Source organism: Streptomyces sp. NPDC036822 (assembly GCF_055609145.1).
The window spans coordinates 665,451-722,133 of sequence record NZ_JBVJPY010000001.1; the positions used below are offsets into that span (position 1 = coordinate 665,451).

General features: G+C 73.6%; 46 protein-coding genes and 3 tRNA genes (1 of these 49 running past the window's edge). 24 read left to right on the forward strand and 25 right to left on the reverse strand.

What is annotated here, in order from left to right; genetic code table 11:
* Positions 1-84: 84 nt before the first annotated feature.
* Positions 85-579 carry a DUF3145 domain-containing protein gene (locus ACZ68P_RS03115; RefSeq protein WP_365717224.1) on the reverse strand — a complete coding sequence of 165 codons (495 nt, stop codon included), beginning with the start codon at positions 577-579 and terminating at the stop codon, positions 85-87.
* Between the two features lie 271 nt (positions 580-850).
* On the opposite strand from ACZ68P_RS03115, the gene ACZ68P_RS03120 reads away from it, so the two are divergent.
* Entirely contained in the window at positions 851-1,750 is a 900-nt protein-coding gene (locus ACZ68P_RS03120; RefSeq protein WP_471001697.1) for an SGNH/GDSL hydrolase family protein, read from the forward strand.
* A gap of 11 nt (positions 1,751-1,761) precedes the next feature.
* Positions 1,762-2,691, forward strand: a complete 930-nt coding sequence (locus ACZ68P_RS03125) for an aldose epimerase family protein (protein WP_471001700.1) — start codon at positions 1,762-1,764, stop codon at positions 2,689-2,691.
* 58 nt (positions 2,692-2,749) lie between these two features.
* Here ACZ68P_RS03125 and ACZ68P_RS03130 read toward each other — a convergent pair whose 3' ends face one another.
* The gene (locus ACZ68P_RS03130; protein ID WP_471001703.1) at positions 2,750-5,200 is read right to left on the reverse strand and encodes a glycoside hydrolase family 3 protein; all 2,451 of its coding nucleotides are present in this window, start codon (positions 5,198-5,200) and stop codon (positions 2,750-2,752) included.
* Positions 5,201-5,347: 147 nt separating this feature from the next.
* Here ACZ68P_RS03130 and ACZ68P_RS03135 point away from each other — a divergent pair, with 147 nt between their 5' ends.
* From ACZ68P_RS03135 to ACZ68P_RS03145, 3 genes are read left to right on the forward strand one after another with little or no spacing between them, the layout of a single operon-like run.
* On the forward strand, positions 5,348-5,941 hold the full coding sequence (locus ACZ68P_RS03135) for a TetR/AcrR family transcriptional regulator (RefSeq protein WP_471001706.1): 594 nt from the start codon (positions 5,348-5,350) through the stop codon (positions 5,939-5,941).
* A 51-nt stretch (positions 5,942-5,992) separates the two neighbouring features.
* Positions 5,993-7,324, forward strand: a complete 1,332-nt coding sequence (locus tag ACZ68P_RS03140) for a pyroglutamyl-peptidase I (protein WP_471002433.1) — start codon at positions 5,993-5,995, stop codon at positions 7,322-7,324.
* Positions 7,325-7,365: 41 nt separating this feature from the next.
* The gene (locus tag ACZ68P_RS03145) at positions 7,366-8,082 is read left to right on the forward strand and encodes a carbon-nitrogen hydrolase family protein (RefSeq protein WP_471001708.1); all 717 of its coding nucleotides are present in this window, start codon (positions 7,366-7,368) and stop codon (positions 8,080-8,082) included.
* A 120-nt stretch (positions 8,083-8,202) separates the two neighbouring features.
* Here the strand turns inward: ACZ68P_RS03145 and ACZ68P_RS03150 are convergent, their stop codons facing one another.
* A complete protein-coding gene (locus tag ACZ68P_RS03150; RefSeq protein WP_471001711.1) occupies positions 8,203-9,036 on the reverse strand; it encodes a pectate lyase in 834 nt (277 codons plus the stop codon).
* Between the two features lie 14 nt (positions 9,037-9,050).
* Positions 9,051-9,890 carry an EI24 domain-containing protein gene (locus ACZ68P_RS03155; RefSeq protein WP_471001714.1) on the reverse strand — a complete coding sequence of 280 codons (840 nt, stop codon included), beginning with the start codon at positions 9,888-9,890 and terminating at the stop codon, positions 9,051-9,053.
* A gap of 101 nt (positions 9,891-9,991) precedes the next feature.
* On the opposite strand from ACZ68P_RS03155, the gene ACZ68P_RS03160 reads away from it, so the two are divergent.
* Positions 9,992-12,526, forward strand: coding sequence for a M14 family zinc carboxypeptidase (locus ACZ68P_RS03160; RefSeq protein ID WP_471001717.1), 2,535 nt, complete (start codon positions 9,992-9,994; stop codon positions 12,524-12,526).
* Between the two features lie 113 nt (positions 12,527-12,639).
* Here the strand turns inward: ACZ68P_RS03160 and ACZ68P_RS03165 are convergent, their stop codons facing one another.
* The gene (locus ACZ68P_RS03165; protein ID WP_471001720.1) at positions 12,640-13,062 is read right to left on the reverse strand and encodes an organic hydroperoxide resistance protein; all 423 of its coding nucleotides are present in this window, start codon (positions 13,060-13,062) and stop codon (positions 12,640-12,642) included.
* 63 nt (positions 13,063-13,125) lie between these two features.
* Positions 13,126-14,145: an NADP-dependent oxidoreductase gene (locus tag ACZ68P_RS03170; protein ID WP_471001723.1), complete on the reverse strand. Its 1,020-nt coding sequence runs from the start codon at positions 14,143-14,145 to the stop codon at positions 13,126-13,128.
* Between the two features lie 122 nt (positions 14,146-14,267).
* Here ACZ68P_RS03170 and ACZ68P_RS03175 point away from each other — a divergent pair, with 122 nt between their 5' ends.
* The gene (locus tag ACZ68P_RS03175) at positions 14,268-14,699 is read left to right on the forward strand and encodes a MarR family winged helix-turn-helix transcriptional regulator (RefSeq protein ID WP_471001726.1); all 432 of its coding nucleotides are present in this window, start codon (positions 14,268-14,270) and stop codon (positions 14,697-14,699) included.
* 103 nt (positions 14,700-14,802) lie between these two features.
* Here ACZ68P_RS03175 and ACZ68P_RS03180 read toward each other — a convergent pair whose 3' ends face one another.
* The gene (locus ACZ68P_RS03180) at positions 14,803-15,600 is read right to left on the reverse strand and encodes an SCO2400 family protein (protein WP_471001729.1); all 798 of its coding nucleotides are present in this window, start codon (positions 15,598-15,600) and stop codon (positions 14,803-14,805) included.
* A 122-nt stretch (positions 15,601-15,722) separates the two neighbouring features.
* On the opposite strand from ACZ68P_RS03180, the gene ACZ68P_RS03185 reads away from it, so the two are divergent.
* The 6 genes from ACZ68P_RS03185 to ACZ68P_RS03210 all read left to right on the forward strand — a co-directional run bounded on the left by ACZ68P_RS03185 (position 15,723) and on the right by ACZ68P_RS03210 (position 23,452).
* Entirely contained in the window at positions 15,723-16,298 is a 576-nt protein-coding gene (locus ACZ68P_RS03185) for a hypothetical protein (protein ID WP_471001732.1), read from the forward strand.
* A 144-nt stretch (positions 16,299-16,442) separates the two neighbouring features.
* Positions 16,443-17,495 (forward strand): rod shape-determining protein MreB, encoded by a 1,053-nt coding sequence (gene mreB / locus ACZ68P_RS03190; protein WP_471001734.1) that lies wholly within the window; start codon positions 16,443-16,445, stop codon positions 17,493-17,495.
* A gap of 45 nt (positions 17,496-17,540) precedes the next feature.
* Positions 17,541-19,064, forward strand: coding sequence for a GAF domain-containing protein (locus ACZ68P_RS03195; protein ID WP_471001737.1), 1,524 nt, complete (start codon positions 17,541-17,543; stop codon positions 19,062-19,064).
* A 77-nt stretch (positions 19,065-19,141) separates the two neighbouring features.
* A complete protein-coding gene (locus ACZ68P_RS03200; protein ID WP_471001740.1) occupies positions 19,142-20,383 on the forward strand; it encodes a nitrate/nitrite transporter in 1,242 nt (413 codons plus the stop codon).
* 50 nt (positions 20,384-20,433) lie between these two features.
* Entirely contained in the window at positions 20,434-21,897 is a 1,464-nt protein-coding gene (locus ACZ68P_RS03205) for an acyl-CoA synthetase (RefSeq protein WP_471001743.1), read from the forward strand.
* Positions 21,890-23,452, forward strand: coding sequence for a carboxyl transferase domain-containing protein (locus tag ACZ68P_RS03210; protein ID WP_471001746.1), 1,563 nt, complete (start codon positions 21,890-21,892; stop codon positions 23,450-23,452). The genes ACZ68P_RS03205 and ACZ68P_RS03210 overlap by 8 nt, the downstream gene beginning before the upstream one ends.
* A 110-nt stretch (positions 23,453-23,562) precedes the next feature.
* Here ACZ68P_RS03210 and ACZ68P_RS03215 read toward each other — a convergent pair whose 3' ends face one another.
* From ACZ68P_RS03215 to ACZ68P_RS03230, 4 genes are all read right to left on the reverse strand, one after another.
* Complete coding sequence (locus tag ACZ68P_RS03215; protein ID WP_471001749.1) at positions 23,563-27,228, reverse strand: S8 family serine peptidase; 3,666 nt, start codon at positions 27,226-27,228, stop codon at positions 23,563-23,565.
* 126 nt (positions 27,229-27,354) lie between these two features.
* On the reverse strand, positions 27,355-28,605 hold the full coding sequence (locus ACZ68P_RS03220) for an MFS transporter (RefSeq protein ID WP_471001752.1): 1,251 nt from the start codon (positions 28,603-28,605) through the stop codon (positions 27,355-27,357).
* Complete coding sequence (locus ACZ68P_RS03225) at positions 28,602-29,048, reverse strand: GNAT family N-acetyltransferase (protein WP_471001755.1); 447 nt, start codon at positions 29,046-29,048, stop codon at positions 28,602-28,604. Before ACZ68P_RS03225 ends, ACZ68P_RS03220 begins: the two co-directional genes overlap by 4 nt.
* A gap of 72 nt (positions 29,049-29,120) precedes the next feature.
* A complete protein-coding gene (locus ACZ68P_RS03230) occupies positions 29,121-29,603 on the reverse strand; it encodes a MarR family winged helix-turn-helix transcriptional regulator (protein WP_471001758.1) in 483 nt (160 codons plus the stop codon).
* A 99-nt stretch (positions 29,604-29,702) separates the two neighbouring features.
* Here ACZ68P_RS03230 and ACZ68P_RS03235 point away from each other — a divergent pair, with 99 nt between their 5' ends.
* Positions 29,703-30,119 (forward strand): organic hydroperoxide resistance protein, encoded by a 417-nt coding sequence (locus ACZ68P_RS03235; RefSeq protein WP_365717177.1) that lies wholly within the window; start codon positions 29,703-29,705, stop codon positions 30,117-30,119.
* A 127-nt stretch (positions 30,120-30,246) separates the two neighbouring features.
* On the opposite strand, the gene ACZ68P_RS03240 is transcribed toward ACZ68P_RS03235, so the two are convergent.
* From ACZ68P_RS03240 to ACZ68P_RS03250, 3 genes are all read right to left on the reverse strand, one after another.
* Positions 30,247-30,320, reverse strand: a tRNA-Ile gene (locus ACZ68P_RS03240).
* A gap of 167 nt (positions 30,321-30,487) precedes the next feature.
* A tRNA-Asn gene (locus tag ACZ68P_RS03245) sits at positions 30,488-30,560 on the reverse strand.
* 5 nt (positions 30,561-30,565) lie between these two features.
* A tRNA-Asn gene (locus tag ACZ68P_RS03250) sits at positions 30,566-30,638 on the reverse strand.
* 169 nt (positions 30,639-30,807) lie between these two features.
* On the opposite strand from ACZ68P_RS03250, the gene ACZ68P_RS03255 reads away from it, so the two are divergent.
* The 4 genes from ACZ68P_RS03255 (at position 30,808) to ACZ68P_RS03270 (ending at position 36,450) form a co-directional block, all read left to right on the forward strand.
* Complete coding sequence (locus ACZ68P_RS03255) at positions 30,808-31,122, forward strand: YtxH domain-containing protein (RefSeq protein WP_365717175.1); 315 nt, start codon at positions 30,808-30,810, stop codon at positions 31,120-31,122.
* Positions 31,123-31,204: 82 nt separating this feature from the next.
* Complete coding sequence (locus ACZ68P_RS03260; protein WP_471001761.1) at positions 31,205-32,644, forward strand: FGGY family carbohydrate kinase; 1,440 nt, start codon at positions 31,205-31,207, stop codon at positions 32,642-32,644.
* Positions 32,645-32,788: 144 nt separating this feature from the next.
* Positions 32,789-34,522: an ABC transporter ATP-binding protein gene (locus ACZ68P_RS03265; protein ID WP_471001764.1), complete on the forward strand. Its 1,734-nt coding sequence runs from the start codon at positions 32,789-32,791 to the stop codon at positions 34,520-34,522.
* The gene (locus ACZ68P_RS03270) at positions 34,522-36,450 is read left to right on the forward strand and encodes an ABC transporter ATP-binding protein (protein WP_471001767.1); all 1,929 of its coding nucleotides are present in this window, start codon (positions 34,522-34,524) and stop codon (positions 36,448-36,450) included. The genes ACZ68P_RS03265 and ACZ68P_RS03270 overlap by 1 nt, the downstream gene beginning before the upstream one ends.
* A gap of 109 nt (positions 36,451-36,559) precedes the next feature.
* Here ACZ68P_RS03270 and ACZ68P_RS03275 read toward each other — a convergent pair whose 3' ends face one another.
* From ACZ68P_RS03275 to ACZ68P_RS03300, 6 genes are all read right to left on the reverse strand, one after another.
* Positions 36,560-37,717, reverse strand: coding sequence for an RNA polymerase sigma factor (locus tag ACZ68P_RS03275; protein WP_471001769.1), 1,158 nt, complete (start codon positions 37,715-37,717; stop codon positions 36,560-36,562).
* Between the two features lie 97 nt (positions 37,718-37,814).
* Entirely contained in the window at positions 37,815-39,707 is a 1,893-nt protein-coding gene (gene dnaG / locus ACZ68P_RS03280) for a DNA primase (RefSeq protein ID WP_471001772.1), read from the reverse strand.
* A gap of 72 nt (positions 39,708-39,779) precedes the next feature.
* Positions 39,780-41,039, reverse strand: a complete 1,260-nt coding sequence (locus tag ACZ68P_RS03285; RefSeq protein WP_471001775.1) for an NAD(P)/FAD-dependent oxidoreductase — start codon at positions 41,037-41,039, stop codon at positions 39,780-39,782.
* Positions 41,040-41,214: 175 nt separating this feature from the next.
* The gene (locus ACZ68P_RS03290; RefSeq protein ID WP_471001779.1) at positions 41,215-42,504 is read right to left on the reverse strand and encodes a deoxyguanosinetriphosphate triphosphohydrolase; all 1,290 of its coding nucleotides are present in this window, start codon (positions 42,502-42,504) and stop codon (positions 41,215-41,217) included.
* A 37-nt stretch (positions 42,505-42,541) separates the two neighbouring features.
* Complete coding sequence (locus ACZ68P_RS03295; RefSeq protein WP_471001782.1) at positions 42,542-43,471, reverse strand: sirohydrochlorin chelatase; 930 nt, start codon at positions 43,469-43,471, stop codon at positions 42,542-42,544.
* Positions 43,472-43,773: 302 nt separating this feature from the next.
* Positions 43,774-44,466 (reverse strand): hypothetical protein, encoded by a 693-nt coding sequence (locus ACZ68P_RS03300; protein ID WP_471001785.1) that lies wholly within the window; start codon positions 44,464-44,466, stop codon positions 43,774-43,776.
* A 63-nt stretch (positions 44,467-44,529) separates the two neighbouring features.
* Between ACZ68P_RS03300 and ACZ68P_RS03305 the strand changes: the two genes are divergently transcribed.
* The 3 genes from ACZ68P_RS03305 (at position 44,530) to ACZ68P_RS03315 (ending at position 48,517) form a co-directional block, all read left to right on the forward strand.
* Complete coding sequence (locus ACZ68P_RS03305) at positions 44,530-45,255, forward strand: aquaporin (protein WP_471001788.1); 726 nt, start codon at positions 44,530-44,532, stop codon at positions 45,253-45,255.
* Positions 45,256-45,301: 46 nt separating this feature from the next.
* A complete protein-coding gene (locus tag ACZ68P_RS03310; RefSeq protein ID WP_471001791.1) occupies positions 45,302-46,027 on the forward strand; it encodes a SanA/YdcF family protein in 726 nt (241 codons plus the stop codon).
* Between the two features lie 324 nt (positions 46,028-46,351).
* Positions 46,352-48,517: a molybdopterin oxidoreductase family protein gene (locus ACZ68P_RS03315; RefSeq protein ID WP_471001794.1), complete on the forward strand. Its 2,166-nt coding sequence runs from the start codon at positions 46,352-46,354 to the stop codon at positions 48,515-48,517.
* Here ACZ68P_RS03315 and ACZ68P_RS03320 read toward each other — a convergent pair.
* Genes ACZ68P_RS03320 through ACZ68P_RS03340 form a run of 5 tightly spaced genes read right to left on the reverse strand, consistent with a single transcriptional unit; the run spans position 48,471 to position 53,683 of the window.
* Positions 48,471-48,974 (reverse strand): gamma-glutamylcyclotransferase family protein, encoded by a 504-nt coding sequence (locus tag ACZ68P_RS03320; RefSeq protein ID WP_471001797.1) that lies wholly within the window; start codon positions 48,972-48,974, stop codon positions 48,471-48,473. The genes ACZ68P_RS03315 and ACZ68P_RS03320 overlap by 47 nt on opposite strands.
* The gene (cutA, locus tag ACZ68P_RS03325) at positions 48,971-49,294 is read right to left on the reverse strand and encodes a divalent-cation tolerance protein CutA (RefSeq protein WP_471001801.1); all 324 of its coding nucleotides are present in this window, start codon (positions 49,292-49,294) and stop codon (positions 48,971-48,973) included. Before cutA ends, ACZ68P_RS03320 begins: the two co-directional genes overlap by 4 nt.
* A gap of 40 nt (positions 49,295-49,334) precedes the next feature.
* The gene (locus tag ACZ68P_RS03330) at positions 49,335-51,323 is read right to left on the reverse strand and encodes an ABC transporter ATP-binding protein (protein ID WP_471001804.1); all 1,989 of its coding nucleotides are present in this window, start codon (positions 51,321-51,323) and stop codon (positions 49,335-49,337) included.
* Positions 51,320-53,053 (reverse strand): ABC transporter ATP-binding protein, encoded by a 1,734-nt coding sequence (locus ACZ68P_RS03335; RefSeq protein WP_471001808.1) that lies wholly within the window; start codon positions 53,051-53,053, stop codon positions 51,320-51,322. Before ACZ68P_RS03335 ends, ACZ68P_RS03330 begins: the two co-directional genes overlap by 4 nt.
* Before the next feature lie 15 nt (positions 53,054-53,068).
* Positions 53,069-53,683 carry an NADPH-dependent FMN reductase gene (locus ACZ68P_RS03340; RefSeq protein WP_471001811.1) on the reverse strand — a complete coding sequence of 205 codons (615 nt, stop codon included), beginning with the start codon at positions 53,681-53,683 and terminating at the stop codon, positions 53,069-53,071.
* A 78-nt stretch (positions 53,684-53,761) separates the two neighbouring features.
* Between ACZ68P_RS03340 and ACZ68P_RS03345 the strand changes: the two genes are divergently transcribed.
* From ACZ68P_RS03345 to ACZ68P_RS03355, 3 genes are all read left to right on the forward strand, one after another.
* Positions 53,762-54,550, forward strand: coding sequence for an aminotransferase class IV (locus ACZ68P_RS03345; RefSeq protein WP_471001813.1), 789 nt, complete (start codon positions 53,762-53,764; stop codon positions 54,548-54,550).
* 67 nt (positions 54,551-54,617) lie between these two features.
* The gene (locus ACZ68P_RS03350; protein ID WP_471001816.1) at positions 54,618-56,327 is read left to right on the forward strand and encodes a right-handed parallel beta-helix repeat-containing protein; all 1,710 of its coding nucleotides are present in this window, start codon (positions 54,618-54,620) and stop codon (positions 56,325-56,327) included.
* Positions 56,324-56,683: the 5' portion of a hypothetical protein gene (locus ACZ68P_RS03355; RefSeq protein WP_471001819.1), read on the forward strand. Its footprint extends 57 nt past the window's final position; 360 of the gene's 417 nt are visible here — the first part of the coding sequence; its start codon is at positions 56,324-56,326; its stop codon lies beyond the right edge, outside the window. Before ACZ68P_RS03350 ends, ACZ68P_RS03355 begins: the two co-directional genes overlap by 4 nt.

Genomic DNA, 56,683 nt, shown 5'->3' on the forward strand with positions numbered 1-56,683 from the left:
GGGCCTTCGCCACGTCCGCCGGGTCGCCCGGGCGGGCGTCGCACGGCGGCAGGCGAAGGGGGCGGGCGAAGGGGGCAGGCGTCGTCAGACGACCTGGTGGAGCCAGCGGACCGGGGCGCCCTCGCCCGCGTAGCGGAAGGGTTCCAGTTCGTCGTCCCAGGGCTTGCCGAGCAGCTTGGCGATCTCCGCCTCCAGCTGGGTCTCGCCCTGCGCCGAGCGGGCCAGGGCGGCGCGCAGCCGGTCCTCCGGGATGAGGATGTCGCCGTGCATGCCGGTGACGGCGTGGAAGATGCCCAGCTCGGGGGTGGCGCTGTAGCGCTCGCCCTCGGCCGTGGGGCAGGGTTCAGCGGTGACCTCGAAGCGGAGCATCTGCCAGCCCCGCAGCGCCGAGGCGAGTTTGGAGGCGGTGCCGGTCTGGCCCTGCCAGGAGAACTCGGCTCTCCAGGTGCCGGGGGACGCCGGCTGGCGGATCCAGTCGAGCTGGACTCTCGCACCGAGGACGCCTGCCACCGCCCATTCGACGTGCGGGCACAGCGCGCGCGGTGCGGAGTGAACGTACAGGACTCCACGTGTCGTCACCGGGACCTCCAGTGTGGGACGAGGTTCGCCTTTCCCAGCGGCCTCAGTAAACAGCATCGGGAGTGAAACTTCGCAAACCCCCGAAAAAGGGACAGCATGTGACGTGATGTAATTTACCGGAGCCGGTCGGCAAAGGTGCCTCTGGTTCGACGGGGGAAAAGCTACCGTGCCGCACCGCCCTTGGGGTGACGTACGGTCGGTCCGAGGGCGGCTGGACACCAAGCTTTCACCCGCCAGGACGTCGAACGGAAGCCGGAGGAGGGCTCGGATCATGCGCGGCCGGCAGCGTTTTCGTACCGCACTCGCCTCCGCGGCGGCGGTCCTGCTCTGCGCGGGCGCGGTGGCGGGCTGCGACACGGCCGGGACCGGGGCCGCCGCGCCCGCCCCGAAGGCGAAACCGAAGCCGAGGCCCGCGGTCGTCTGGGACAGCTCCCCCGCCTCCCTGGCGGCCGTCGGCGACTCCATCACCCGCGCCTTCGACGCCTGTGCGGTCCTGGCCGACTGCCCGGAGGCCTCCTGGGCGACCGGCACGGACACCGCGGTCAACAGCCTGGCGCTGCGGCTGCTCGGCCCCGAGCGGGCGGCCCGACACAGCTGGAACCTGGCGCGGACCGGCGCGCGGATGGCGGAGCTGCCGGGGCAGATGGAGCGGGCCGCCGCCTCCGCGCCGGAACTGGTGACGGTCATGATGGGCGCCAACGACGCCTGCCGGGACCGTACGGAACTGATGACCCCGGTCGAGGAGTTCCGGACCTCCTTCGCGTCGGCGCTGGCCACCCTGCGGGCGGGGGCGCCGAAGGCGCAGGTGTACGTGTCGAGCGTGCCGGACCTGCGGCGGCTGTGGTCCACCGGGCGGGTCAGCCCCAGGGGCCGTGAGGTGTGGAAGCTGGGGATCTGCGCCTCGATGCTGGCCGACCCGCTGGACGCGAGCCCGGCCGCCGAGCGGCGCCGCGCCCTGGTGCGGGACCGGGTGGTGGCGTACAACGAGGTCCTGAAGGAGGTCTGCGCGAAGGACGCGCGCTGCCGGTACGACGGCGGGGCGGTCTTCGACTTCCGCTTCGGCGGGGCGCAGCTCAGCCCCTGGGACTGGTTCCATCCGAGCAGGGACGGCCAGGCGCGGCTCGCGGAGATCGCGCACCGGCAGGTGACGGCGCCCGAGCCGCCCGCGTAGGGTTCCGGATCATGAGGATCACGAGTGAGCCCTTCGGTTCGGTCGACGGTACGGACGTGCGGCGCTGGACGCTCGAGCGGGGCGCCGTGCGGGTGAAGGTGCTGACGTACGGCGGCATCGTGCAGTCGGTCGAGACGCCCGACCGGGACGGCACGCCGGGTGAGACGGTCCTCGGTTTCCCGGACCTGGGGGGCTATCTGAAGCGGCCGGAGCCGTACTTCGGCGCCCTGGTGGGGCGTTACGCCAACCGGATCGCGGGCGGCGTCTTCACCCTGGACGGCCGCACGCACCGGCTGGCCCGCAACGGCGGTCCGAACAGCCTCCACGGCGGTGAGCGCGGCTTCGACAAGCACGTGTGGGACGCGCGCGAGGTCGAGGACGGGGTCAGGCTGTCGCGGGTGAGCCCGGACGGCGAGGAGGGCTTCCCCGGCCGGCTCGACGTCTCGGTCACGTACGCGCTCGACGAGGAGGGCGGGCTGCGCATCTCCTACCGGGCGCGGACGGACGCCCCGACGGTGGTGGCGCTGACGAACCACTCGTACTGGGCGCTGGGCGGCGAGCAGGAACTGCGGGTCTCGGCGGGGCACTTCACTCCGTTGGACGGGACGGGCGTGCCGACCGGGGAGATCGCCCCGGTGGGCGGCACCCGGCTCGACTTCCGGTCGCCGCGGCGGGCCGGGGTCGGGATCGACGACAACTTCGTGCTCGACGCGGGTGCCTCGGACGCGTGCGAGCTGTACTCGCCCCTGACCGGGCGGGTGGTGACGGTGGTGACGAGCGAGCCGGGGCTCCAGGTGTACGCGTCGGAGACGTACCCGGGGATCGCGCTGGAGACGCAGCGGTTCCCCGACTCGCCGAACCGGCCGGAGTTCCCCTCCTCGGTGCTGCGTCCGGGCGAGCTGTACGCCTCGGAGACGGGGTACCTCTTCTCGACGCGCTGAAGCCCCGGGGCGGCTGTCAGGTTCCGCCCCGGGACTCGTCGCGTGCCCCCGACGGGGGTCAGACCTCCAGCGTGACGGTCAGGCGGGTGTCGGTCAGGGAGCGCGCGGCCCTGACCTCGTAGGCGCCGGGGACGAGCGTCCAGGCGTGCCTCCCCTCGTCCCAGATCTCGAAGGCGCGGCGGGGCAGCGGGATCTCGACGTCGAGGGACGTGCCGGGGGCGGCCTCGACGCTCGCGAAGCCGGCCAGCCAGCGGGTCGGCCGCTCGGCGGTGTCCGCGGCCGGCGCGAGGTAGATCTGGACGACCTCGCGGCCGGTGCGGGTGCCGGTGTTGGTGATCCGGACGGTGGCCCCGGCCGGGGTCGCCTCCAGGGAGTCGTACGACCAGGTCGTGTAGCCGAGGCCGTGGCCGAAGGGGTACGCGGGGGTGGCGCCGGCCTTGTCCCAGGCGCGGTAGCCGATGAACACGCCCTCCTCGTAGTCGAGTCGGCCGTCGGTCGGCGCGGTCGTGGTGACCGGGGTGTCGGCGAGGGCGGCGGGCCAGGTGGTGGGCAGGCGTCCGCCCGGCTCGGCGGCACCGGTCAGGACGTCGGCGAGCGCGGCGCCACCCTCCTGGCCGGGGAACCAGCCGAGGACGACGGCGGCGACCTCCTCGCGCCAGGGCATCTCCACCGGGGAGCCGGCGTTGACGACGACGACCGTGCGGGGGTTGGCGGCGGCCACGGCGCGTACGAGGTCGTCCTGGCGGCCCGGGAGGGCGAGGTCCTTGCGGTCGAAGCCCTCGGACTCGACGCGTTCGGTGGTGGCGACGACCACGACGGCGGTGTCGGCGGCACGGGCGGCCTCGACGGCTTCGGCGATCAGTTCGTCGGGGTCGCGGCGCGGACCGACGTGGACGAAGGAGAACATCACGGCCGGCAGGGGGGCGGCGAACTCCTTGTCCAGCGGGTGGAGGAGCGACACCTCGACGGTCCGGCCCGCGGTGAGCGCGACCCTGGCGCGCTCGACGGGGGCGCCGAAGAGCGCCTCGAAGGGGTCGGTCTCCGGCCCCATGGCCTGGACGCCGTCGAAGACGGTCTCGCCGGCGACGGTGAGGGTGAAGGCGCCGAGGCCGCGCGTGCCGAAGGAGTGCTCGCCGCTCTCGCGGGGGGTGAACGTGCCGACGATTTCGATGGAGGCGAGGGCCTCGTGGGTGACGCCGGCCGGGAGGTCGTCGCCGATCCACTGGACCTGACCGTTGGGCAGGGTGCCCTCGCCGAGGACGGCGCCCTCGGCGTCGTAGCAGATCGCGCGGAGGGTGAACCCCTGTTCGGCGGGGGACAGTTCGTCACTCGGATCGGCGCCGACGCGGAAGGTGAGGGCGCCTTCGGGCAGGGCGGCGGTGAGGCCGTCGAGTGGGGAGACGATGTGGTCGGGGAAGACCTGGGCGGAGCCGCCGCCGAGGATCCGGGCGTCGCGGGCGGCGGCGCCGGAGAGGGCGACCGTGTGGCCCGCGGCGAGCGGGAGGGCGCCGTTCTCGTTGCGGACGAGGACGAAGCCGCGGTGGGCGATCTCGCGGGCGAGCGCGTCGCCGTCGACGCCCTCCGGGGCTTGGGTGACGACCGGCGGGGCGCCTTCGAGGGCGCCGACGCGGGCGGCGAGCCGCAGGACGTTCCGTACCGCCCGGTCGACGGCCGCCTCCTCGACCTCGCCGGCTCGGACGGCGGCGGCGAGCGCCTCGCCGTAGACGGTGTGCGGGCCGGGCATGGCGAGGTCGAGGCCGCCCTCGATGCCGCCCCTGGTCGAGCGGGCGGCCATCCAGTCGGAGACGTTGCAGCCGTCGAAGCCCCACTCACCGCGCAGCACCTCGTTCACGAGGTGGTGGTGCTCGGTCATCGTGACGCCGTTGACCTGGTTGTACGCGGTCATGATGCCCCAGGGGCGGGCGTTCTTGACGATGGCCTCGAAGGGGGCCAGGTAGAGCTCGCGCAGGGGGCGTGCGGCGATCGTGTTGTCGACGGTGAAGCGGTCGGTCTCGGCGTCGTTGGCGACGAAGTGCTTGACGGTGGTGCCGACGCCTCCGTCCTGGACGCCCTGGACATAGCCGGTGCCGATCTCGCCGGTGAGGTACGGGTCCTCGCTGTACGCCTCGAAGTGGCGGCCGCCGAGCGGTGAGCGGTGCAGGTTGACCGTGGGGGCGAGGACGACGTGGACGCCCTTGCGGCGGGCTTCCTGGGCGAGGAGGCGACCGGCGCGGCGGGCGAGGGAGGGGTCCCAGGAGGAGGCGAGCGCGGTCGGGGACGGCAGGGCGACCGAGGGGTCGTCGGCGGTCCAGCGGACACCGCGGACGCCGATCGGGCCGTCGGACATGACCAGGGACGCGAGCCCGATCCCGGGCAGGGCCGGGAGCGACCACATGTCCTGTCCGGCGAGCAGCCGGGTCTTGGTCTCCAGGTCGAGCAGGGCGAGCGCCGCCTCGACGGCTCGCTCGCGGGCCTCGTCCCCACCGGCCCGCGCACTGATGTCTGCCACGGCGTTCCTCCTCGTTGAAGTGCTGTGGCGGCCATGGTGGCCCGGTTACCTGTAGATCGGTAGGTTACGTTATATATTCGTTATCACCGGATGCCGTACGGTCCTCTCGAACAGGGACGTTCGTGCGGAGGGGAAGGGAGCCGGGCGATGGTGCGGGCCAGGAGCGAGGAGCGGCGCGCGGACATCGTGCGCGCGACCCTCGAGGTGATCGCCGAGCGCGGCTACCGCGGCGCCTCGCTGGGCTCCGTCGCCGAGCGCGTCGGCCTGACCCAGCAAGGGCTGCTGCACTACTTCCCGACGAAGGAGGCGCTGCTCGTCGCGGTCCTGGAGGAGCGCGACCGGTGGGACACGAGCGGCGGCCGGGACCGGGAGGGCTGGCGGATCGACCTGCTCGACTCGCTGGTGGAGTACAACGCCATGCGCCCCGGGATCGTGCAGACCTTCTCCGCGCTGCTCGGCGAGAGCGTGACCGACGGCCACCCGGCGCGGGAGTTCTTCACCGAGCGGTACGCCCAGGTCCGCGGGGAGATGGCCAAGGTCCTGCGCATGGAGTTCGGCGAGCGACTGCCCGGCGGCCTGACCCCGGAGCGGGCCGCCCCCCTGCTCACGGCGGTGATGGACGGTCTGCAGTACCAGTGGCTCCTCGACCCGGCCGCGGTGGACATGCCGGGCGCCTTCCGAGACTTCCTGGCGCTGCTGCGGGGCGGCGGGCCCGACGAGGACGAGGGCGGGCGGCGTTGACGCGGTCGGGCCAAGAGGGCGCGCTGTAGCGGGAGTTGCGGGTGGGGCGGGATACTTCCCGGGCCCGCCACTGGCCCCGCAGGAAGGCTCGACCGTGCCCCGGATACGTACCGCCCCGTTCGGACTCGCCTCGCCGTCGCCACCGCCACCCTCGCCACCGTCGCCCTCGCCCTCGTCCCGCCACCTGCCTCGGCCGCGACGGACGCCGGCCCGAGCGGCGGTGCCGGCGGCCCGGCCGGCGCGGTCGAGGACGCCCGGCTGGACCGGGCGGTCCCCCGCGAGATCCTGCGGCGCAGCGGATTCGACACCGTGGCGGCCGAGTTCGGCCGCGCGCTGGCGGGCGCGGGCTCCTACCGGGAGGCCGAGCGGACCGTCGTGGGCCAGGGCGCGCGGCTGTGGCGGCGCGCGGTCGACCGCGCCCAGGGCCGGGGGCCGGCGATCGGGGACCTCGCCCGGGACGACGACCGGCCGCTGTACTGGGCGCGGCTCGGCATGATCCGCGAACTGCGCTCCTGGCAACCGGACTTCGCCGTCGAGGACGCCGCCAGGGCCCGGCTCCTCGACCGGCTCGAACGCTCCTCGCGCGGCCAGGACTCGATCCACCACCCCGCAGGCAAGGGCTTCAGGAAGGTCCTGCTGACGGGCTTCGACCCGTTCACGCTGGACCGGGACGTACGGATCGGCAACCCCTCGGGCGCGACGGCGCTGGCGCTGGACGGAACCTGGATCCGCACCGCGGACGGCGGTCGCGCGCGGGTGGAGACGGCCGTCTTCCCGGTCCGCTGGGCCGACTTCGCCGACGGCACCGTGGAGCGGGCGCTCCGCGAGACGCTGCCGCGCGTGGACCTGTTCACCACCGTGAGCCAGGGCCGAGTGGGCCGCTTCGACATCGAGCGGTACAACGGCGCCTGGCGGGGCGGCTTCCCCGACAACGAGAACCTCTCCCGTACGGGGACGGTCCCGGTCGCCGACCCCGCCACGCAGCCGCAGTGGACGACGACGACCCTTCCGTACCGCGCGATCGTGGCGGCGGGGACCGGGCCCTTCCCGGTGTACGACAACACGGCGGTGACCGAGATCCCGGCCGGGTCGACCGGACCGGTGGCCCGCCCCGACGGCCCGACGGCGGGCTCCACCGCCCGCGCCGGCGGAGGCGGGGACTACCTCTCCAACGAGATCGCCTACCGGGCCACCCTGCTGCGCGACCGGCTGGGTCTGGCGGAGCTGCCCGGCGGCCATGTCCACACGCCGGTCCTCCGGTTCGGCGCGGGCAACACGGACCCGGCGACGGGCGCGGTCACCGACCCGGAGTTCGAGCGCGAACGGGCGGCCATCGTCGCGCAGGTGCGGGCGGTCATCGGGGTGGCCGCGGCCTCGTCCTGAAGGGCTTCCCCCGGGGCGGTGACGGCGGGGATGATAGCGGCATGATCGTGGCAGCAGCGCAGTTCACCCCGGTCGCGGGGGACATCGAGGCGAACGTCCGCACCATGGCGGAGCTGATCCGGTCGGCCGGCGCCGACGGCGCGCGGCTCGCCGTCTTCCCCGAGCTGGCCCTGACCGGGTACGAGCCGACGCTCGTCCACGGCGACGCGGGGCTCTGCCTCGCCGAGGACGACGAGCGCCTCGCGCCGCTGCGGGAGGCCTGCCGCTCCGCCGCGGTGGCGGCCGTCGTCAACGGGCCGGTGCGGACGGCGGACGGCCGGCCCGGGATCACCTCGCTCGTCCTCGGCCCCGACGGCGGCCTGCTCACCCGCTACGACAAGCGGCGGCTGTACGACTTCGAGCAGGAGGTCTTCGCCGCGGGCGAGCGGGACGGCCGGTTCGCCCTGGACGGGGTCCGGTTCGCCTTGGCCACCTGCTACGACAACCGCTTCCCCGAGGTGGCCGAGCGTGCCGCCGCCGACGGCTGCCGGGTCTATCTGGCGAGCTCGGTGCTCACGCTCGACAACGACTCCTTCGAGAAGGTCTATCCCGTACGGGCCCGGGACTTCGGTCTCGACGTCGTGCTGTCCAACGTCCTGGGCCAAAGCGAGGCGGGCGAGTGCGGGGGCGCGAGCGGTGCCTGGGGTCCGGACGGCGAGCGGATCGCCGACGCGGGGACGGCCGACCCGGGGTACGCCCTCGTCGAGGTCGGCGTCTGACCGGCACCTCTGGCCGGGAGGCCGGGGGGCCGGGCCGCGTCCGATCGGCGCCCCGGAACCTGAAGGCCCGCGGTGTGGGCGGGTCCCCGTCGGCCGCCGCCGGCGAGGCCCCGCTCCCCGTCACTCGTAGGAGAGATCGGCCGCCGTGTAGCGGCAGGTCACGCCGTCGGGGCCGGTGCCGATCTCGGTCGGCTCCTTGCCCGTGTTGTTGCCGGTGAACCGCGTGCACGGCTTGATCTTCTTCTTGGTGTCACCGTGGATGCGGATCGACCGCAGGGCCGCGGTGTCGCCGTAGTTGGCGTTGACACCGACGATCGACGTGCCCGGCGCGGTGATGTCCACGTCGTTGACGATGATCGTGCGCTTGTACTGCTTCGTGCAGTTGCCGCAGGAGCGGACCAGTTTGCCGAACTCCGACACCTGGAACTTGGTGACGACCAGCTTGCCGGCGCCGTTGAACTGGAAGACCTTGTCGGAGGCCTTCCGCGCGCCGCCGCCGTACACCGTGTAGACCGCCGATGACGACGTGCCCTTGAAGGTGGCGGCGTCCTCGCCGACGTCCTCCCACCAGACGTTCTGCAGGGTGCAGCTGCCCAGGCAGTGCACGCCGTCGGCGGCCGGGGAGCCGATGATCACGTTCTTCAGGGTGGCGCCGTCCTTCAGGACGAAGAGGGGGCCCTGGTCCTCGTCCTGGCCGCCCGAGCCCAGCTCACCGGTGCCGTAGAACCGCTGGTAGCCCCCGTCGTAGGGGCCGGAGACCTCGATGGTGCGCGGGACCGGCCTGGTGCCCTTGGCCTGGGGCCACGCCGTCGCCGCGCCCGCCGGGGCGAGCAGGCCGTTGGTCACGAGGGCCGCGCCGGTGACGCCGAGCGCGGTCAGCCCGCCGATCAGGGCGCGGCGGCGCCCCGCCCGTCGACGGTGCCGTACGCGCTGTTCCGTTGTGCGTGGAGTCATACCTGTCTCTTCCTTCAGTGGCGGAGGTGCTGCGTCTCCTTGTCGCCACCGAAGGAGGAAAGGTTGCCGCCGGCCGGTCCGCCCGCCGGATTTCCGTCGCCCCGGTCGTCCCCGGCCGACTCCCCCGTCAGCTCGCGGGCCATCAGCGTGGCCCCGGCGACCGCGCCGGGCATCAGGAACACCGCGAGGAAGGGGACGACGAAGGCGAGGGCCAGGGGGACGCCGAAGCCGAGGGTCAGCATCCGGCGGCCGCGCAGCATCCGCAGCCGCTCCTTCTGCCCGACGCTCCGGCGCTGCAGGGCGACCGACGTCAGCTCATGGGCGAGGAAGAAGCCGGAGACGCAGAAGCCGAGCACGGGGACCACCGTCTGCCCCACCACGGGGATGAAGCCGGCGGCGAAGAGCAGCACGCCGTAGAGCGCGACCCGGAGCAGGATCCGCACGCTGTCGCGCGCCGAGATCCACAGCTCGCGCCAGAGCGGCAGGCCGGACTCCGGGACGTCCCCGCCCTCGGTGCGGTCGACCTGCTCGGAGAGCGACTCGTAGAACGGCTGGCCGATCAGGAGCGTCACGGCGGTGAAGGTGACGACGGCGAGGAAGAGCCCGAAGACGAAGACGAGGGCGGTGAGGAAGCCGCGGACCAGGCCCTGCCACGGCGAGGTCCAGTCGGCGGCGAACGGCGTCGCCCAGGTCGCCAGGTCGTCGGCGCCGTACCCGAGGCCGACCAGCGCGCCCACGTACAGGAGGAGGGTGACGAGGCCCGGCAGCAGGCCGAACCCGAGCCACCGCCCGTGCCGGCCGACCCACTTCTGACCCTGCAGCAGATAGCCGAACCCGGCCCCGAAATCACGCATGCGGATCACCCTATCGGGCGGGCGGAAAAGGCCCTCTTGTTGTCCGGGGCACGACAGGATAGACCCCTTGCGTACTGATCACCCACGGAGGTTGCGTACGTATGGCGAAACCCGGACCGGTCCTGATCACCGCCGCCTTCACCGCCCTGGGCGCGCTTCTCCTCGGCTCGTTGCCCGCGAGCGCCGCACCGCCCGGGCCTCATGATCCCCGCCCGGTGCGCGAGGGGGCGGGCCGGGAGCAGGCCGCGCCCGTGCCCTCCGACCCGTCGGCCGCGCGCCTGGGCGCCTGGGCGCCGGCCGGCGAGCTCGCCGCGGATCCGGGGGCCTCCCCGCGGCGGGAGGGCGGGTACCCGCGCCGTACCGTCCTGACCGCCCCGCCCGTCGACCCGGCCGACGCGTCGATCAAGCTGGGTCTGGCTCCGTACCACGCGCTCGCGCCGCGGCTCGACGCGCTGCAGCGGCTCGGCGACCGGGTGAGCGTGGAGGTCGCCGGACGCTCGGCCCGCGGCCACGAGCTGTATCTGGTCACCGTCACCGCCCCCGAGTCCGCCGGGCAGGCGCGCGAGCAGGAGCGGATGCGCGAACGGATCGAGAACGCCCCCGCCGCGGCCGCGAAGGACCCGCGGATCAAGGCCGCGTACAAGACCCCGGTCTTCATCAACAACAACATCCACGGCAACGAGTGGGAGGGCACGGACGCGGCCCTGAAGCTGATCGAGGAGCTGGCCCGCGCAACCGACCGCAAGACCGCCGGTCTGCTGGCGACGACCCGCGTCCATGTGAACGTGACCGCCAACCCGGACGGCCGGATCGCCGGCACCCGTGCCAACGGCAACGGCTTCGACCTGAACCGGGACTTCGTCACCGCCTCGCAGCCCGAGACGCGTGCGATGCGGCGGATCGCCATCGAACGGCAGCCGGCCGTGATGCTCGATCTGCACGGGTACGTCAACGGCACGCTGATCGAACCGACGACTCCGCCGCACGGCGAGAACTACGAGTACGACCTCTTCCTGAAGAACGCCTACGCCAACGCGCTCGGCATGGAGAAGGCCGTGAACGGGCTCGGCTACACGGCGGCGAAGGACGGCGTCGAGCCGGCGGTCATCCCCTTCCGGGACTGGCCGGAGGGCTGGGACGACTGGCCGCCGATCTTCACCCCGCAGTACATGCCGTTCCAGGGGACCGTCGCCTCGCACACCGTCGAGTTCCCCCTGACGGTGAACAACGCGGCCTACGAGTCGCTGCCGGTGGCCGAACTGCGCCGCAGGGCGGCCGTCAACGTCGACATCGCGGGTGCGGCGATGCGGGCCACGCTCGACTACACGTACCGGAACCGGTCCTCGGTGATCGCCGACCAGATCGAGACGTTCCGTCGGGGCGCGGCGGGCGAGGCGCAGCGGCCGGTGTCGCCGGAGACGGTGCCGGGCGTGCCGGGGATCGGACCGGAGGATGTGTACACGACCGCGTTCCCGCGCGGGTACGTGATCCCGGCGGGCCGCTCTCAGCGCTCCTCGGTGGCGGCCGCGCGGCTGGTCGACCATCTGATCGCCAACGACGTGCGGGTCGGGCGGGCCGTCGACGGCTCGTACGTGGTGGACATGCGCCAGCCGAAGCGCGGCATGGCGAACGTGATCCTGGCCGAGGGCCGGGACATCAGCGCGGACGTGTCGGCGATGTACGACATCTCGGGGTGGAGCCTGGGGCTGCTGTGGGGGGCGACGGTGCGGAAGGTCACCGACGGCCCGCTGCCCCTCGTCGTGCACACGGTGCGCGCCGCGGCCCCCACCGGGTCGGTCGCGCCGTTCGGGGACCTGCTGCTGCGGCTCGACGACCCCGGGGAGCTGGCCGCGGTCAACGCGCTGCTGGCGCGGGGGGTGACGGTGCGGCGGACGGCGGACGGCTCGGCGCTCGTGCCCGCGTCGGCCCGGCGGGTGGCACGGGAGCTGGCGGACCGGTTCGGGGTGGTCTTCCGTGCCACGGGGGAACGGGGCGGGGCGCCGCTGGAGCGGACCCGGGTCGCGGCCTCGGCGACGGCCGGTGAGCTGACCGCGCTGCGGGGAATGGGCTTCGAGGTGGTGCCCGTCTCCACACGGACGCTGAACGAGGGCTTCGACTGGTCGACGGCCGACGTCCTCTTCGTGTCGCGGGGCCTGGAGTACGGGGAGCTGACCCCGGCGGCCCGGGAGGCGCTGCGGGCGGGCGGCGCGGGCGTGGTGGCGGTCGGCCCGGAGGGCGCGGCGTTCAACGCGGCGGCGGGCTTCCTGGAGGTCACGGCCGTGGAGGGCAACGGGGACGCCAACGGTGTGGTGCGGGTCCGCAACGCGGGCGGGGCGATCACCGGCGGGGCGCCGGCGTACAGCTTCGTCTACTCGCCGGTGTGGTTCACGGAGCTGGGCGCGGGGGTGCGGGCCGAGCAGCTGTACGGCACGGCCGCTCCGCTCGTCTCGGGCCACTGGCGCGGCGCGGAGACGGACGGCCGGGGCGGGCCGACCGACGCGGCGGGCCGGGCGTCGGTGGTCGGCGGCACGGCGGCGCACGGCGCGCCGGTGGTGCTGTTCGGCACGGAGCCGCTCTTCCGCGACCACCCGAAGGGCGTGTTCGCCCAGGTGGGGCGGGCGCTGCTGAGCCGCTAGGCGGCGAGCCGGCCGCGGCGCGGGCACGGCGGGCCCGGCTTCGGCGGGACGGACAGCGAAGAGGCCGCACCCCGGTCGGTCGGGGTGCGGCCTCTCACCAGCTTACGCGCAACTCAGACGGTCAGTTCGACCGTGATGTTGCCGCGGGTGGCCTTGGAGTACGGGCACACCTGGTGGGCCTTCTCGAGCAGGCTCTTCGCGGTCTCGACGTCCACGTTCGGGATGGTCGCCGAGATCTTGACGATGATGCCGAAACCGTCGTCGTTCTTGCCGATGCCGACCTCGGCGGTGACCGTCGAGCCGGATATGTCGGCCTTCTCGTTGCGGGCCACGACACCCAGAGCACCCTGGAAGCAGGCGCTGTACCCGGCGGCGAAGAGCTGCTCGGGGTTGGTGCCGGCACCGGAGCCGCCCATGGCCTTGGGCGGGTTGACGACGACGTCGAGCTGGCCGTCGTCGGTGACGACACGGCCGTCGCGCCCGTTCTCGGCGGTGGCGACAGCGGTGTACAGGACCTCGGACTGCTGGATGGACATCTGTCTCTTCCTTCTGACGATTCGCCGCGACTCGCGCCCACGATCGCGACGGCTGAGGAGAGACTAGCCGGTCACCGAAACGATCATCTTCCCGGTGTTGTCGCCGCGGAGCAGGCCGAGGAAGGCCTCCGTGCCGTTCTCGATGCCCTCGACGAAGGTCTCGCGGTACTTCAGCTCGCCGGAGCGCAGCCATCCGCCCACCTCCTGGACAAACTGCTCCTGGAGGTCGTAGTGGTCGCCGACGAGGACGCCCTGGAGGCGCAGCCGCTTGCCGATGATCATGGCCATGTTGCGCGGCCCGGGCACCGGCTCGGTGTCGTTGTACTGCGCGATCATGCCGCAGATGGTGGCGCGGCCGTGCACGTTGAGCGAGGAGATCGCGGCTTCGAGGTGGTCCCCGCCGACGTTGTCGAAGTAGACGTCGATGCCGTCGGGGGCGGCCTCGCGGAGCTGGTCCCTGACCGGGCCGTTCTTGTAGTTGAAGGCGGCGTCGAAGCCGTACTCCTCGACGAGGAGCTTGACCTTCTCGTCCGAGCCGGCGGAGCCGATGACCCGGGAGGCGCCCTTGAGCTTCGCCATCTGGCCGACCTGGCTGCCGACGGCGCCGGCCGCGCCGGAGACGAAGACCGCGTCGCCCTCCTTGAAGGAGGCGACCTCGAAGAGGCCGGCGTAGGCCGTCAGGCCGGTCATGCCGAGCACGCCGAGGTAGGCGGAGAGCGGGGCCAGGTCGGGGTCGACCTTGGTGGCGTGCCGGACCGGGACCTCGGCGTACTCGCGCCAGCCGAGGCCGTGCAGGACGTGGTCGCCGACGGCGAAGCCCTCGGCGTTCGAGGCGATGACCTCGCCGACCGCGCCGCCGTCCATGGGGTGGTCGAGCTTGAACGGGGGGACGTACGACTTCACGTCGTTCATCCGGCCGCGCATGTACGGGTCGACGGAGAAGTGCACGTTGCGCACGAGCACGCGGCCTTCACCGGGTTCGCCGACGGGGACCTCGCGGAGGGCGAAGTCGGCGGGGGTGGGCCAGCCGTGCGGGCGGGCGACGAGGTGCCACTCACGGCTGGACGCGGGAAGTACGGACATCTGCACGGCCTCCTGGAAAAGCTTCACATCGAGAAAACTTCAGGCTGCTGATACTTCACAACCTCAAACAACCATGCTCCTGGATATTTCATGTTGTCAAGTATCTGGGTACGATGACCCTCATGGCCTCACCCACAGATCCCGTTACCCGCGAAGTCGTCGAACTGATCGGCGCCGTCGTCTCGCGGTACTACGCGGAGTACGAGCAGGCGGCCGCGCAGCACTCCCTCACCGGGGCGCAGGCCCGGGTCCTCGGGCTGCTCTCGCTGGAGCCCGTCCCGATGCGCAGGATCGCGCAGAAGCTCAGGTGCGAGCCGTCGAACGTCACGGGGATCGTCGACCGGCTGGAGTCGCGCGGCCTGGTGGAGCGGCGCCCCGACCCGGCGGACCGCAGGGTCAAGCTGGCCGCGCCCACCCCGGCGGGGGTCGAGACGGCGGGCAGGCTCCGGGAGTCCCTGGACTTCGCCCGCGAGCCGCTCGGGCAGCTCACCGAGGTCGAGCGCGCCCTGCTGAGGGACCTGCTGAAGAGGATGCTGGGCCAGGACGCGGAGTAAGGAACGCGCGCCGCCCGCGGAGGACACCGGGCCGGCCGCCACCGACAGCTGCAGCCGGGCGCTCCCGGCACGGCGGCGGGCGTTCCCCGCCCCGGGCCCGCCGCTACCAGCACCAGAAGAGGACGCAGGTCGACTTGGTGGGCGCCGGGGGCGGCGGGGGCGGCGCGGTCGTCGGCGCGCCGGGGTCGGCGGATCCGGTGGGCGTGGTGCCCGGGGTCGGCGAGCTCTCCCCTGGGGACGGCTCGTCGGCCGGGGCGGACGAGGACGGCGAACCGGAGGGCGTGGCGTCGCCGGGCGGGCCCGTCGGGCCCCCGCCGGAGCCCTGGGAGCCGCCCGTGTCCCCGGTCCCCTCCCCCGTACCCCCCGACCCGCCGTCCGAGGAACCGCCGGACGAACCGCCCGCCGCCGACACCCGCGAGGCCGTCGCGGACACCGAGGCCGGCACGTCGACCGAGCTCGGCCCCTCCGAGGGGCCCGTGCTGTGCGAGGGCACCGGAGGCAGCGACGTCTCGACGATCTCCTCCTCGACGGCGACGGCCGCGCCGTCGTCGCCGGGCGGCTCCAGGGCCAGCTTGGCCAGGCTCAGCGTTCCTGCCGCCAGGACGATCCCGAGCGTGCCCACCAGGACGTTGCGGCCCCGGCGGCTGCGCGCCCGCCGCCCCTTGCGCGAGGACGCCCGCCCGGACGAGCCGGCCGCTCCGGCACCCCGGCGCGCGGCTCGGCGGCCCCCCGGGTCGGGGCGCGGCGGCTCGACCACGTCCAGTTCGTAGACGTGCTCGGCCGCGGGCGCGTCGTCGGCGGCGCGGGGGGTGTCGTACCTCAGCTCCTCGACGGGGGTCCCGCACCCGGCACAGGCGAGGGCGCCGTTGAGATGCCTTCGGCACCGGTGGCAGTAGTCCATGGAGCCCGCAGGCTATGTGCCCCCCGCACCGCACAGGTACCCATGAACGTGAGGATCCTGTGAGGAAACCCCAGGTCCACGGCGTGCCGTCACCAATCTCCCGCTTCGGGCAGGATGGGCACATGAAGCCGTCAGCGCCGGTCGGGGCCTTCGGGCCGCGGGAGTTCCAGCTGGTCCTGCTGCGCCGGATGGCCGACCACCAGCCGGAGCTGGCCGAGGACGCCATGCGCGCGCTCGGCGCGAGCCGGACCGAGATGCGCGAGGCGAACCGGCGATGGCAGGCGTGGGCCCACGCCCGGCGCGGACCGGGCGAACTCCACCGCTACCGCTCGGCTCTCGGCGAGCCCGAGACCCGCCGGGTCGTCGAGGAGTACTCCTCCGAGATCCTGCGGTGGCCCCTGCCGCTCTGGCCGGAGCTGCGCTGGGAGGTCATGGTCGGCCCGCTCGGCCGTCGCGCCGCCCCGGACGTGTGGGGCCGGGGCCTGGTCAGGGCGCCGGGCGCGCCCTCCCCCGAGCTGCGCACGGAGGCCGACCTGCGGCCGTGGGGCTGCACGCTGAGCGAGGTCGGGAACGCCTTCCCGCCGGCCCGGGTGCGCGACGGCAGCGCACCCACGCGGCTGCGCCTCGACTTCACCCTCCCCGACGGGACCGCGCGGGCCGCCGAGTTCACCTGGGGCCTGCTGCAACGCCTCCTCTGACCTTCCGTCGGCGGAAGGCGGCCCCCCGGGCGGCTCAGCCCAGCGCGCGCCCCGCCCGGCGGAAACGCACGATGCGAACAGGACGCCGAAGCACCACCGCGTACACCTCGCTCCGTGCCAGCACCGCACTCCGGAGGATCTGCCGTGACCGTCAGCCTTGACCAGCTGCGCCGTTGCCATGTCGCCGTCGACCTGGGGGCGGCCCGCACCCGGGTCTTCGTCAAGGGCGCCGGCCTCGTCGTCGACGAGCCCAGCGTCGCCGCCGTGAACACCCGTACCGGCGCGCTGATCGCCGTCGGCGCGCTGGCCGAGAAGATGACCGGTCGCACGCCGGACTACATCCGGGTCGTCCGGCCCGTCTCGGGCGGCACCGTCGTCGACATCGAGATGGCCCAGCGGATGCTGCGCCACCTCCTCGGCGAGAAGCTCCGCCGCCAGCTGCGCCGCAAGCCCCGGCTGCGGGCCGCCGCCTGCACCCCGCACGACAGCGACCCGCTCGCCCAGCGCGCCGCGGTCGAGACCCTGGTCGGCCTCGGGGCGCGGCGGGTGGAGCTGGTCGACACGCTGATCGCGGCGGCCGTGGGCTGCGGACTCCCCGTCGAGCAGCCCACCGCCACCATGATCATGGTGTGCGGGGCGGCGACCACCCAGGTCGCGGTGCTCTCGCTGGGCTCGATCGTCACGGCCCAGCGCATCCCCGTCGGCGGCGACGCGATCGACCACGCCGTCATCCAGCACCTGCGCCACCAGCACGAGCTGATGCTGCCCAGCCAGTCCGTGCGCCCGCTGCAGCTCGCGCTCCGGGGCAACGGCCTGACCCTCCAGGGGCCGACCTCCACGGAGATCCACGGCCGGGACGTGGCGACCGGCCTGGCCCGCTCGGTGACGGTCGACACCGCCGCCGTGCGGGACGCCATCCACACCCCGCTGACCGCCGTCCTGGACGGCATCGGCAAGATCCTGCGCGAGTGCCCGCCCGACCTGGTGGCCGACCTCGCCGAGCGCGGGATCATGATGGTCGGCGGCAGCGCGCTGCTCCCCGGTCTCGACGAGATGCTGCGCGAGGCGACCGGCATGCCGGTGCACATCGCCGAACGGCCCGACGTCTGCGCGATCCTCGGACTCGGCGCGATGCTGGAGGGCAAGATCCAGCCGATGGTCCTGGACCGGGCGGACCCGCTGGCCGAGGTGGAATGACCGGCCCGACATTCCGTTTTCTTCCGCTTGTACGACAATGAGCCCATGTCGATCATGGACGCGGACGAACCGGCCCCCCGCCTGCCGGCGCTGCTCGAAGCGGTCCTCAGCGTCGGCACCGACCTCGAACTGCGGGCCACGCTCCAGCACATCGTGGACTCCGCGGCCGAGCTGACCGGGGCGCGCTACGGTGCGCTCGGGGTGGTCGATCCCGAGCGCCGGCGGCTCACCGACCTGTTCACGGCCGGTCTTACGGAGGCCGAGCGGCAGCGGATCGGGCCTCTGCCCGACAAAGACGCCGGTGTCATCGGCCTGCTGCTCCAGGATCCCCGCCCGCTGCGGCTCGAGGATCTGACGGCCCATCCGCGCTCCGGCGGGGTCCCCGAGGGGCACCCCGCGATGCGCTCCTTCCTCGGCGTCCCGATCCGGGTGCACACCGAGGTGTTCGGCAACCTCTACCTGACCGAGAAGCGGGGCGGCCCGTTCACGGACGAGGACCTGGCGCTGCTGCGGGTCCTCGCCTCCCAGGCCGGGATCGCCATCGGCAACGCCCGGCTGTACGAGACCGCCCGGCAGCGCGAGCGCTGGATCGAGGGCGCGGCGGCGGTGACGACGGCCCTGCTCACCGGGGAGCCGGCCGAGGGCGCGCTGACGACCGTCGCCGAGCAGGCCCGGCTGCTCGCGGGAGCCTCCGCCGGGGTCGTCCTGCAGCCCACCGAGGAAGGTGGCATGGAGATCGTGGCGGCCTCGACGGACGGCGATCCCGGGGACCTGGTGGGCACCACGATCGCCCCCGGTTCCGGCGTCCTCACCCAGCTGCTCGGCGGTGAGGCGGTGTTCGTGGAGGACTCCGCGACCGATCCCCGGATGACCACGCACGTACGGTCGCGCTTCGGGCCCTCGATGATGCTGCCGCTGCAGAGCGGCGGGAGGCTCATCGGCACCCTCGCCCTGCCCCGGCGGCGCGGGGGACCTCCGTACACGGCGGTGGAGCGGCTGCTGGCCTCGCAGTTCGCCTCCCAGGCGGCGCTCGCCCTGGTCCTCGCCGACGCGCGGCACAACCGCGAACGGCTCGCCGTGTACGAGGACCGGGACCGGATCGCGCGTGACCTGCACGACCTCGTGGTCCAGCGGCTCTTCGCGACGGAGATGATGCTGGAGTCGACCCGGCGGCGGGCGGCGGAGTCCTCCGACGAGAACACGCTGCTGGGGCGGGCCGTGGACGAGCTGGACTCCACGATCCAGGAGGTGCGGACGACGATCTTCGCCCTCCAGCAGCCCCCGGCGGACGCCCCGACCTCCTTCCGCGGGCGGGTGCTGCGGGAGACGGGCGGCGCGGCGGCCCTGCTGGGCTTCCAGCCCTCGGTCCACTTCTCCGGCGCCGTCGACACGCTCGTCGACGGCGCGGACGGCGACCGGCTCCTCGCCGCCCTGCGCGGGGCGCTGGCGGCGGCCCACCGCCGGCCGGGCGTCACGGCGCTCACGGTCGAGGTGGCGGCGCCGCCGGAGGGCCCGCGCCTGACCGTCACCGACGACGCGGATCCGCCGACGACGGTGCGCTGGCCCTGATCCGGGGCGCCCCCGGCCGCCCCCCGGACGGCGCAGTCCGGCGCGACCGGCGGAGCGGTGCGACCTTGACTGGTGGGGTGGACACCGACGCGAAGCCCTCCCCGGCCGCCTACCGGAACCTCGTGCTGGCCACGATCGGCTTCACGCTCACCTTCTGGGCGTGGGCCCTGATCGCGCCGCTCGGCAGCTGGTACGGCGACCGGCTCGCCCTCAGCTCCGTCCAGCAGTCCTTGCTGGTGGCCGTTCCCGTGCTCGTCGGATCGATCGGCCGGATCCCGGTCGGCGCGCTCACCGACAGGTACGGCGCGAAGCTGATGTTCCCGCTCGTCTCGGCGTTCACGATCGTGCCCGTCCTGCTGCTGATCCCGGCGAAGAACTCGTACGGCGCGATGCTCGCCGTCGGCTTCCTCCTGGGGCTGGGCGGCACGACGTTCGCCATCGGCATCCCCCTGGTCAACTCCTGGTTCCCGCCCGCCAAGCGAGGGCTGGCCCTCGGTGTCTTCGGCATGGGCATGGGCGGGGTCGCGCTGTCCGGCTACTTCACCCCGCGCATCGCCGAGCACGGCGAGGACCTGCCGTTCCTCGTCGTCGCGGTGGCCCTCGCCGGCTACGCCGTCCTGGCGTTCCTCCTCGTCACCGACCGCCCCGACCGGCCCGTCCCCACCGCCTCCCTCGCCACCCGGCTCGGCCGGGCGGGGCGGCTGCGGGTGACATGGGAGCTGTCGGCGCTGTACGCGATCGGCTTCGGCGGCATCGTCGCCTTCGGCGTGTACCTGCCCACGTACCTGAAGACCTGGTACGCGCTCGACCCCACCGATGCCGGCACCAAGGCGGCCGGATTCGCGCTGGTGACGGTCGTCTTCCGGCCGCTGGGGGGCTGGCTCTCCGACCGGGTCCACCCGGCCCTCGTCACCTCGGGCGCCCTCGGCTTCGTCGCGCTCCTCGCGATCGTCCAGGCGTTCGACCCGCCCCTGAACCCGGGCGGCACGATCGCGCTGCTCTGCATGGCCGCCGGGCTCGGCACCGCCAGTGGATCCGTCTTCGCGCTGGTCTCCCAGGTCACCCCGCAGCCACAGGTCGGCAGCGTGACCGGCATCGTCGGCGCGATGGGCGGCCTCGGCGGCTTCGTCCCGCCCCTGGTCATGGGCGCGATCTACAGCGCCAAGGACTCGTACTCCATCGGCTTCATGCTCCTGTCCGACCTGGCGCTGGCGGGCTGCGTGTACGCGTACGGGCGGATGCGGACCATCCGGCCGACGCGGGACGGGGTCGAGGACCAGCCGCCCGAGGTGAGCAAGGTCGCAGCGCCCCGCCCCTGACGCGCGGGCAGAATGCCTCTCGGCATCCCGCGACGCGAGGAGAACGACCGATGAGCGCGCTCTTCCCGGCCCTTGCGGCCGGCCCGGCCGGTGGTGACCGGCCCGCCCTGCGCTTCGGCGCCGACACCCTGACGTACGGCGAACTGGCCGCCGCGGCGGGCGCGCTGGCCCCCCGGCTGAAGGACGCGGGCCGGGTGGCGCTCTGGGCCACGCCCACGGCCGGCACCGCGGTCGCCGTGGTGGCGGCGCTGCTCGCCGGAGTGCCGGCCGTCCCGCTCAATCCGCGGACCGGCGAGCGGGAACTGGCCCACATCCTCGGCGACAGCGTGCCCGGCCTGGTCCTGGCTGGCGCGGCGGACGACCTCCCGGCGGGTCTGGCGTCGCTGGAGCGGGTCGACGTGGACGTACGGGCACGGGGCCCGGTGGTGGCGGAACCCGACGCCGCCGAGTCGCCCGCCCTGATCGTCTACACCTCCGGCACCACCGGGCCCCCCAAGGGCGTGGTGCTCTCCCGGCGCGCGGTCGCCGCCTCCCTGGACGCCCTGGAGGAGGCGTGGGCGTGGACGGCGGACGACGTCCTCGTCCACGCGCTGCCGCTGTTCCACGTCCACGGGCTGATCCTGGGAATCCTCGGCCCGCTGCGGCGCGGCGGTTCCGTACGGCATCTGGGCACGTTCTCGGTGGAGGGCGTGGCCGGGGCGCTCGGCGAGGGCGGCACGATGCTGTTCGGGGTGCCGACGATGTACCACCGGCTGGCCGACGCGGTGGCCTCCGACCCGGCCCTGGTCCGGGCGCTGGCCGGGGCGCGGCTGCTGGTCTCGGGCTCGGCGGCGCTCCCGCTGCACGACCACGCGCGCCTCGGGGCGGCCACGGGCCGCCAGGTCGTGGAGCGGTACGGGATGACCGAGACGCTCATGCTGACGAGCGTGCGGGTGGGCTCCGACCCGCGCCCCGGCTCGGTGGGACTGCCGCTGCGCGGCGTGGAGCTGCGGCTGGTGGAGGAGGACGGGACGGAGATCGAGGCCCTGGACGGGGAGAGCGTCGGCGAGATCCAGGTCCGGGGCCCGAACCTCTTCAGCGCGTACCTGAACCGGCCGGACGCCACGGCGGCCGCCTTCGACGGGGACTGGTTCCGCACGGGGGACATGGCGGTCCGGGACCCCGACGGGGCCGTGCGGATCGTGGGCCGCAAGGCGACGGATCTGATCAAGAGCGGCGGCTACAAGATCGGGGCGGGCGAGATAGAGAACGCGCTCCTCGACCACCCGGACGTCCGCGAGGCCGCGGTCACCGGCGAACCCGACCCGGACCTCGGCGAGCGGATCGTGGCGTGGATCGTCCCGGCGGACCCGGAGCGTCCCCCGGCCGCCGAAGCACTGTCCGCCCATGTGGCGGCCCTCCTCGCTCCGCACAAGCGCCCCCGGACGGTGCGCTTCCTGGCTGCCCTGCCGCGCAACGACATGGGCAAGATCCTCAAGAAGGCGCTGCCGGGGGCGGCGGCGCTCGATGACTGAGCGACTCACGGCGCGCGAGGTGATCGCGCTGGTGGCGGACGACTTCACTCCGGCGGCCGCTCCGGCGCCGGGGGCCATCGGCCCTGAAGGACGACCCCCGGCCGATGCGGCCGTCCCGGCCCCGGTCGCACAAGCCCCGGGCGGCCCCGGCCCGGACGGGCGAGCGGCGGACGGGCGAGCGGCGGACGCCCCAGGCGCCCCCGCCCCGGACGCACGGGCTTCCGACGGCCCCGCTCCGGGCTCCCCCGCCCTGGACGGGCGAGCTCCGGACGGGCGCGTCGCCGGCAGGCCCGGGTCCGACGGGCCGCTCGGCTGGGCGGGTTACGACGCCTCGCGCGCCCGGGCCGCCGAGCGGACCGGTGAGGACGAGTCCGTGCTGTACGGCGTGGCGACGGTCGGCGGGCGCCCGGTCGTCCTCGTGGCGTTCGAGTTCGGATTTCTGGGGGGCTCGCTCGGGCGGGCGGCCGGTGACCGGCTCGTCGCCGCGTACGACACGGCCCGGGAACGGCGGATACCGCTGGTGACGCTGGTCGCGACCGGCGGCAGCCGGATGCAGGAGGGCATGGTCGCCCTCACCCAGCTCCAGCGCGTGGCGGCCGCGACGGTGCGCCTGCGGGCGGCCGGCGTCCCCCATGTGGCGGTGCTCCGCGACCCGTCCACGGGCGGCGGCTGGGCCACGGTCGGCGCCGGGGCGGACGTCGTCCTCGCCCTGCCCGCCGCCCAGGTGGCCTTCGCCGGCTCCCGGGTCCGCCCGCCGGAGGCCGATCCGGCGGCCTACACCGCCGAGGACCAGTGGGAGCACGGCCACGTCGACGCGATCGTCCCGCCGGAGGAGCTGCGCGACGCCCTCTCGCGCTGGGTGCGGCTGCTGAGCGGCACGCCGGGGCCGGAGCAGGGGCCCGCCCCCGTACCGCGTGCCCTTGCCGCCGCCGGGCCGCCCGGGACGGGGTGGGCCGCCGTCAGCAGGGCGCGCGACCCGCGCCGGGCGCGCGCCGGGGCCTATCTGGACGCGTACTTCGAGGAACGGGCGGCCGTGCGCGGCGACCGGGCCGGTGGGGTCGACCCCGGGGTGGAGTGCGGGTTCGGGATCCACGCCGGCCGGGTCGTCGCGTACGCGGCGCAGGACGGCTCCGCGACCCGGCCCGCGGGATTCCGGACGGCGGCCCGGCTCGTCCGCCTCGCCGACCGGCTCGGAATCCCCGTCCTGACCCTGATCGACACGCCCGGCGCCGCCAACGACGCCGCGGCCGAACGGGCGGGAGCGGGCCCGGCCATCGCGGAGGCGTTCGCCGCGATCGCGGCGGCCGGTGTCCCGGTGACCTCGCTCCTGATCGGCGAGGGCGGCTCCGGCGGCGCGCTCGCCCTGGCCGCCGCCGGGAACACCTGGACCACCCCCGACGGCTACTTCTCCGTCATCGCGCCCGAACTCGCCGCGGCGATCCTCAAGCGGCCGCCCGACCGGATTCCGGCCACCGCCGACCAACTGCGCCTGCGTCCCCAGGACCTGGTCGCCCTCGGCGTGGTGCGCGGGATCGTCACCCCGCAGGACGGATGACGCCGCACGGCGGATGACGCACCGCGCACACGAAGGGCTCGGAACGGCCGCGGCCGTTCCGAGCCCTGGGTCGTGCCCCGCCGGGCACGCATCCGGCCCGGCCGACGGGGTTACCGCACCCCCACCGCCCTGATGATCTCCTGCTTCACCGCGCCGCCGCGGTCGTCGCTCGCGCCGGCGCGCAGCGACACGGACGACGCCCCGTGCGGCACCCGCACGTCACCGGCCCAGCCGCCCCGCGCCGAGGGCTTCAGCGCGACCTTCGTCCAGGTCGTGCCCTCGTCGTAGGAGACCTCCAGCGTTCCGCCGCCGATCCGGCCCGTGCCCGACGCGTCCTCGACGTACTCGGCGAAGATCCGCACCGGCAGCCGCTGCCCGCCGCGGACGTCGCCGCGGAGGTCCGTGTCGACGTCGAAGCCGAGGTTGATCAGCGGCAGGTGGGTGGTGCGGTCGGCCGGGGTCTCGGCCGACCGGAAGGTCCACTCGGCGTGGCCGCGGGTGGCGAGCCGCCAGCGCGCCGGGTCGAGGGTGGTGTCGGTGACGACCCTGTACTCCGCCTCCTCGGCCGGGGCGTCCCAGGCGTACGCGGCGGAGCTCGTCCTGCGGTCGACGCGGACGCCGTTCACGTACACCTCGGTGAACTGGGTCATCGAGTCGTCGCCCCACACGTTGCCGAAGCCGGTGTGGTCGGGCCCGGAGTCGCCCCAGCCGGGGGTGTTGAAGCTCAGGGAGTTGCCGCGGCGCTCCTGGCCCCAGCCGAGACCGGTGCCGAGCCACGCGTGCCAGACCGGTTCGAACCAGTCGAGCGCGTGGTGGCCGCCGCCCCGGTAGGAGTTGACGCCGCCGCGCTGCTCCAGCGAGTCCCCGAGGTCGACCGACTCGTGCCAGCCCTGCCCGCTGCCGGTGGAGACGTACTCGGTGCGCTCCGTCGGGAACGCGATCCGCTCCTTGAAGCCGAAGCCGATCGGGAAGGTGTCGGTGATCGAGTAGCGGAACTCGCCACCGGCTTCCTTCCGGCCCGTGGGCATGTGGAACGCCGAGCGCACGGTGGCCAGTTCGTGCGTGCCGGGGCGGAAGACGAGGTCCGTGCCGATCGCGCCCGGGTGTCCCTCGGAGAGGTCGTAGGTGTACGGGGTGAAGGGGGTGCCGGTCAGGTCGAGCCGGCCGCCGCGCGCCGCGGCGGCGCGGATCCGGGCCGCGTCGGCGGAACCGACGGTGGCGACCGCCAGCGGACGGTCCTGGTAGTCGGCCGTGCCGAACCAGGACATCAGCCGTCCGGGCGCGTCGTCGGTGACGAACAGGGCCTCGGCGCCCGCGTCCTGCGCGTTCTGGGCGATCTGCGCCGTGTCGGCGCCGGGCACCGCGCGGACGAGGACGGCCTTGCCCCGGACGTTCTTCCCGGCGTACTCGGCGGCCGTGCCGGTGCCCGCGTCGACGACCCCGAGGCGGTGCCCGCCTTCGAGCAGCGCGGTGCCGGCCTGCGGAGTGGCGTCGGAGAGCCGCTGCCCGCCGGCGCTCGCCTCCAGGAGCGGCTTGCCCAGCCGCCACACGGTCCGGTACTCGAAGGTGCCGGTGGCGGGCTTGCGGGTGGGGGCCGCGAAGACCGAGTCGTACACCGGCGGGACCTGGACGGCTCCGCCGTAGGAGGCGCCGTTCGCGTCCCGGTCGAACTCCATGAGGAGCTGGCGGGTCTCGGTCCGCTTCTCGACCTCGGCGCGTATCTCGCGCAGCCGCCGTCCGTCGAGGGTGATCTCACGGTCCCGGTCGAGGACGATCTCCGGCTCGGTGAGGAAGCCGAGCCCGAGCGAGTCCTCGCCCTTGGCGCCGCGGACGTCGAGGAAGGTGTCGACGGTGTACGTACCGGGCTGCAGGCGCAGGCGCAGGGTGCCGGACTCGCCGACCGTCTCCGGGAACGGGTCGTGGCCCTCGGCGAGGCGCTGGACGCCCAGGTGGGCGGGGGCGGGGGCGCCGTCGCGGTCCTTGACGTGGACGGTCAGGGTGTAGCGCTCCCCCTCCTTGACCAGGCCGAGCGCGGTGTGCGCGACGGGCACGCCGCCGGCGGAGGCGGTGATCCGGCCGAAGGACTGGCCGACGGGCGCCTTGGTGCCGTCGCCGGTGACGGTGGTCCGGGCGGTGCCGTGCGCGGGCACGGTGAGGGCGGAGTCGGCGAGGGTGGCGACTCCGGCCGGGACGCCCTCGACGGCGAGGTCCAACGCGACGGGCTCGTCGGAGGAGTTGGTGTAGGTGACGGTCCGGGTGCCCGGCTTGCTCTCCTCGTACGGCCAGGAGACGAAGCCGAGGTCGGCGGAGCCGGTCGCGGTCACCCGCGCGGCGACGGCGGCGCCCACGTCGACCCGGCCCGCGCCGAGCGCGTACGGGGAGTCGGCGAGCGTCTTCGACGAGGACATCAGGGCGTCCTTGAGCTGGGCGCCGGTCCAGTCGGGGTGCTGCTCCGCGAGCAGCGCGGCGACTCCCGCGACGTGCGGGGTGGCCATCGACGTACCGCTCATGGACGTGTAGAGCCCGCTGCCCGCGGTGAGCTGCGAGCGGGCGGCGAGGATGTCCACGCCGGGCGCCGACAGGTCGGGCTTGAGCGCCTGGTCGCCGTGGCGGGGCCCTTGGCTGGTGAAGTAGGCCGGGGTGTCGGCCGCGTCGACGGCGCCGATGGTCAGGGCGGAGTCGGCGGCCCCGGGCGAGCCGATGGAGCCGGGGGCGCCGGAGTTGCCGGCGGCGATGACGAAGAGCGCGCCGGTCTCGGCGGAGAGGGTGTCGACCGCCTGGGCCATCGGGTCGGTGCCGTCGCTCGCTTCGGAGGAGCCGAGGCTCATCGACACGATCTTCGCGTCGATGTCCTTGGCGGCCCACTCCATGCCGGCGATGATCTGCGACTGGGTGCCGGAGCCCTCGTCGCTGAGGACCTTGCCGACGGCGAGGGTCGCGCCGGGGGCGACGCCCTTCTCCCTGCCGTCGGAGCCCGCGCCGCTGCCGCCGACGGTCGAGGCGACGTGGGTGCCGTGACCGCCGCGGTCGGCCACCTCCTGGCCCTCGATGAAGCTCCTGGACTCGGCGACACGGCCGGCGAGGTCGGGGTGGGTCAGGTCGGCGCCGGTGTCGAGGACCGCCACCTTGACGCCCTTGCCGGTGTACCCCGCCTCCCAGGCCTCGGCCGATCCGATCTGGGCGTTGGAGTCGGCCATGGCGGCCTCGACCCGCCCGTCGAGCCAGACCTTGGCGAGGCCGGCGGAGCGGGCGGCGGGCCCGGTGAAGCCGCGCCAGAAGGCGGCCGGGTCCTTCGCCTCCACGGCCGCGCCGCCGATGCTGGGCAGGGCGCGGACCGTCTCGGCGCCGCGCGGGGCGGCCGCGCGAGCGCCCTTGCCGTACGTGACGATCAGCGGGAGCGCGTCGGTGATGCCCTGCTCGATGAGGCCGCTGACGTCGAAGAGCCGCCGGTCGAGGACGCCGGAGTCGAGGTAGGCGCGCGCCTCGTCGGGGACGACGGTGACCCGGCCGTCCGTGATCCTGCTGCGGACGGCTCCGGTGGCGCCCCGGGCGCGGTCGACGGTGACCGTCTTCTCGCCGCCGCCGAGGTCGGTGACGGTGACGCGGTCGCCGGTGATCAGCGTGACGGTGGAGCTGCCGCCCCGGGCTCCGGCGAAGGTGTCGGGCACGGGGGTGGCGGTGTTCCCGGCGGCGGCGGTCTGCCCGGCCGAGAGCAGCACGAGGGAGAGGCCGGCGGCGAGCAGCCCCGCTCTCCCTCTGGCGGATGATCCGGTCATCGACGCAACTCCTCGCACACCCGGGGGAAGGGGTGGTTCCGGGTGACGCGACGAGTCTCGGCGGAACAGCGGTAGTTGAGACCACAACGGCCTGGCGACTATGTGCCGTGGCGGTCAACCGCCAGGTCAGGCCGTCGGATTCCGCGCGTCATACCGGCGGAATCCCCGCCCGTACAGGGCAAGCACGGCAACGGCGAGAACGCAGGCGACACCCCCGCCGGTGATCGCGACCGCGGGTGAGGTGAGGTCGGCGACCGAGCCGGCGAGGAAGTCGCCGAGCCGCGGACCGCCCGCCACGACGACGATGAAGACGCCCTGGAGCCGGCCCCGCATCTCGTCGGGGGCGGCGACCTGCATCATCGTGTTGCGGAAGATCATGGAGACGGTGTCGGAGTAGCCGGCGAGGGCGAGGAGCAGAAGTCCGAGCCAGAGGTTCCGGGTGAGCCCGAAGACGGCGATGGCGGTGCCCCAGCAGGCGACGGCGAGCAGGATGGCCTGGCCGTGGTGGTGGATGCGGCCCTGCCAGCCGGAGAGCACCCCGCCGAGGAGCGCGCCGGCCGCGGGGGCGGCGGCGAGGAGCCCGGTGGTGCCCGCGTCGCCGTCGTACCAGACCACGGCGACGACGGGGAACAACGCGCGCGGATGGGCGAGGATCATCGCGCAGAAGTCCGAGAAGAACGTCATCCGCAGGTTGGGGCGGGTGGCGAGGAAGCGCAGCCCGTCGAGGACGGAGGCCCGCTTTGCGCCGGTCCGGTCGGGGAGCATGGCGGGCAGGCGCCACATCGCGTACAGCGCGGCGGAGAAGGCGACGGCGTCGACGAGGTAGGCGGTCTGATAGCCGCCGACGCCGACGATGAGGCCGCCGAGGCTCGGACCGACGAGCGTGCCGAACGTCATCGTCATGGAGTTCAGCGCGTTGGCCGCGCGCAGCTGACCGGGCGGCAGCAGCCGGGGGATCATCGACGTCCGGGCGGGCGAGTTCAGGGCGGCGCAGACGGACTGGAGGGCCACGATCGCGTAGAGGAACCGCACGTCGTGGAGTCCGGCGAAGGCGGACGCGGCGAGCGCGGCGGACAGCACGGCGGAGCCGGTGGCGCTGAACAGGCCGAGCTTGCGGCGGTCGACGGTGTCGGCGATGGCGCCGCCGTACAGGCCGAAGACGATGAGCGGGACGAGGGAGCAGAGGCCCACGAGGCCGACGGAGAACGGCGAGCGGGTGATGTCGTACACCTGGAGCGAGACCGCGAGGGCGGTCATGCCCTGGCCGACCCAGGAGATGGTGTTGCCGAACCACAGACGGCGGTAGTGCGGGGAGATCCGCAGCGGGGTGAGGTCGGCGAGGAGCCGGCGGCGGCCTTCCTCCTGGGTGGCGGTCACGCGACGTCGTACCGCAGCTCGGGGCGGGCCCAGTGGACGTGCCCGGCGGGCTGGACGGTCCCGGTGCGGCGGGCGCCGGTGCGGAGGTAGAAGTCCTCGGCGGGCGGATGGGCGACGACCCGCACGGAGTCGAGCCCGGCGGCGCCGGCCTGCCGCGTCATGTGCTCCATCAGCATCCGGCCGATGCCGAGCCCCTGCGCCTCGTCGGCGACGAAGGCGAGGTCGAGCTCGGCCTCGTCGAGCAGGAGGGCGTAGAACCCGAGTACCCGCCGCGTCTCGTCGACGGCGACGAAGACGGGGTGGTGCTCGATGTAGGACCCTCCGACGACGAAGCCGTCGACCATGGCGGCGTAGTCACCGCGGTAGGCGGCCGATTTACGGACGAGGTGGCTGAGCCGCCTGGAGTCATCGGCGGTGGCGCGGCGGAGGGTGACGGCGGGCATGGAGCGAGTATAGGGACGGGTGGGGTTTCCGGCCCTTACAGGTGACGGATTCCGGCGTCCCCTTCCGGTGTCCTACTCGCAGGCGGCGAAGGCGTCCGGGTCGACACGGTCGAGCCGGGCGGCCAGCGCGGTGAGCTGGTCGCGCAGGCCGCGGATCTCCTCCAGCGTCAGCCCCGTGGCGGAGGCGATCCGCCGCGGCACGCCGAGGGCCTTCTCCCGCAGCGCGGCGCCGGTGTCGGTGACCCGCGCGGTGACGGAGCGCTCGTCCTCGACGCTGCGCCGGCGCTCGACGTAGCCGGCCGCCTCCAGCCGCTTGAGCAGCGGGGAGAGGGTCCCCGAGTCGAGGCGCAGGTGCTCGCCGATCCGCTTGACCGGCAGCTCGCCGTGCTCCCAGAGCACGAGGAGGACCAGGTACTGGGGATAGGTGAGCCCGAGCTCCTTGAGCGCGCCGCGGTAGACGCCGTTGAAGGCGCGGGTCGCGGCGTGCAGCGAGAAGCAGATCTGGTGGTCGAGCCGGAGGAAGTCCTCGTCCGGGGTCGTGTCGAGCGTCTCCATGGCTCCAGGGTACGGGACACCCCTCACGAGCGATTGAGTTGTGCACAACTGAATTGCGCGCTACTATCTCTGGAGACCGCACCGAACGGAAGAGGACTCATGAACGCGATCTACACCGCTGTCGCCACCGCCAACGGCCGCGAGGGCCGCGCCATCAGCTCCGACGGCCACATCGACCTCCCCCTCGCCCACCCGCAGGCCCTCGGCGGCAACGGCCAGGGCACCAACCCGGAGCAGCTCTTCGCCGCCGGCTACGCGGCCTGCTTCGCGAGCGCCATGGGCGTGATCGCCCGTCAGGAGAAGATCGACATCGCGGACGTCTCGGTGACCGCCGAGGTCAGCATCGGCAAGGACGAGGCCGACAGCGGCTTCGGCCTCGCGGTCGTCATGCGCGCCGAGTTCCCCGACCACCTCCAGGGCGAGCCGGGCCGCGAGCTCCTGGAGAAGACCCACGCGTTCTGCCCGTACTCCAAGGCCACGCGCGGCAACATCGCGGTGGAGCTCGTCATCGAGTAACTCCCCGCCTCGGCCGTCCGGGCGACGGCACGAAAAACCCCCGGCGTGTCGTACGTGTCGTACGTCACGCCGGGGGCATTGTGGTCGCCGGACAGGATGGAAACGTTCCTGCATGCGCGACCCCGAGTGGGGCGGGTGGGACTCGAACCCACGGCCGACGGATTATGAGTCCGCTGCTCTAACCGGCTGAGCTACCGCCCCTTAACGGTGTGGCGCGTACATGTGTGCGCGCCGTCTGCCGCAGCATAGCCGCTCATACGATCTCTCGCTGTGGATGGTCGGCAACGCACGACCATGAGGACTTCCGCCGCCGCGACGTGGTTCCCGGAAACGAGAAAGAGGACCCTGAAGGGTCCTCTTTCTCTTCGCTCCCCCGGCTGGACTCGAACCAGCAACCCTCCGGTTAACAGCCGAATGCTCTGCCAATTGAGCTACAGGGGATCGCGCTCCCCCGACTGGACTCGAACCAGTAACCTGCCGGTTAACAGCCGGCTGCTCTGCCAATTGAGCTACAGGGGATTGCTGCGTTTGCACCGAACGTACCCACCTCGGGTGTCCCGAGCGGCGCTCGTTCGCTGCGACACATACATTAGCGCAAGCAGGGGGGTGCTCCGCCAATCGGTATGCCCCGGCCGCTCGTGGGCACCAGTGAAGCATCAGGGAAGCTCCAGGGAAGGGTGGTGCCGCCGTGCGGTACAAGCTGACGTTCGTCGTGGGAGTGGCCCTCGGATACGTCATCGGCACACGGGCCGGGCGCGAGCGCTACGAGAAGCTGAAGAAGTCCGCGCGGGACTTCTCCCAGAACCCGGCCGTGCGCAACGCCGCCGAGTCCGCCGCCCAGACCGGGCGCGAGGTCGCGGGCAAGGCGTTGCACGTCGTGAGCGACAAGGTCGGCGACAAGCTGCCCCCGTCGGTCGCCGACCGGGTGCACGCCCTGCGCGGGCACAACGGCCAGGTCAGGAGCAACATCGCCGAGGACGACTGGGGTACGAGCAACACCTGAGGGCGAGGGGCGGGCCGCCCGCGAGCGCGTCCCGCCCCCCGCTCGCTCCCCCTCCCGCCCCGCGTGCGGCAGAATCTCCCGTATGGGGATAGTCGCCGGTCTGGACAGTTCTGCTGAGTTCACCCGCATCGTCGTCTGTGACGCGGACACGGGCGCCGTGCTGCGGCAGGGGTATGCCCCGCATCCGGGCGAGCCGAAGGCAGCCGACGTCGACCCGCAGAGCTGGCTGCTCTCGCTCGGCGAGGCCGCCGCCGGCGGGCTGCTCGAAGGCGTCCAGGCCATCGGAGTCTCCGCCCAGCAGCACGGACTCGTACCGCTCGACGCGCAGGGCGGCCTGGTGCGCGCCGCGATGGTCGGCAACGACCGCAGGGCGCAGGTGGCCGCCGCCGATCTCGTCGAGGCCTTCGGCGGACGGCAGGCCTGGGCCGACGCCGTCGGCTCCGTCCCGCAGGCCGGTCTGCCCGTCGCCAAGCTCCGCTGGCTGGCCCGCACCGAGCCCGAGAACGCCCAGCGCGTCGCCATGATCATGCAGCCGCACGACTGGCTGGTCTGGCAGCTCCTCGGACGACCCCTGCGGCGCACCACCGACCGCGGCGCCGCCTCGGCGACCGGCTACTGGTCGGCGGCCACCGGCTCCTACCGCCCCGACCTCGTCGACCTGGCGCTCGGCCACCAGGCCGTCCTGCCCGAGGTGCTCGGCCCCGCCGAGGCCGCCGGAACCACTCCCGAAGGCCTGCTGATCTCCGCCGGCACGGGCGAGACGATGGCCGCCGCCTTCGGGCTCGGCGTGGCGACCGGGGACGCGGTCGTCTCCCTCGGCGCGTCGGGCTCCGTGATGGCCGTGCACCACCAGGCGCTCGCCGACCCGCACGGCATGATCACGTCCTTCGCCGACGCCACCGGCATGCACCTGCCCGTCGTCCACACCTCCAACGCCGTACGGGCGCTGCGCGGCAGCGCCGAGATGCTCGGCGTGGACAGCCTGGAGGAGCTGTCGGCCCTCGCCCTGAAGTCGACGCCCGGCGCCTCGGGCCTCGTCCTGCTGCCGTACCTGGAGGGCGAGCGCACCCCCCGGCTGCCGCACACCGCCGGCACGCTCAGCGGGCTGCGCCGCGAGTCCATGAAGCCCGAGCACCTCGCGCGGGCCGCCTTCGAGGGCATGCTCTGCTCGCTCGCCGACGCCATGGACGTGCTGCGCGGACGGGGCGTGGAGGTGCGCCGCGTGTTCCTGCTCGGCGCGGCGGCCGAGCTGCCCGCCGTCCAGGCGCTCGCGCCCGCCGTCTTCGGCGCCCAGGTGGTCGTCCCCCAGCCGGCCGACTACACGGCGCTCGGCGCGGCCCGGCAGGCCGCGTGGGCGCTCGGGGTGGCCCGCGGCACGCTCTCGCCGTCCGCTCCCCCGGCCTGGCAGGGGGCCGCCGCCCAGGTCTTCGAGCCGGGCGAGGAGCTGCCGGTGGGTCAGGCGGTGCGCCAGCAGTACGCGGCGACCCGGGACCAGATCCACCCGGGGGCGTTCGGCTCCTGACCACGCGCCGACCGCACAGGACGCGGCGGCTCCGGCGACACGTGCCGGGGCCGCGGCACGCGCCGGCTCCGGAACCCGTGCCGACTCCGGAACACGCGTCAAAACGAGTCGTAACGTCGAGCGGGCTCGGGCGATAGTGAATCCGTGCTCATAAGACTCCTCCGAACCCACCTCGGACCGTACAAGAAGCCCATCGCCCTGCTGGTGCTCCTGCAGCTGCTGCAGACCTGCGCCTCCCTCTACCTGCCCACCCTCAACGCCGACATCATCGACAACGGTGTCGTCGACGGGGACACCGGCTACATCCTGCGCTTCGGTGCCCTGATGATCGCGGTCTCCGTGCTGCAGGTCGTCTGCAACATCGGGGCGGTGTACTACGGAGCACGGACCGCCTCCGCCCTCGGCCGCGACGTGCGCGCGGCGGTCTTCGACCGGGTGCAGTCCTTCTCGGCCCGCGAGGTCGGACAGTTCGGCGCGCCGTCGCTGATCACCCGCACCACCAATGACGTCCAGCAGGTCCAGATGCTGGTCCTGATGGGATTCACGCTGATGGTCTCCGCGCCCATCATGTGCGTCGGCGGCATCATCATGGCGCTGGGGCAGGACGTGCCGCTGTCGGCGGTGCTGCTCGCGGTCGTGCCGGTCCTCGGGATCGCGGTGTCGCTCATCGTGAAGCGCATGCGGCCGCTGTTCCGGACGATGCAGGTGCGGCTCGACACCGTGAACCGGGTGCTGCGCGAGCAGATCACCGGCAACCGGGTGATCCGCGCGTTCGTCAAGGACGACTACGAGCGCGAGCGGTTCAAGGGGTCGAACACCGAGCTGACCGACGTGTCGATGGCCACCGGCCGGCTGATGGCGCTGATGTTCCCGACCGTGATGACGGTCGTGAACGTCTCCAGCGTCGCGGTGGTCTGGTTCGGCGCGCAGCGCATCGACGGCGGAGGCATGCAGATCGGCGCGCTGACCGCGTTCCTCGCCTATCTGATGCAGATCGTGATGGCCGTGATGATGGCCACCTTCATGTTCATGATGGTGCCGCGGGCCGAGGTGTGCGCCGAGCGCATCGAGGAGGTGCTCGCCACCGAGAGCAGCGTCGTCCCGCCCGTCGAGCCGGTGCGCGAGCTGCGCCGCAGGGGGCATCTGGAGGTCCGGAGCGCGGACTTCCGCTATCCGGGGGCCGAGGAGTCGGTCCTCAGGGAGGTCGAGCTGGTCGCCCGTCCGGGCGAGACGACCGCGATCATCGGCTCGACCGGCAGCGGCAAGTCGACCCTGCTCGGCCTGGTCCCGCGGCTCTTCGACGTGACCGGCGGCGAGGTCCTCGTCGACGGGGTGGACGTCCGCACGCTCGACACCCGGCTGATGTCCCGGACAGTCGGCCTCGTGCCGCAGAAGCCGTACCTCTTCTCCGGGACGGTGGCGACCAACCTGCGGTACGGAAACCCCGACGCGACCGACGAGGAGCTGTGGCACGCCCTGGAGGTCGCCCAGGCGGCCGCGTTCGTGAGGACGCTGGACGCCGGCCTGGACGCGCCGATCGCACAGGGCGGCACCAACGTGTCCGGTGGCCAGCGGCAGCGGCTGGCGATCGCGCGGACGCTGGTGCAGCGGCCGGAGATCTATCTCTTCGACGACTCCTTCTCGGCACTGGACTACGAGACGGACGCCCGGCTGCGGGCGGCGCTGGCCGAGGAGACGGCGGATTCCACCGTCGTGATCGTCGCCCAGCGGGTGTCGACCATCCGGGACGCCGACCGGATCGTGGTCCTCGACGAGGGACGGGTCGTGGGCACCGGACGCCATCACGAACTGATGGCGGGCAATGAGACGTACCGGGAGATCGTGCTCTCCCAGCTGACCGAGGCGGAGGCAGCCTGATGGCCGGTCCTGGCGGACGGATGATGGCCGGCGGCGGCCCCGACCAGCGGTCGATGGACTTCAAGGGGTCGGGCAAGCGGCTCCTGAGGTCCCTGGCGCCCGAGCGGGGCGCCCTGTGGTTGATGCTCGTCGCCGGCGTGCTGAGCGTGGCGGGCTCGGTGGTCGGGCCGTTGATCCTCGGCAGGGCGACCGACCTGATCTTCGCGGGCGTGGTCGGGCGGCAGACGGCCGACGGCACCACCAAGGCGCAGGCGATCGAGGCGCTGCGGGCCAGGGGTGACGACGGGATGGCCGACATGCTGTCCGGGGTCGACTTCATCCCCGGGCAGGGCATCGACTTCTCGGCGGTCGGCGCCGTGCTGCTGTGGGTGCTGGGGATCTACGTGGCGGCCGGGCTGCTGATGCTGGTCTCCACCCGGATGTCGATCAAGGTGATCAACCGCACGGTCTACCGGATGCGGGAGGACGTGCAGGCGAAGCTGTCGCGGCTGCCGCTGTCGTACTTCGACAAGGCCAAGCGCGGTGAGGTCCTCAGTCGCGCGACCAACGACATCGACAACATCTCGCAGACGCTCCAGCAGTCGATGGGACAGCTGATCAACTCGCTGCTGACCATCGTCGGCGTGCTCGTGATGATGTTCTGGATCTCTCCCCTGCTCGCCCTGGTGGCGCTGGTGACGGTCCCGGTGTCGGTGGTCGTCGCGACCAGGATCGGCAAGCGCTCGCAACCGCACTTCGTCCAGCAGTGGAAGTCCACGGGCAAGCTCAACGCCCATGTGGAGGAGATGTACACCGGCCACGCCCTGGTGAAGGTCTTCGGGCGGCAGGACGAGTCGGCCGCCGGTTTCCGCGAGCAGAACGAGGCGCTGTACGAGGCCGGCTTCAAGGCGCAGTTCAACAGCGGCGTCATGCAACCGGTCATGTTCTTCATCTCGAACATCAACTACGTGCTGGTGGCGGTGGTCGGTGGTCTGCGCGTGGCGTCGGGCACGCTGTCGATCGGCGACGTCCAGGCGTTCATCCAGTACTCGCGGCAGTTCTCGATGCCGCTGACGCAGGTCGCGTCGATGGCGAACCTGGTCCAGTCGGGTGTCGCGTCGGCCGAGCGGATCTTCGAGCTCCTCGACGCGGAGGAGCAGGCGCCGGACTCCCCGCTCAGCGAGCACCCCTCCGGCGTCAAGGGCAAGGTCGCCCTGGAGGAGGTCTCCTTCCGCTACGAGCCGGACAAGCCGCTCGTCGAGAACCTGTCGCTGACGGTGGAGCCGGGCCAGACGGTCGCGATCGTGGGCCCGACGGGCGCCGGGAAGACGACCCTGGTGAACCTGCTGATGCGGTTCTACGAGGTGACGGGCGGCCGGATCACCCTCGACGGCGTCGACGTCGCCCGGATGTCACGGGACGACCTGCGGTCGCAGATCGGCATGGTCCTCCAGGACACCTGGCTCTTCGGCGGGACCATCGCCGACAACATCGCCTACGGAGCCACCGGCGAGGTCACCCGCGAGCGCATCGAGGAAGCGGCACGGGCCGCGCACGCGGACCGGTTCGTCCGCACCCTGCCCGACGGCTACGACACCGTCATCGACGACGACGGCGCCGGGGTCAGCGCGGGCGAGAAGCAGCTCATCACCATCGCGCGGGCCTTCCTCTCCGACCCGGTGATCCTGGTCCTGGACGAGGCGACCAGCTCCGTCGACACCCGCACGGAGGTCCTGATCCAGAAGGCGATGGCCCGGCTCTCCCACGGGCGGACGAGCTTCGTCATCGCCCACCGGCTCTCCACCATCAGGGACGCCGACGTGATCCTGGTGATGGAGAACGGCTCGATCGTCGAACAGGGCACCCACGAGGAGCTGCTGGCCGCGAGCGGGGCCTACGCCCGGCTCTACGCCGCCCAGTTCGCCCAGGCGGTCGCCGAGGTCGACTGAGCCGCCGGGCCGTGACGTGACCGCCCTGCCGGGTGCCGGTACCGCTCGTGACGCGGTACGGGCGCCCGGCGGAGGTCACCTGGTGCCATGGGTTCCGGTGCGGGCCGGGCTAGTCGAGGTAACCGCGCAACTGGTCGGCGAAGGCGTGGTCCCGCAGCTTGCTCAGGGTCTTGGACTCGATCTGGCGGATGCGTTCGCGGGTCACGCCGAAGAGGCGTCCGATCTCCTCCAGGGTGCGGGGCCGGCCGTCGTCGAGGCCGTAGCGGAGCTGGACGACCTTGCGTTCCCGCTCGCCGAGGGTGGAGAGGACCGCCTCCAGGTGTTCGCGCAGCAGGAGGAAGGCGGCGGACTCGACGGGGGACGCGGCGTCGCCGTCCTCGATCAGGTCACCGAGGGCGACGTCGTCCTCCTCCCCCACCGGGGCGTGCAGGGAGACCGGTTCCTGGGCGAGCCGCAGGACCTCCCCGACCCGTTCGGGGGCCAGGTCGAGCTGGGCGGCGACCTCTTCGGGCGTGGGTTCGTAGCCGCGTTCCTGGAGCATCCGCCGCTGGACGCGGACGACCCGGTTAATGAGTTCGACGACGTGGACGGGGACGCGGATGGTCCGGGCCTGGTCGGCGAGGGCCCGGGACATCGCCTGGCGGATCCACCAGGTCGCGTACGTCGAGAACTTGTAGCCGCGGGCGTAGTCGAACTTCTCCACGGCCCTGATGAGGCCCAGATTGCCCTCCTGGACCAGGTCGAGCATGGTCAGGCCGCGCCCGACGTACCGCTTGGCGACGGAGACGACGAGCCGCAGGTTGGCCTCGATGAGCCGGCGCTTGGCCATCCGGCCCAGCACGACGAGCCGGTCCAGGTCGAGGGCGAGCCGGGAGTCCAGGTCGGCGGCGGAGGCGAGCCGCTCCTCGGCGAAGAGACCGGCCTCGACCCGGCGGGCGAGCTCGACCTCCTCGGCGGCCGAGAGCAGGGGTATGCGGCCTATCTCGCGCAGGTACTGGCGGAACAGGTCGGAGGAGGGCCCGCTGCCGCCGGCGTCGGCCCGGCGGGGGGCGGTCTCCGGTTCGGGCGCCTCGTCCGCGAAGTCGGCGGGCTCGGCGGGTTCCGCCGCCTCGGAGGACTCCGGCGCCTCTGCGCGCGGGGCGGCCGGCCGTTCGGGCGCGACGTCCGTCGGGGACAGGGTCTGGGTCTGCACGGGGGCGACCTCCAGGTGATCGCTGCCGGTGCTCCGGGGGCTCAGGCACCGCCCCCAGTGTGGGGTACGACACATCGCTGCCACGAGGGGCGTGCGGTGACTTTTTGAGTTCGGCATGTCACCGAACGTCAGAGCCGGCGGGAGAGCCCGGCCCGGGCGGCCCGAAGGGGCTTCAGAGCGCCGCAGCTCCGTTGTTCCGCAGCGACTGGCCGTACTGGGTCAGGACCCACAGCTCGTTCTGCACGGCCGCCAGCCGCTCCGGGTCGCCGTTCGCGCCGAGGCGGGCGAGGGTGCCCTGCACGTCGCGGATGCGGCGGTCGACCGCGCGCAGCCGGACCGTGACGAGCTGGTCGCCGGCGTACGCCTCGTCGACGACCTTGGCGAAGATCGCCTCGACGGCGAGTTCGGTGACGAGCGCCCGGACGGTGTCGTTGGGCGCGGCCTCGCGGACGGTGGCCAGATAGTCGGTGGGGGCGCCGGTGGCGCCGCCCGCGTCCTGGATGCACTGGCGCACGGCGGCGTAGGGCGGGGCGGTGAACTCGTCGATGCCGTACGCGTCGAAGGCCGGGGAGACCAGTTCGGGGCGCTGGAGGGCCAGCTTCAGCAGCTCGCGTTCGGTGCGGTGGGCGGGGCTGCGCAGGTTGAGCGCCGGGCCGGACTGGGCGGCGGGTGCCTGGATCTGCGCGGGGGCCTGGCGGCCGCGCTCGGCGGAGGCCGGGCCGCGGCCGCCCCGGTCGCGTGACCAGCGGGCGATCTGGGCGACGCGCCTGACGACGAAGGGGGTGTCGAGGATGCCGAGCATGCCGGCGAGCTGGACGGCGACCTCGTGCTGGGAGGCCACGTTCTTGATCCGGGCGACGATCGGGGCCGCCTCGTCGAGGGCGGCGGCCCGGCCGGCCGGGGTCTCCAGGTCGTAGCGGCCGACGATCTGGCGCAGGGCGAACTCGAAGAGCGGGGTGCGCGGCTCGACGAGGTCGGCGACGGCCTGGTCGCCCTTGGCCAGGCGCAGGTCGCAGGGGTCCATGCCGTCGGGGGCGATCGCGATGTACGTCTCGGCGGCGAACTTCTGGTCGTCCTCGAAGGCGCGCAGGGCGGCCTTCTGTCCCGCAGCGTCGCCGTCGAAGGTGAAGATCACACGGGCGGAGCCGTTGTCCATCAGGAGCCGGCGCAGGATCTTGATGTGGTCGCCGCCGAAGGCGGTGCCGCAGGTGGCGATCGCGGTGGTGACGCCGGCGAGGTGGCAGGCCATGACGTCGGTGTAGCCCTCGACGACGACGGCCCTGCTGACCTTGGCGATGTCCTTCTTCGCCAGGTCGATGCCGTAGAGGACCTGGGACTTCTTGTAGATCGGCGTCTCGGGGGTGTTGAGGTACTTGGGGCCGTTGTCGTCGTCGCGCAGTTTGCGCGCGCCGAAGCCGACGACCTCGCCGCCGACGTCCCGGATCGGCCACATGAGGCGGCCGCGGAAGCGGTCGATGGGGCCGCGGCGGCCCTCCTGGGAGAGCCCGGAGAGGATCAGCTCCTTGTCGGAGAAGCCCTTGCCGCGCAGGAAGCGGGTGAGATGGTCCCAGCCGGCCGGGGAGTAGCCGACGCCGAAGTGTTCGGCGGCCGCCTGGTCGAAGCCGCGCTCGGCGAGGAACTTGCGGCCGATCTCCGCCTCGGCGCCGCCGAGTTGGTCGGCGTAGAACTGGGCTGCCGCCTTGTGGGCCTCCACCAGGCGGATCCGCTCGCCGCGCTGGTGGCCGGGGTTGTAGCCGCCTTCCTCGTACCGCAGGGTGATGCCCGCCTTGGCGGCGAGGCGCTCGACCGTCTCCGAGAAGGAGAGGTGGTCGATCTTCATCACGAAGGCGATGGTGTCGCCGCCCTCCTGGCAGCCGAAGCAGTGGAACAGGCCCTTGCTGGGGCTGACCTGGAAGGAGGGGGACTTCTCGTCGTGGAAGGGGCACAGGCCCTTCAGATTGCCGCCACCGGCGTTGCGCAGCTGGAGGTACTCGGACACGACGGCGTCGATCGGGACCGCGTCCCGTACCGCCTTCACGTCGTCATCGTTGATCCTGCCTGCCACGCGTGAAGTCTACGGCCGGTCCGGCCGGCCGCCCCCCACGGACGACGCCGCCGGCGGCGGGCGGCCGCCGGGTCAGGCGAGGCTCTCCAGGGGGACGGAGGGGTCGGCGAGGGCGTCCGGGTCCAGCCGCGCACCGGATCGGATGAGGCGCTGGATCTGCTCTGTGACGTCCCACACATTCACGTTCATGCCGGCGAGCACCTTGCGGTCCTTCAGCCAGAAGGCGATGAACTGCCGCTTGCCGGCGTCGCCGCGCAGCACGACCTGGTCGTACGAGCCGGGCGGCGCCCAGCCGGAGTACTCCATGCCCAGGTCGTACTGGTCGGAGAAGAAGTAGGGGACGCGGTCGTAGGAGACCGTGCGGCCGAGCATGGCGCGGGCGGCGGCGGGGCCGCCGTTGAGGGCGTTGGCCCAGTGCTCGACGCGCAGCCGGGTGTGCAGCAGCGGGTGGTGGGCCGCGGCGACGTCGCCGGCCGCGAAGATCTCGGGGTCGGAGGTGCGCAGCGACTCGTCGACGGCGATGCCGCCGCCGTGGGCGCGGTCGACGAGGGCGAGCCCGGCGGCTTCGGCGAGGGCGGTGCGGGGGGCCGCTCCGATGGCGGCGAGGACGGCGTGGGCGGGGTGCTCCTCGCCGTCGTCGGTGCGGACGGCGAGGACCATGCCGTCCTGGCCGACGATCTCGGTGAGCCGGGCGCCGAAGTGAAAGCGGACGCCGTGCTCGGCGTGCAGGTCGGCGAAGAGCTGGCCGAGCTCGGGCCCGAGGACGTGGTGGAGGGGGGCGGGCTCGGACTCGACCACGGTGACCTCGGCGCCGTAGCCGCGGGCGGCGGCGGCGACCTCGAGGCCGATCCAGCCCGCGCCGGCGATCACCAGATGGCCGTTGTCGCGGCCGAGGCCGGCGAGGACCTGCCGGAGCCGGTCGGCGTGGGCGAGCCGGCGCAGGTGGTGGACGCCGGCGAGGGCGGTGCCGGGGATGTCGAGGCGGCGGGGCTCGGCGCCGGTGGCGAGGAGGAGCCGGTCGTAGTGGATGGTGGTGCCGTCACCGAGCCGCACGGTGCGGGCCTCGCGGTCGACGGCGGTGACGGGCTGGCCGAGGTGCAGCTCGATGTCGTTCGCCGCGTACCAGGCGGGCTCGTGGACGAAGACGGTGTCCCGCTCCTCCTTGCCGCTGAGATACCCCTTGGAGAGGGGCGGGCGTTCGTACGGATGGTCGCGCTCGTCGCCGATGAGGATGACCCGGCCGTTGTACCCCTCCGACCGGAGCGTCTGCGCCGCCTTGGCTCCGGCGAGCCCTCCGCCGACGATGACGAAGGTCTGATCTGCGTCGACCACGTTGATTCCTCCTCGTTGCGACCGGTTCCACGCTACGCCTCCGGGCGTTCGGCGAGCCGTACCGCCCCGGACCCCCGGACGAGCCTCCCGTACGCACGGTGATGACGGAAGGGGGCGGCCCGGCGGTCGGCTTCCCCCGGCCCGGCGGTGGGCCACGCCCGGCGCGGCGGTGGGGCTACGTGTGGCGCGGCCGGAGGCGGGCGTGAAGGGCGCGGGCGGAGGCGTCGGTCAGGGAGGAGATCTGGTCCACGATCACCCGCTTGCGCGCCCGGTCGTCACCGGCGGCGTCGTACAGGGCGCGGAACTGCGGGTCGAGACCTTCGGGAGCGCGTGCGGTGAGCCCCTCGGCGAGTTCGGCGAGGACGACGCGCTGGTCGGCGCGGAGGACCTCCTGCTCGGCGCGCTGCATGACGTACCGGTCGGCGACGGCCTTGAGGACGGCGCATTCGTTGCGGGTCTCGCGGGGGACGACCAGTTCGGCGGCGTACCGGGTGAGGCGGCCGGTGCCGTACCGCTCGCGGGTGGCGCCTTCGGCGGCGAGGCAGAAGCGGCCGATCAGCTGGCTGGTGGCGTCCTTGAGGCGGGCCTGGGCGACGGCCGATCCGTCGTAGCCGTGCGGCCACCAGTCCTGCTCGACGAGGCGGTCGAGGGCGGCGGCGAGTTCGGCCGGGTCGGTGTCCGACGGGACGTAGCGTCCGATGGCGACGGTCCAGATGTCGGCGCGCTCGGGTTCGGCGAAGAGCATGTTCGGGTCGATGTGGCCGGCGTGCAGTCCGTCCTCGAAGTCGTGGACGGAGTAGGCCACGTCGTCGGACCAGTCCATGACCTGGGCCTCGAAGCACTTGCGGTGCTCGGGGGCGCCCTGCCGGACCCAGTCGAAGACCGGGAGGTCGTCCTCGTACACCCCGAACTTCGGCGAGTGGGGGTCGTCGGGGTGACCGCCGCGCGCCCAGGGGTACTTGGTGGCCGCGTCGAGGGCGGCGCGGGTGAGGTTGAGGCCGACGCTGACGACGCCGCCGTCGGTCTCGACGAACCGCTTGGGCTCGATCCGGGTGAGGAGGCGGAGCGACTGGGCGTTGCCCTCGAAGCCGCCGCAGTCCTTGGCGAAGTCGTTGAGCGCCTGTTCGCCGTTGTGCCCGAAGGGCGGGTGGCCCATGTCGTGGGAGAGGCAGGCGGCTTCCACGAGGTCGGGGTCGCAGCCGAGTGCGGCGCCCAGCTCGCGGCCCACCTGGGCGCATTCCAGGGAGTGGGTGAGCCGGGTGCGGGGACTGGCGTCCCAGGCGTGGCTGCGGGTGCCGGGGGTGACGACCTGGGTCTTGCCGGCGAGGCGGCGCAAGGCGCTGGAGTGCAGCACGCGCGCACGGTCCCGCTGGAAGGCGGTGCGCCCGGGCCGTTTGTCGGGCTCCTGGGCCCAGCGCTCGGTCGCGGTGTCGTCATAGCCGGGGGTGTCCGTGATGCCTTCCATGCACCGAAGGTAACCGCCGGGACCGACAGGCATGCCCTCAAGCGGAGGCGAGTTCCCGTGGGCAGGCCGGGAGGGGGGCGGCGAGGGCCCGGTCGTAGCGGTGCAGGACCAGGCGGGCGAGGGCGGGGTGGGCGCCGAGGGGGGCGGCGGCGATCCAGGGCGCCTCGGCGGCGGTGCGGGCGGCGAAGAGGCCGGGCGCGGTGAAGCAGGAGGCGACGGCGACGCGGTGCCGGCCGCGGGCGGCGAGGAGGCGCACCGCGTCCTGGACGGTGGGGGTGGCGGCGGAGGCGTAGGCGGGGACGACGGGGACCCCGCCGAGGCGTTCGCCGAGGAGCGCGGCGGTACGGCGGATGCCGGCGAGGGAATCGGGGTCGCGGGAGCCGGCGGAGGCGAGGACGACGGCGGTGGAGCGCGAGGCGCTGTCGGCGGGGGTCCAGCCAGCTTCGGCGAGCCGGTCCGCGAGGGCCTCGACGAGCAGCGGGTGCGGGCCGATGGGGGCGGCGATCCGGGTCCTTACGGCGGGCGCCGCATCGGCGGCGGCGGGCAGGTCGTGCTTGACGTGGTAGCCGCGGCCGAAGAGGAGCGGGACGAGCACGGCGTCACGGGCGCCCGCCTCGGCGAGCGTGGCGAGCGTGTCGTCAAGGAGCGGGGCGTTCAGTTCGACGTGGGCGAGCCGCACGTCGAGCGCGGGGCGCAGCTCCCTGACCCGGTCGAGCAGGAGGGCGAGGGCGGCGCGGGCCCGGGGGTCGCGGCTGCCGTGGCCCACGGCGATGAGGGTGGGGGCGGGGGTACGGATACCTCGGTCGCTCATGGGCGGGCGCGTTTCGTCGGGGTGCACAAGGGTCTCGACAGTGATTCGGCCGGGGCGCCCGGTCGGATGCACCCGGCCCGGACCGGCGCCGAGGCGCGCCCTGATCCGGGCGAGCGGCTCGGCGGTGCTGGAGAACAGGGGGTGCGGCTCCGTCATGTACCGATCGTGACCCCGGCACGTTGCCTGCCCGTTGCGTGGACGTCACGAGTGTTTACGGCGCCCTCACCCACCGCCCGGCCGGTGTGTCAGGCACAGGCCCCGAACCGGGGGCGGAAGGACCGCCGCGAGGGGCCGGGCACCGGCCTCGAACCGGGCGCGCGGGGAAACGCCGCCCCCGGGGCAGGCATGCGCGCCGCACCGCGCGCGAAGGCGGCGCCACCGGGGCAGGCACGGGCGCGCGGAAGCCCGACGGGCGAGCACCGGCCCCCAACCGGGCGCGCGGAAGGACCGCCGTCGTGTCAGGCGCCGGCGTCGAGCCAGACGCGCAGGGGGCCGGTCTCCCGGAAGCCGAGGGAGAGGGCGGGGGGCAGGTCGTCCCCGGATTCGTAGCCGACGACGGGGCGGGTGGCGTCGGGAAGGGACAGGCAGCCGGCCCATGCCTCGGCCGGGTCGGTGCCCTCCGCGGCGAAGAGGTTGGAGACCCCGGTCACCGGCCCGCTGTCGCTGAGCACCGCGCCGCCGACGATCCGGTGGTCCGGGCCGTATCCGGCGACGATCGTCGTCGCGGGGTCGGCGAGCAGCGCGGGGCGGAAGAGGGCGGCCTCGTCGGGGTCGCCGCCGCTCCAGGCCGCCGCCCAGGCGTCGAGTTCCGCCGGGGTGCGGACCGGGCGCCACGTCGCCCGCACCGAGGGGACGGGGAGTCCCGCGGGGCGGTGGATCCAGCGGGCCTCGAAGAGGATCCGGAAGCCGTCGGCCTCCAGGTCGAGGCGGGCGAAGGCGTCCTTGACCGACGCGCCGGGGGCGCCGCGGTCGATGCCGTCGAGAACGTCCCGGGCGGACGCCTCGGCGGTGAGCGTCACGGCGTCGGGGTAGTACGGCGGCGTTCGGCGGCTGTTGGTCCAGGCGCGCGGCGCGAAGGCGCCGGGGCGGCCGTGGGCACGGCACATCGCCTCGCACCACTCGGCGTTGTTGCGGACGGCTTCCGTGATCATGTGCGGATCGTACAAGAGCGGCCCTATTCCCAAGCTTCCACACTGCGGAATATATTTTCCACTATGAGAACCCCGTCGTCCGTTCCCCGGCTCCGCAGACGCGTCGCCGCCGAACTCGTGGGCACCGCCGCCCTGGTCGCCGTTATCATCGGGTCCGGCATCCGCGCCGACGCCCTCAGCGAGGACATCGCCGTACGGCTCCTGGCGAACTCGCTCGCCTCCGCCGTCGGGCTCGGCGTCCTCATCGCGCTCCTCGGGCCCCTCTCCGGCGCCCACTTCAACCCCGTCGTCACGCTCTCCGAGTGGTGGGCCCGCCGGGGCGAGGACGGGGCCCCCGCCGTCCGCGAGGTCGGCCTCTACGTCGGTGCCCAGCTCGCCGGGGCCGTCGTCGGCGCCCTGCTCGCCGAGGCGATGTTCGGCCGGCCCCCGGGCGGCTGGGCGACGCAGGTGCGGTCGGACACCCCGCTGCTGCTCGGCGAGACCGTGGCCACCGCCGGGCTCGTCCTGGTCGTCCAGGGCCTGCGCCGCATCGGCCGCCCCTCGCTCGCCCCGGTCGCCGTGGCCGCCTACATCGGGGCGGCCATCTGGTTCACCTCCTCCGGTTCCTTCGCCAACCCGGCGGCCACGGTCGGCCGCTCCTTCACCGACTCCTTCACCGGGATCGCCCCGGGCTCGCTGCCCGGCTTCATCGGGGCGCAGCTCCTCGGAGCCCTCCTCGGCATCGCCCTGGCCGCGGTTCTGTACGGGCACGACGAACCGAGAGGCCCCGTACTGCGTCGAACGGGGTGACGGCGCGGGCAGGATCCGCGCAGACGGTATCCACGGAGGTTCGTCCATGCGACGCGTACGCCCACCCGCCCGGCCCCAGGGGCCCGGGCGGCCGAAGCGGCCCGTGCGGTGGCCGCTGCCCCGCACCACGCGCGCGCGCCGCCGCACGGCGCAGGCCCTGATGCTCGGGGCCGTCCTGGCGCTCGCCCCGGCGACCTGGATGCACGCCGCCGCCGACGGCCGGCTCCGTACCGCGGCCGACGTGCCCGCCCAGGACGTCGCCGTCGTCTTCGGCGCCGGTCTGTGGAAGGGCCGCCCCACGCCGTACCTCGCCCACCGGCTGGACACCGCCGCCGAGCTCTACCGCACGGGCAAGGTCAAGGTCGTCCTCGTCACCGGGGACAACAGCCGGGTCGCGTACGACGAGCCGGACGCCATGCGCGCGTACCTCACCGGGCGCGGGGTGCCGGACGGCCGGATCGTCAGCGACTACGCCGGTTTCGACACCTGGGACTCCTGCGTCCGCGCCAAGAAGATATTCGGCGTCGACCGGGCGGTCCTGGTGACCCAGGACTTCCACATCGAGCGGGCCGTCGCGCTGTGCGGGGCGGCCGGCGTCGAGTCGTACGGCGTCGGGGTCGCCGAACCGCACGACGCCACCTGGTACTACGGCGGCACCCGGGAGCTGTTCGCGGCCGGCAAGGCGGCCCTGGACGCCGCCCTCCGCCCCGACCCGCACTTCCTCGGCGACCGCGAACGGGGCGTGACGGAGGCCCTGGCCTCGGCGCGCTAGCCGGCCCGCGCCACCCGGTCCCGCGCGGGAAGCGCCAGGCGGTGAGCGCCGACCGGTCCCGCAAGGAGCGCGAGAGCAGTCCGCGCCGGCCGCCCCCGCGAGGAGCGCGAGAGCAGTCCGCGCCGCCCTGTCCCGCGAGGAGCGCCAGGCCGTTCACGCCGACCGGTCCCGCGAGGCCGGCGGACACCCCCGGCGGGGCCCGGCCGGGGCCCGCCGGGGCCGCCGCGCCCTCACCTCCGGTCGCCCGCGCGGCTGAGCACGATGCACCGCTCCCGTAATCCGGCGCGTCCCCGGACGTAACACGGCCGTCGCACGCTTTCGTCCATGTCCGAGGTCCTCACCACCCCCACGCACTGCCCCTACTGCGCCCTCCAGTGCGGTATGTCGCTCCGCCCCACCGGTGAGCGCTCCGGCGAGCGGTCCGTCGAGGTGGTCGAGCGCACCGACTTCCCCGTCAACCGGGGCGCGCTGTGCGGCAAGGGCCGCACCGCCCCGGCCGTACTCTCCTCCCGGGTCAGGCTGACCGAGCCCCTGGTCCGCTGCCCTGACACAGGCGCGCTGCGTCCGGCCACCTGGGAGGAGGCACTCGCCGCGGTCGCGGACGGGCTGCGCCGGACCCGTGCCGCGCACGGACCGGACGCGGTGGGCGTCTTCGGCGGCGGCGGCCTCACCAACGAGAAGGCGTACACGCTCGGCAAGTTCGCCCGGCTCGTCCTCGGGACCTCGCAGATCGACTACAACGGCCGCTTCTGCATGTCGTCGGCCGCGGCCGCCCACGGCAAGGCGTTCGGTCTCGACCGGGGGCTCCCCTTCCCGCTGGAGGACATCCCGCGCACCGGCTGCGTCATCCTCGTCGGCTCCAACCTCGCCGAGACCATGCCGCCGGCCCTGCGCTACCTCACCGAGCTCAAGGAGAACGGCGGCAAGCTGATCGTCGTCGATCCGCGCCGCACCAGGACCGCCGAGCAGGCCGACCTCCACCTCGCGCCCCGCCCCGGCACCGACCTCGCGCTCGCGCTCGGGCTCCTCCACCTCGTCGTGGCCGAGGGCCGCACCGACGAGGAGTTCATCCGGGAGCGTACGGAGGGCTGGGAGGCCGCGCGGGCCGGGGCGATGTCCCACTGGCCGGAGCTGGTCGAGCGGATCACCGGGGTGCCGGTGCCGCTGCTGCGGGACGCCATGCGGATGTTCTGCGACGCGGAGAGCGGGATGGTGCTCACCGCGCGGGGCCCCGAGCAGCAGGCCAAGGGCACCGACACGGTCGGCGCGTGGATCAACCTGTGCCTGGCGACGGGACGGGCGGGACGGCCGCTCAGCGGCTACGGCTGCCTCACCGGCCAGGGCAACGGCCAGGGCGGCCGCGAGCACGGCCAGAAGGCCGACCAGCTCCCCGGCTACCGCAAGCTCACCGACCCCGCCGCGCGGGAGCACGTCGCGCGGGTGTGGGGGGTGGCGCCGGAGTCGCTGCCGGGCCCGGGACGCAGTGCTTACGAACTCCTCGACGCGCTCGGCGGGGACGTGAAGTCCCTTCTCGTCATGGCCTCCAACCCCGTGGTCTCCGCCCCGCGCGCCGCCCATGTCGAGGAACGCCTGCGCTCGCTGGACTTCCTGGTCGTCGCGGACGTCGTCCTGTCGGAGACCGCCGCGCTGGCCGACGTGGTGCTGCCCGTGACCCAGTGGGCGGAGGAGACCGGCACCATGACCAACCTGGAGGGCAGGGTGCTCCTGCGGCAGCGGGCGATCACGCCGCCGCCCGGGGTCCGCAGCGACCTGGAGGTGCTGCACTCCCTCGCCGGGCTCCTCGGCTGGGAGAAGGGCTTCCCGACGGACCCGGAGGAGGTCTTCGACGAGCTGCGCCGCGCCTCGGCGGGCGGGCCCGCGGACTACTCGGGCATCAGCTACCGCCGCATCCGGGAGGAGAACGGCGTCTTCTGGCCCTGTCCGGACGTCAGCGACGCGGCGTCCGGCTCCGGCGGGGCGGTCGAGGCGGAGGAGGCGGGCACGAGCCCCGTGGGCGTCCATCCGGGCACCCCGCGGCTGTTCCTCGACCGGTTCGCCACGCCCGACGGGCGGGCACGGTTCGTGGCCGTCGTCCACCGGGAGGCCGCCGAGGAGACGGACGGCGAGTACCCCGTCGTGCTGACGACCGGGCGGGTCGTCTCCCACTACCAGTCCGGCGCGCAGACCCGGCGCGTCGACGAGCTGAACGCCGCCGCGCCCGGCTCCTTCGTGGAGCTCCATCCGCGGCTCGCCGACCGGCTGGGGGTGGCCGAGGGCGAGCGGGTCGCGGTGATCTCGCGGCGCGGCCGGTCGGTGGCCCCCGCGCGGATCACCGCGGCCATCCGCCCCGACACCGTCTTCATGCCCTTCCACTGGCCGGGCGAGGGGCGGGCCAACACCCTGACGAATCCGGCGCTCGACCCCGACTCGCGGATGCCGGAGTTCAAGGTGTGCGCGGTCCGCCTCGAACGGGAGCGGCCGCCCGCGTGACCCAGTCGCCGCCGGGTATCACCGGCCCGGGCAGCGCGCCCGGCGCCGCGAGGTAGGCCCAGGCCGGGACGGACGCCCCGTCCCGGAGCCGGACCACCGTCCGTTCCACCCGCTCGTAGAGGTTGCGGGGATGGCCGGGGCCCCGGTACTCCTCCAGGCGGTCGAGCACGCCGAGCAGTTCGCCGTACGCGCCGGGCGCGGCCGTCACCAGGTCGCCGGCGATCCCGCGTACGGCCATGGGACCGTCACCGGTGCCGGCGTCGTTCCCGCCGTCGTCCCCCTCGGCGGTCCCGGCCGCGACGGCGTACGGGTAGCCCGGACCGTCGTACAGCCGCGCGTCCGGCAGCAGGGCGGGTTCCTCGCCGGCCGTGCGGCCCCGCAGGAACAGGCCGTGGTTGTACTGCCCCGGGCGCAGCGTCCCGTACACGAAGAACGGCAGCTCCCGCGCGGTCGTCACGGCGCGACCGTCTCCGCCGCGAGCCAGGCGAGATAGCCGGCCGAGCCCCGGACCACGGGGGTGGCGATGATCTCCGGCGTCTCGTAGTCGTGCGCGGCCAGGAGATGGGCTTCGAGGGCGGCGTAGCAGGCGTCCGTCGTCTTGAAGAGCACCTGCCACTCCTCGCTCGTCTCGATCGCCCGCTGCCAGTGGTAGACGGAGGTCACGGGCCCGGAGATCTGGGCGCAGGCGGCGAGCCGCGCCTCGACGACGCTCCGGGCCAGCGCCTCGGCCTTGTCGGCGCTGTCGGTGGTGGTGAGTACGGTGAGTGCGAGGGTCACGCCCTCACCGTACCGAGGCGCCCGCCGGGCTCGCCCCCCTTCAGGCCGCGGGCGCGAACTGGGCGGCGTAGAGCCGGGCGTAGGCCCCGCCGGCCGTCAGCAGCTCCTCGTGGGTGCCCTGTTCGACGATCGAGCCGTTCTCCATCACCAGGATCACGTCGGCGTCCCTGATGGTGGAGAGGCGGTGGGCGATGACGAAGCTCGTCCGGCCGGCGCGCAGCGAGGACATGGCCTTCTGGATCAGGACCTCCGTGCGGGTGTCGACGGAGCTGGTCGCCTCGTCCAGGACGAGGATGCTCGGCTCGGAGAGGAAGGCCCGCGCGATGGTGATGAGCTGCTTCTCGCCGGCGCTCAGCCCGGCGCCGTCGTCGTCGATGACGGTGTCGTAGCCGTCGGGCAGGGTGCGGACGAACCGGTCCGCGTGCGCGGCCCGTGCCGCTTCCTCGATGCGCTCGCGGGAGACGTCCCCGGTGGCTCCGTAGGCGATGTTGTCGGCGATGGTCCCGCCGAAGAGCCAGGTGTCCTGGAGGACCATGCCGATCTGCGACCGCAGGTCGTCCCGTGACATCCGGGCGACGTCGACGCCGTCGAGGGTGATCCGGCCGCCCGTCACCTCGTAGAACCGCATCAGCAGGTTCACCAGGGTCGTCTTCCCGGCGCCCGTCGGGCCCACGATCGCGACCGTCTGGCCCGGCTCCACCGTCAGCGACAGGTTCTCGACGAGCGGCTTGTCCGGCTCGTAGCGGAAGGCCGTCTTCTCGAAGGAGACCCGGCCGGCGGCGGGAGGCCGCGCCGTCGCGTCCCGGTCCGGGCGCCCGGGCGCGGCCGGGGCGGGTGACTCCTCGTCCGCGTCGAGCAGGTCGAAGACGCGTTCGGCGGAGGCGACGCCGGACTGGAGCAGGTTCGCCATGGCGGCGATCTGGGTGACCGGCCCGTTGAAGTCGTACGAGTACTGGATGAACGCCTGGACGTCGCCGATCGACAGGGAGCCCGTGGCCACCCGCAGTCCGCCGACGACCGCGATGAGGACGTAGTTGAGGTTGCCGACGAAGGTGAGGGCGGGCTGGATGAAGCCGGACATGAACTGGGCGCGGAAGCTCGCCGTGTAGAGCTCCTCGCCGAGTTCGTCGAAGCGCGCCACGGCCTCCTCGCGGCGCCCGAAGGCGACGACCTCGGCGTGGCCGGTGAACATCTCCTCGACATGGCTGTTGAGGCGGCCGGTGACGGCCCACTGCCGGACGAACTGCGGCTGGGCGCGCCTGCCGATCCGCGCCGCCACGACCACCGAGACCGGCACGGTCGCCAGCGCGACGAACGCGAGGAGCGGGGAGATCCAGAACATCATCAGCAGCACGCCGACGAGGGTGAGCAGCGCCCTGATCATCTGGCTGAAGGCCTGCTGGAGGGTCTGGGTGATGTTGTCGATGTCGTTGGTGGTGCGGCTGAGGATCTCGCCGCGGGGCTGCCTGTCGAAGTACGACAGGGGCAGCCGGGAGAGTTTCCGCTGGGCGCCGGCGCGCAGCCGGTGGCCGGCCCGCTGGACGACCGCGGTCGCGAGGCGCTGCTGCAGCCAGTTCAGCGCGGCGGAGCCGACGACCAGGGCGACGGACAGGGCCAGGGCCCGGGCGACCGCGGGGAAGTCGACCCCGGCCGGGCTCCGGGCACCGGAGACGACGAGGTCGGTGGCGTGCCCGAGGATCAGAGGGCTGAGGACGGCGAGGCCGACGGCGGCCGCGGCGGTGGCGAGCGCGGCGAGGATGAGGGGGCGTTCGGGGGCCATCGTGCGCAGCAGCCGCAGACCGGAGGAGCGGAAGTCCAGGGACCTCTCGAGGGCGGGGGCGCTCAGCCCGGGCCCGCGCTGCTGGAGGGCGGGGCCGCGGCGCTCGGGGGTCCGGGAGGCGGGCCGGGTGCCGGGGGCGGGCGAGGTGGGTGAGGTCCGTGGGGACTGCGGGGCGCGAGAGGGACCCGGGGCGCCCGAGGGGTCCGGTGTGCGCGGGGCGGGCCCGTCCTTCGGGCGGGTGTCGCTCATGCCGCTTCCTCCTCGGTGAGCTGGGAGAGGACGATCTCCCGGTAGGTGGGGTTGTCGCGCATGAGTTCCTCGTGGGTGCCGCTGCCGACGGCCCGGCCCTGGTCGAGGACGACGATCCGGTCGGCGCCCCGGATGGTGGAGACGCGCTGGGCGACGATGACGACGGTCGCGTCGGCCGTCTCCCGTGCGAGCGCGTCGCGCAGGCGCGCGTCGGTGGCGTAGTCGAGGGCGGAGAAGGAGTCGTCGAAGAGGTAGACCCGGGGGCGGGCGACGAGGACCCGGGCGATCGCGAGCCGCTGGCGCTGGCCGCCGGAGAGGTTGGTGCCGCCCTGGGCGACCGGCGCGTCGAGCCGTTCGGGAAGCTCGTGGACGAAGTCGGCCGCCTGGGCGACCTCCAGGGCGTGCCACAGCTCCTCGTCGCTCGCCTCGGGCCGGCCGTACCGCAGATTGCTCGCCACCGTCCCGGAGAAGAGGTACGGCTTCTGCGGCACGAGGCCGACCGTGCGGGCGAGCAGGGTGCGGTCCAGGGAGCGGACGTCGACGCCTCCGACGCGGACCTCGCCGCCGGTCGCGTCGAAGAGGCGCGGGACGAGGCCGAGGAGGGTGGTCTTGCCGCTGCCGGTGGAGCCGATGACGGCGGTGGTGCGGCCGGGGAGGGCGGTGAGGTCCACCGCGCGCAGGACGGGTTCCTCGGCGCCGGGGTAGCTGAAGTCGGCGCCGCGGATGTCGAGCCGCCCGGGGCCGTGCAGGTGCCGGACGGGGGCGAGGGGCGGGGCGACGGAGGGTTCGGTGTCGAGGATCTCCCGGATGCGTTCGGCGCTGACCTCGGCGCGGGGCATGTGCATCAGCAGGAAGAGGACCATCATCACCGACATGAAGATCTGGAGCAGGTAGCCGAGGAACGCGATCAGCGAACCCGCCTGGAGCGCGCCGGAGTCGATCCGGTGGGCGCCGACCCAGATGATGCCGACGGTGGCCAGCTCCCAGACGATCAGCACGATCGGGAACATCAGGGCCTGGAGGCGTCCGGCGCGCATGCCCACCGAGAGCAGTTCGTCGTTGGCGGCCGCGAACCGGCGCTGCTCGTGCCGGTCGCGGACGAAGGCGCGGACGACGCGGATGCCGGTGATCTGCTCCCGCATCACCCGGTTGACCCGGTCGACGCGCTCCTGCATCCCCCGGAAGAGGGGCCGCATCCGGACCACGACCGTGCCGACGGCCCCGCCGATCAGCGGGACGAAGACGAGCAGGAGCAGGGCGAGCGGGACGTCCTGGTCGAGCGCCATCACGATGCCGCCCACGCACATCAGGGGGGCGGCCACGAGCATCGTGAGGGCGAGGACGGCGAACGTCTGGACCTGCTGGACGTCGTTGGTGGTGCGGGTGATGAGGGAGGCGGTGCCGAAGCGGCTCATCTCCCGTGCGGAGAAGTCCTGGACGCGGCGGAAGGCGGTGGCCCGCAGGTCACGGCCGATGCCCATGGCGATCTTGGCGCCGAAGTAGACGGCGGCCGCCGCGGCGGCGGCCTGGAGGAGGGTGACGGCGGCCATCAGGCCGCCGCCGGACAGGACGTGCGCGGTGTCCCCGCGCAGGACGCCCTGGTCGATGACGTCGGCGTTGAGGGTGGGCAGGGTGAGGGAGGCGAGGATCTGCAGGAGCTGGAGGAGGACGACGAGGGCGAGGGTCCGCCGGTGGGGCCGCAGCCGGCCGGCGACGAGTCGCAGGAGCATGGATGTCCGTCCCGCTCAACTGGCATAGGCGCGGACGGACTTGGCGTCGCGCAGGGCGCGCGCCCACCAGGCGGTCTGGTCGAGCATCGTCTTCGCGGCGGCGTCCGGCCCGGTGGGGTCCTTGTGCCGGCCGTCCTCCCCGAACTGCCCGTGGACGAAGGGGAAGGCGACCGAGTCCCGCATGGTGACCGCGTGCAGCTCCGCGTAGATCTGGCGCAGTTGCTCGACCGCCCGCAGACCGCCGGAGATTCCGCCGTAGGAGACGAAGCCGACCGGCTTGGCCTGCCATTCGGTGTAGTGCCAGTCGATGAGGCTCTTGAGGGAGGCGGGGAAGGAGTGGTTGTACTCGGGGGTGAGGACGACGAAGGCGTCGGCGGCGGCGAGGACCGGGGAGACCTTGGCGAGTTCGGCGCGGGCCTCGGGGCCCGGTGAGTGCGAGAGGGAGGTGGGCAGGTGGACGTCGGCGAGGTCGACGATGTCGGCCCGGAAGTCCTGGCGCTCGGCGACCCGGTCGAGGAACCAGTCGGCGACGACGGGTCCGAACCGGCCCTCGCGGTTGGAGGCGATGACGACGGCGAGCTTGAGCGGCATGACGGAGTCGGCGGACTCCGTGGAGTCGATGAGGTCCATGCGGATGATCGTGGTACCTCAAGTTTGGTTGAGGTCAAGCGCCGTTTCTCCCGGTGTCCTCCGGCATACGGTGGAGCCATGACCACGGCACCCGTGCACGTCGAGATCGACGGCTCCCCCGCGTCCGACCCCGCCCTGTCGGCCACGCTGATGAGCGGCTACGGCCACTTCACCGCGATGCAGGTCCGTGACGGTCGGGTACGGGGCCTCGGCCTCCATCTCGACCGGCTCGACCGCTCGACCCGCGAACTCTTCGACCGGGCGCTCGACCCCGGGCACGTCCGCGCCCTGGTGGCGGGCGCCCTGAAGGCGGCGGGGAGGCGTGACGCGGCGGTCCGCGTCCACGTGTACGAGGGCGTACGGCTCGTGGTGACGGTCCGGGAGCCTGCCTCGATGCCTCGCACCCCGCAGAGCCTGAAGTCCGTGGACTACTGGCGTCCGGCCGCCCACATCAAGCACCTCGGCGGCTTCGGCCAGGGCTACCACGGCGGCGCGGCCCGCCGGGCCGGCTTCGACGAGGCGCTGCTGACCGGTCCGGGCGGCGAGATCGCGGAGGGGGCGGTCGCCAACATCGCCTTCTGGGACGGCGCCTCGCTGGTCTGGCCGTCGGCGCCGGCCCTGCACGGGATCACGATGGCGCTGCTGGAGCCGCGGCTGGGGTCGGTACGGCGCCGCGTCACGCTGGAGGACCTGCCGGGGTTCCGCGCGGCCTTCGTGGCGAACTCACGCGGGATCGCGGCGGTGGAACGGATCGACGAGACCCGGTTCGACGTCGACGGGGAGTTGATGGAGCGGGTGTACGCGGCGTACGACGCGGTTCCCTGGGACGAGATCCGAGCAAGGCCACGGGAGGCCAACTGCGAGTGACAGCGGCGCCGTTCACCCGCTCCGGTACCATCGACGGCTCCAGGCGAGGGCATCGGGGGTCCGGGAGATGGTCGCGAGGTACGTGGTCTCGCCGCGCGGCGGCCGTCGCGCCCATCCCGACATCTCATCCGCCCTGCGCGCCGCCGCCGCCCGGGGGCGGGCCGCGGTGATCGAGATCGCTTCCGGCCATTACGAGGAGACGCTCACCGTCCGGGGCGAGGTCCGGCTGGTCGCGGCCGACGGTCCCGGCTCGGTGAGGGTGAGCCGGGCGCACGGGGCCGTCCTGGACGTCTTCGGCGCGGTCGAGGCCGTCGGTCTCGCGCTGACCGGCCGCGGCGCCGACGTCGTCGCCTGCCACGGAGGGCGGCTCACGCTGGAGCGCTGCGAGATCCGGGCCCACGACGGCGTCGCCCTGCACGCGCGGCCCCACACCTTCGTCACCCTCCGGGACAGCGTCGTCCTTTACGGCCGCACCCTCTTCACCGGCTCGGGCGGACTCGTCGAGCGGTGCCGGTTCACCGGGGCCGCCGACAACGCGATCGCCGCGATCGAGGGGGCCCACGTCTCGGTCCGGGCCAGCCGGATCGAGGACAGCCGGATCCACGGCGTGCGCGTCAGCGACGCCCGCGCCGAGGTCACCGGCTGCGAGCTGACCGGCACCGGGCAGGCGGCCCTCATGGCGGACACCCGGGCGGAACTCACCGTGACGGACTGCGCGATCACCGCCGTGCACGCCGAGGGAGTCATGTTCCTCGACCAGTCCCGGGGGACCGTGGAGGACACGCACGTGACGGACGCGCTGCACGGGATCGCCGCGGCGAACGGCTCCGACCCGGTGGCGCGCCGCTGTGTGCTCACCGCCTGCCGCGACACCGGCATCAACGTCCGTGCCTCGGCCCGGGGCAGGTTCGAGGACTGCGGGGTCGTCGACGCGGGCAACGTCGCCGTGTTCTCGACGCAGGGCGGCGCCCCCGAGGTCCACGGCGGCCACATCACGGGGGGCAACGTCGGCATCGCCGTCACCGACGGCGGCCGGGGCCGCTTCGCCCGCGTCGAGATCCGGGATCTGACGGGCACCGCGCTGCGGGTCCGGGACGGGTCCCGGGGCGTCTTCGACCACGTCCGCGTCGACCGCTGTCCCTCGGGCCTGGACACCACCGGCGACGGCGGCACCACGGCCGAGCTGACCGACGTGGTGTTCCGCGACTTCGACATCACCGCGGTGACCGTCCTCGGCCAGTCCAGGGTCACGCTCAGGAACGTGACGGCGCAGCGCGGCACGGTGGGCTTCGGCGCCGGCGAGGAGGCCCAACTGCTCGTCCACGACAGCCGCGTGGCAGCGGTCCGGGTCGGCGGCGCGGTCGCGTACGACAGGGCGAGGCTCGTCGCGCGAAACCTCACCGTGGCCGGGTCGGAGGGGTGCGGCCTGAGCGCCTCCCACTCCGCCTACGTGGACGTCGCGAACGGCGAGTTCACCGACTGCGCGACCGCGGGCGCCGCCTTCACCGACGAGAGCGCCGGCCGTCTGGTCGAGTGCTCGGTGAGCGGGACGGGCGAGACCGGCGTGCTGCACAACGGCCGCGTCGACCTCGTCTCGGTGCACACGTCCCTGCCGGTCGTCAGGAAGACCGTCCGCACGGTCGAACCGACCCCGACGGTGATCCACAACCATCACATGGGCCCGGTCATCTACGGCCCGGTCAGCAATGCCCAACTGGCCTGGAACAACGAGCAGGTCATCCAGCAGCAGTCCGAAGGGGAGGATCCCGGCACATGAGCGACCCGCGGAACCCGAGCGACCACCACGGCCCGCGCTTCGGCGCGTCCGTCTCCCACGCGCAGTTCGCGTGGGGCAACGAGTCCGTCACCCAGAACCAGCAGAACGTGGGGAGTCACGGCACGGTCGCCCCCGGCTTCGAGGCCCTCGCCGAGCTGGTCACCGAGCTGCTCCGGCAGCTGCCCCAGGCCGGTCTCGCCGACCGGGACCGCGAGGACGCCGAGGCGGCCGCCGACGAGGTCCTCGCGACGATCACCCGGCCGGACGCCCCGGAGCCGGGCAGGGTGCGCCGCGCGGTGGCCGCGCTCAAGGGGGCACTGGCGCCGGTCGCGACGGGCGTGGTGGCCGGCACGGCG

Excerpts from the sequence above, each read along its gene's own strand:
- ACZ68P_RS03195 (WP_471001737.1), top strand. The coding sequence starts at position 17,541 with ATGTCGATCATGGACGCGGACGAACCGGCCCCCCGCCTGCCGGCGCTG.
- ACZ68P_RS03150 (WP_471001711.1), bottom strand. The coding sequence starts at position 9,036 with ATGACTCCACGCACAACGGAACAGCGCGTACGGCACCGTCGACGGGCG.
- ACZ68P_RS03305 (WP_471001788.1), top strand. The coding sequence starts at position 44,530 with ATGAGAACCCCGTCGTCCGTTCCCCGGCTCCGCAGACGCGTCGCCGCC.
- ACZ68P_RS03230 (WP_471001758.1), bottom strand. The coding sequence starts at position 29,603 with ATGGAGACGCTCGACACGACCCCGGACGAGGACTTCCTCCGGCTCGAC.
- ACZ68P_RS03275 (WP_471001769.1), bottom strand. The coding sequence starts at position 37,717 with ATGTGTCGTACCCCACACTGGGGGCGGTGCCTGAGCCCCCGGAGCACC.
- ACZ68P_RS03335 (WP_471001808.1), bottom strand. The coding sequence starts at position 53,053 with ATGCTCCTGCGACTCGTCGCCGGCCGGCTGCGGCCCCACCGGCGGACC.
- ACZ68P_RS03175 (WP_471001726.1), top strand. The coding sequence starts at position 14,268 with ATGGCCTCACCCACAGATCCCGTTACCCGCGAAGTCGTCGAACTGATC.
- ACZ68P_RS03350 (WP_471001816.1), top strand. The coding sequence starts at position 54,618 with ATGGTCGCGAGGTACGTGGTCTCGCCGCGCGGCGGCCGTCGCGCCCAT.
- ACZ68P_RS03340 (WP_471001811.1), bottom strand. The coding sequence starts at position 53,683 with ATGGACCTCATCGACTCCACGGAGTCCGCCGACTCCGTCATGCCGCTC.
- ACZ68P_RS03270 (WP_471001767.1), top strand. The coding sequence starts at position 34,522 with ATGGCCGGTCCTGGCGGACGGATGATGGCCGGCGGCGGCCCCGACCAG.
- ACZ68P_RS03165 (WP_471001720.1), bottom strand. The coding sequence starts at position 13,062 with ATGTCCATCCAGCAGTCCGAGGTCCTGTACACCGCTGTCGCCACCGCC.
- ACZ68P_RS03260 (WP_471001761.1), top strand. The coding sequence starts at position 31,205 with ATGGGGATAGTCGCCGGTCTGGACAGTTCTGCTGAGTTCACCCGCATC.
- ACZ68P_RS03180 (WP_471001729.1), bottom strand. The coding sequence starts at position 15,600 with ATGGACTACTGCCACCGGTGCCGAAGGCATCTCAACGGCGCCCTCGCC.
- ACZ68P_RS03120 (WP_471001697.1), top strand. The coding sequence starts at position 851 with ATGCGCGGCCGGCAGCGTTTTCGTACCGCACTCGCCTCCGCGGCGGCG.
- ACZ68P_RS03155 (WP_471001714.1), bottom strand. The coding sequence starts at position 9,890 with ATGCGTGATTTCGGGGCCGGGTTCGGCTATCTGCTGCAGGGTCAGAAG.
- ACZ68P_RS03210 (WP_471001746.1), top strand. The coding sequence starts at position 21,890 with ATGACTGAGCGACTCACGGCGCGCGAGGTGATCGCGCTGGTGGCGGAC.
- ACZ68P_RS03160 (WP_471001717.1), top strand. The coding sequence starts at position 9,992 with ATGGCGAAACCCGGACCGGTCCTGATCACCGCCGCCTTCACCGCCCTG.
- ACZ68P_RS03125 (WP_471001700.1), top strand. The coding sequence starts at position 1,762 with ATGAGGATCACGAGTGAGCCCTTCGGTTCGGTCGACGGTACGGACGTG.
- ACZ68P_RS03315 (WP_471001794.1), top strand. The coding sequence starts at position 46,352 with ATGTCCGAGGTCCTCACCACCCCCACGCACTGCCCCTACTGCGCCCTC.
- ACZ68P_RS03225 (WP_471001755.1), bottom strand. The coding sequence starts at position 29,048 with ATGCCCGCCGTCACCCTCCGCCGCGCCACCGCCGATGACTCCAGGCGG.
- ACZ68P_RS03290 (WP_471001779.1), bottom strand. The coding sequence starts at position 42,504 with ATGGAAGGCATCACGGACACCCCCGGCTATGACGACACCGCGACCGAG.
- ACZ68P_RS03330 (WP_471001804.1), bottom strand. The coding sequence starts at position 51,323 with ATGAGCGACACCCGCCCGAAGGACGGGCCCGCCCCGCGCACACCGGAC.
- ACZ68P_RS03235 (WP_365717177.1), top strand. The coding sequence starts at position 29,703 with ATGAACGCGATCTACACCGCTGTCGCCACCGCCAACGGCCGCGAGGGC.
- ACZ68P_RS03135 (WP_471001706.1), top strand. The coding sequence starts at position 5,348 with ATGGTGCGGGCCAGGAGCGAGGAGCGGCGCGCGGACATCGTGCGCGCG.
- ACZ68P_RS03215 (WP_471001749.1), bottom strand. The coding sequence starts at position 27,228 with ATGACCGGATCATCCGCCAGAGGGAGAGCGGGGCTGCTCGCCGCCGGC.
- ACZ68P_RS03310 (WP_471001791.1), top strand. The coding sequence starts at position 45,302 with ATGCGACGCGTACGCCCACCCGCCCGGCCCCAGGGGCCCGGGCGGCCG.
- ACZ68P_RS03170 (WP_471001723.1), bottom strand. The coding sequence starts at position 14,145 with ATGTCCGTACTTCCCGCGTCCAGCCGTGAGTGGCACCTCGTCGCCCGC.
- ACZ68P_RS03345 (WP_471001813.1), top strand. The coding sequence starts at position 53,762 with ATGACCACGGCACCCGTGCACGTCGAGATCGACGGCTCCCCCGCGTCC.
- ACZ68P_RS03185 (WP_471001732.1), top strand. The coding sequence starts at position 15,723 with ATGAAGCCGTCAGCGCCGGTCGGGGCCTTCGGGCCGCGGGAGTTCCAG.
- ACZ68P_RS03205 (WP_471001743.1), top strand. The coding sequence starts at position 20,434 with ATGAGCGCGCTCTTCCCGGCCCTTGCGGCCGGCCCGGCCGGTGGTGAC.
- ACZ68P_RS03295 (WP_471001782.1), bottom strand. The coding sequence starts at position 43,471 with ATGACGGAGCCGCACCCCCTGTTCTCCAGCACCGCCGAGCCGCTCGCC.
- ACZ68P_RS03145 (WP_471001708.1), top strand. The coding sequence starts at position 7,366 with ATGATCGTGGCAGCAGCGCAGTTCACCCCGGTCGCGGGGGACATCGAG.
- ACZ68P_RS03300 (WP_471001785.1), bottom strand. The coding sequence starts at position 44,466 with ATGATCACGGAAGCCGTCCGCAACAACGCCGAGTGGTGCGAGGCGATG.